This window comes from Acinetobacter sp. 102 (assembly GCF_037028485.1).
Classification (GTDB): Bacteria; Pseudomonadota; Gammaproteobacteria; order Pseudomonadales; family Moraxellaceae; genus Acinetobacter; species Acinetobacter higginsii.
Window position 1 is genome coordinate 1 of sequence record NZ_JAZEZK010000012.1, and the last position, 57671, is coordinate 57671.

The 57671-nt window shown below is 42.0% G+C and carries 43 protein-coding genes (1 of these 43 running past the window's edge); 15 read left to right on the forward strand and 28 right to left on the reverse strand.

Annotated features, from left to right (window positions below):
- Positions 1 to 59: 59 nt before the first annotated feature.
- From tssC to WA352_RS13080, 3 genes are read right to left on the reverse strand one after another with little or no spacing between them, the layout of a single operon-like run.
- Positions 60 to 1541: a type VI secretion system contractile sheath large subunit gene (gene tssC, locus WA352_RS13070; protein ID WP_005190398.1), complete on the reverse strand. Its 1482-nt coding sequence runs from the start codon at positions 1539 to 1541 to the stop codon at positions 60 to 62.
- On the reverse strand, positions 1534 to 2037 hold the full coding sequence (tssB, locus tag WA352_RS13075) for a type VI secretion system contractile sheath small subunit (RefSeq protein WP_004805522.1): 504 nt from the start codon (positions 2035 to 2037) through the stop codon (positions 1534 to 1536). Before tssB ends, tssC begins: the two co-directional genes overlap by 8 nt.
- Before the next feature lie 19 nt (positions 2038 to 2056).
- Positions 2057 to 2764 (reverse strand): hypothetical protein, encoded by a 708-nt coding sequence (locus WA352_RS13080; RefSeq protein WP_033133202.1) that lies wholly within the window; start codon positions 2762 to 2764, stop codon positions 2057 to 2059.
- Between the two features lie 375 nt (positions 2765 to 3139).
- Between WA352_RS13080 and tssH the strand changes: the two genes are divergently transcribed.
- From tssH to WA352_RS13110, 6 genes are read left to right on the forward strand one after another with little or no spacing between them, the layout of a single operon-like run.
- Positions 3140 to 5806: a type VI secretion system ATPase TssH gene (tssH, locus tag WA352_RS13085; RefSeq protein ID WP_033133147.1), complete on the forward strand. Its 2667-nt coding sequence runs from the start codon at positions 3140 to 3142 to the stop codon at positions 5804 to 5806.
- Between the two features lie 25 nt (positions 5807 to 5831).
- Entirely contained in the window at positions 5832 to 6929 is a 1098-nt protein-coding gene (gene tssA, locus WA352_RS13090) for a type VI secretion system protein TssA (RefSeq protein ID WP_033133148.1), read from the forward strand.
- 16 nt (positions 6930 to 6945) lie between these two features.
- Entirely contained in the window at positions 6946 to 8310 is a 1365-nt protein-coding gene (gene tssK, locus WA352_RS13095) for a type VI secretion system baseplate subunit TssK (RefSeq protein ID WP_005205118.1), read from the forward strand.
- A 10-nt stretch (positions 8311 to 8320) separates the two neighbouring features.
- Positions 8321 to 9127 carry a type IVB secretion system protein IcmH/DotU gene (gene icmH / locus WA352_RS13100; protein ID WP_033133149.1) on the forward strand — a complete coding sequence of 269 codons (807 nt, stop codon included), beginning with the start codon at positions 8321 to 8323 and terminating at the stop codon, positions 9125 to 9127.
- Positions 9128 to 9137: 10 nt separating this feature from the next.
- The gene (locus WA352_RS13105; protein ID WP_033133150.1) at positions 9138 to 9758 is read left to right on the forward strand and encodes a hypothetical protein; all 621 of its coding nucleotides are present in this window, start codon (positions 9138 to 9140) and stop codon (positions 9756 to 9758) included.
- Between the two features lie 3 nt (positions 9759 to 9761).
- Positions 9762 to 10730: a M15 family metallopeptidase gene (locus WA352_RS13110; protein WP_162180569.1), complete on the forward strand. Its 969-nt coding sequence runs from the start codon at positions 9762 to 9764 to the stop codon at positions 10728 to 10730.
- 121 nt (positions 10731 to 10851) lie between these two features.
- Here WA352_RS13110 and WA352_RS13115 read toward each other — a convergent pair whose 3' ends face one another.
- Positions 10852 to 11412 (reverse strand): undecaprenyl-diphosphatase, encoded by a 561-nt coding sequence (locus WA352_RS13115; protein ID WP_005205123.1) that lies wholly within the window; start codon positions 11410 to 11412, stop codon positions 10852 to 10854.
- Positions 11413 to 11571: 159 nt separating this feature from the next.
- Between WA352_RS13115 and WA352_RS13120 the strand changes: the two genes are divergently transcribed.
- The gene (locus tag WA352_RS13120; RefSeq protein ID WP_033133151.1) at positions 11572 to 12336 is read left to right on the forward strand and encodes a COG4705 family protein; all 765 of its coding nucleotides are present in this window, start codon (positions 11572 to 11574) and stop codon (positions 12334 to 12336) included.
- A gap of 88 nt (positions 12337 to 12424) precedes the next feature.
- On the opposite strand, the gene posA is transcribed toward WA352_RS13120, so the two are convergent.
- The 12 genes from posA to WA352_RS13180 form a co-directional block, all read right to left on the reverse strand.
- Entirely contained in the window at positions 12425 to 16423 is a 3999-nt protein-coding gene (gene posA / locus WA352_RS13125; RefSeq protein WP_336142870.1) for a delta-poly-L-ornithine synthetase PosA, read from the reverse strand.
- A gap of 162 nt (positions 16424 to 16585) precedes the next feature.
- Positions 16586 to 17287, reverse strand: a complete 702-nt coding sequence (locus WA352_RS13130) for a PqiC family protein (protein WP_033133153.1) — start codon at positions 17285 to 17287, stop codon at positions 16586 to 16588.
- A complete protein-coding gene (locus WA352_RS13135) occupies positions 17284 to 18942 on the reverse strand; it encodes a PqiB family protein (RefSeq protein ID WP_164467921.1) in 1659 nt (552 codons plus the stop codon). The genes WA352_RS13130 and WA352_RS13135 overlap by 4 nt, the downstream gene beginning before the upstream one ends.
- 39 nt (positions 18943 to 18981) lie before the next feature.
- Complete coding sequence (locus WA352_RS13140; RefSeq protein WP_033133154.1) at positions 18982 to 19761, reverse strand: paraquat-inducible protein A; 780 nt, start codon at positions 19759 to 19761, stop codon at positions 18982 to 18984.
- Positions 19758 to 20408: a paraquat-inducible protein A gene (locus WA352_RS13145; RefSeq protein WP_033133155.1), complete on the reverse strand. Its 651-nt coding sequence runs from the start codon at positions 20406 to 20408 to the stop codon at positions 19758 to 19760. The genes WA352_RS13140 and WA352_RS13145 overlap by 4 nt, the downstream gene beginning before the upstream one ends.
- A 315-nt stretch (positions 20409 to 20723) precedes the next feature.
- Positions 20724 to 22214, reverse strand: a complete 1491-nt coding sequence (locus WA352_RS13150; RefSeq protein WP_005205135.1) for an amino acid permease — start codon at positions 22212 to 22214, stop codon at positions 20724 to 20726.
- A gap of 172 nt (positions 22215 to 22386) precedes the next feature.
- Positions 22387 to 23361 carry a succinylglutamate desuccinylase gene (astE, locus tag WA352_RS13155; protein WP_033133156.1) on the reverse strand — a complete coding sequence of 325 codons (975 nt, stop codon included), beginning with the start codon at positions 23359 to 23361 and terminating at the stop codon, positions 22387 to 22389.
- A gap of 33 nt (positions 23362 to 23394) precedes the next feature.
- Entirely contained in the window at positions 23395 to 24735 is a 1341-nt protein-coding gene (gene astB / locus WA352_RS13160; protein WP_033133157.1) for an N-succinylarginine dihydrolase, read from the reverse strand.
- A 32-nt stretch (positions 24736 to 24767) separates the two neighbouring features.
- On the reverse strand, positions 24768 to 26237 hold the full coding sequence (astD, locus tag WA352_RS13165) for a succinylglutamate-semialdehyde dehydrogenase (protein WP_033133158.1): 1470 nt from the start codon (positions 26235 to 26237) through the stop codon (positions 24768 to 24770).
- Entirely contained in the window at positions 26237 to 27280 is a 1044-nt protein-coding gene (astA, locus tag WA352_RS13170) for an arginine N-succinyltransferase (RefSeq protein WP_033133159.1), read from the reverse strand. The genes astD and astA overlap by 1 nt, the downstream gene beginning before the upstream one ends.
- Before the next feature lie 21 nt (positions 27281 to 27301).
- Positions 27302 to 28507 (reverse strand): aspartate aminotransferase family protein, encoded by a 1206-nt coding sequence (locus WA352_RS13175; RefSeq protein WP_005205143.1) that lies wholly within the window; start codon positions 28505 to 28507, stop codon positions 27302 to 27304.
- A 78-nt stretch (positions 28508 to 28585) separates the two neighbouring features.
- A complete protein-coding gene (locus WA352_RS13180; protein WP_026057557.1) occupies positions 28586 to 29860 on the reverse strand; it encodes a Glu/Leu/Phe/Val family dehydrogenase in 1275 nt (424 codons plus the stop codon).
- A gap of 225 nt (positions 29861 to 30085) precedes the next feature.
- Between WA352_RS13180 and WA352_RS13185 the strand changes: the two genes are divergently transcribed.
- Positions 30086 to 30508, forward strand: coding sequence for an Lrp/AsnC family transcriptional regulator (locus WA352_RS13185; protein ID WP_004654809.1), 423 nt, complete (start codon positions 30086 to 30088; stop codon positions 30506 to 30508).
- Between the two features lie 42 nt (positions 30509 to 30550).
- Here WA352_RS13185 and WA352_RS13190 read toward each other — a convergent pair whose 3' ends face one another.
- On the reverse strand, positions 30551 to 32251 hold the full coding sequence (locus WA352_RS13190) for an NAD-dependent malic enzyme (protein ID WP_033133160.1): 1701 nt from the start codon (positions 32249 to 32251) through the stop codon (positions 30551 to 30553).
- Positions 32252 to 32894: 643 nt separating this feature from the next.
- Between WA352_RS13190 and trbK the strand changes: the two genes are divergently transcribed.
- The gene (gene trbK / locus WA352_RS13195; protein ID WP_005205150.1) at positions 32895 to 33092 is read left to right on the forward strand and encodes an entry exclusion lipoprotein TrbK; all 198 of its coding nucleotides are present in this window, start codon (positions 32895 to 32897) and stop codon (positions 33090 to 33092) included.
- 210 nt (positions 33093 to 33302) lie between these two features.
- Here the strand turns inward: trbK and WA352_RS13200 are convergent, their stop codons facing one another.
- A complete protein-coding gene (locus tag WA352_RS13200; RefSeq protein ID WP_033133161.1) occupies positions 33303 to 34145 on the reverse strand; it encodes an SDR family NAD(P)-dependent oxidoreductase in 843 nt (280 codons plus the stop codon).
- Position 34146: 1 nt separating this feature from the next.
- Positions 34147 to 35223: an amidohydrolase family protein gene (locus WA352_RS13205; protein WP_033133162.1), complete on the reverse strand. Its 1077-nt coding sequence runs from the start codon at positions 35221 to 35223 to the stop codon at positions 34147 to 34149.
- Between the two features lie 439 nt (positions 35224 to 35662).
- Between WA352_RS13205 and WA352_RS13210 the strand changes: the two genes are divergently transcribed.
- On the forward strand, positions 35663 to 37789 hold the full coding sequence (locus WA352_RS13210; RefSeq protein WP_336142880.1) for a TonB-dependent siderophore receptor: 2127 nt from the start codon (positions 35663 to 35665) through the stop codon (positions 37787 to 37789).
- 71 nt (positions 37790 to 37860) lie between these two features.
- Positions 37861 to 38544: a membrane protein gene (locus tag WA352_RS13215; RefSeq protein ID WP_033133164.1), complete on the forward strand. Its 684-nt coding sequence runs from the start codon at positions 37861 to 37863 to the stop codon at positions 38542 to 38544.
- 82 nt (positions 38545 to 38626) lie between these two features.
- Here the strand turns inward: WA352_RS13215 and WA352_RS13220 are convergent, their stop codons facing one another.
- Positions 38627 to 39520 carry a helix-turn-helix transcriptional regulator gene (locus WA352_RS13220; RefSeq protein WP_033133165.1) on the reverse strand — a complete coding sequence of 298 codons (894 nt, stop codon included), beginning with the start codon at positions 39518 to 39520 and terminating at the stop codon, positions 38627 to 38629.
- Positions 39521 to 39722: 202 nt separating this feature from the next.
- Here WA352_RS13220 and WA352_RS13225 point away from each other — a divergent pair, with 202 nt between their 5' ends.
- Entirely contained in the window at positions 39723 to 40418 is a 696-nt protein-coding gene (locus tag WA352_RS13225; RefSeq protein ID WP_005205159.1) for an alpha/beta hydrolase, read from the forward strand.
- A gap of 85 nt (positions 40419 to 40503) precedes the next feature.
- On the opposite strand, the gene WA352_RS13230 is transcribed toward WA352_RS13225, so the two are convergent.
- The 6 genes from WA352_RS13230 to WA352_RS13255 all read right to left on the reverse strand — a co-directional run bounded on the left by WA352_RS13230 (position 40504) and on the right by WA352_RS13255 (position 52515).
- Positions 40504 to 40614, reverse strand: coding sequence for a hypothetical protein (locus tag WA352_RS13230; protein WP_085942822.1), 111 nt, complete (start codon positions 40612 to 40614; stop codon positions 40504 to 40506).
- Positions 40615 to 40829: 215 nt separating this feature from the next.
- Positions 40830 to 43295 carry an acyl-CoA dehydrogenase gene (locus WA352_RS13235; protein WP_033133167.1) on the reverse strand — a complete coding sequence of 822 codons (2466 nt, stop codon included), beginning with the start codon at positions 43293 to 43295 and terminating at the stop codon, positions 40830 to 40832.
- 394 nt (positions 43296 to 43689) lie between these two features.
- Positions 43690 to 45096: an efflux transporter outer membrane subunit gene (locus tag WA352_RS13240; RefSeq protein ID WP_033133168.1), complete on the reverse strand. Its 1407-nt coding sequence runs from the start codon at positions 45094 to 45096 to the stop codon at positions 43690 to 43692.
- A 9-nt stretch (positions 45097 to 45105) separates the two neighbouring features.
- Positions 45106 to 48213, reverse strand: a complete 3108-nt coding sequence (locus WA352_RS13245; protein ID WP_033133169.1) for an efflux RND transporter permease subunit — start codon at positions 48211 to 48213, stop codon at positions 45106 to 45108.
- Entirely contained in the window at positions 48210 to 51299 is a 3090-nt protein-coding gene (locus tag WA352_RS13250; protein ID WP_033133170.1) for a multidrug efflux RND transporter permease subunit, read from the reverse strand. Before WA352_RS13250 ends, WA352_RS13245 begins: the two co-directional genes overlap by 4 nt.
- 4 nt (positions 51300 to 51303) lie before the next feature.
- Positions 51304 to 52515: an efflux RND transporter periplasmic adaptor subunit gene (locus tag WA352_RS13255; RefSeq protein WP_033133171.1), complete on the reverse strand. Its 1212-nt coding sequence runs from the start codon at positions 52513 to 52515 to the stop codon at positions 51304 to 51306.
- Positions 52516 to 52749: 234 nt separating this feature from the next.
- Between WA352_RS13255 and WA352_RS13260 the strand changes: the two genes are divergently transcribed.
- The 3 genes from WA352_RS13260 (at position 52750) to WA352_RS13270 (ending at position 56836) form a co-directional block, all read left to right on the forward strand.
- Positions 52750 to 53265, forward strand: coding sequence for a sigma-70 family RNA polymerase sigma factor (locus tag WA352_RS13260; RefSeq protein ID WP_033133172.1), 516 nt, complete (start codon positions 52750 to 52752; stop codon positions 53263 to 53265).
- A gap of 22 nt (positions 53266 to 53287) precedes the next feature.
- On the forward strand, positions 53288 to 54244 hold the full coding sequence (locus WA352_RS13265) for a FecR family protein (RefSeq protein ID WP_033133173.1): 957 nt from the start codon (positions 53288 to 53290) through the stop codon (positions 54242 to 54244).
- Between the two features lie 66 nt (positions 54245 to 54310).
- The gene (locus WA352_RS13270) at positions 54311 to 56836 is read left to right on the forward strand and encodes a TonB-dependent siderophore receptor (RefSeq protein ID WP_033133174.1); all 2526 of its coding nucleotides are present in this window, start codon (positions 54311 to 54313) and stop codon (positions 56834 to 56836) included.
- Positions 56837 to 56921: 85 nt separating this feature from the next.
- On the opposite strand, the gene WA352_RS13275 is transcribed toward WA352_RS13270, so the two are convergent.
- Together WA352_RS13275 and WA352_RS13280 are read right to left on the reverse strand one after the other, a co-directional pair.
- Positions 56922 to 57257: a DUF3325 domain-containing protein gene (locus tag WA352_RS13275; protein WP_033133175.1), complete on the reverse strand. Its 336-nt coding sequence runs from the start codon at positions 57255 to 57257 to the stop codon at positions 56922 to 56924.
- Positions 57257 to 57671, reverse strand: partial view of a PepSY-associated TM helix domain-containing protein gene (locus tag WA352_RS13280; protein ID WP_033133176.1) — the final stretch only. The gene runs 1283 nt beyond the window's last position; the window shows 415 of its 1698 coding nt (coding positions 1284–1698); the start codon falls outside the window, past its right edge — the gene reads right to left on this strand; it ends in the stop codon at positions 57257 to 57259. The genes WA352_RS13275 and WA352_RS13280 overlap by 1 nt, the downstream gene beginning before the upstream one ends.

The following is a 57671-nucleotide window of genomic DNA, read 5'->3' on the forward strand; positions in this document are numbered from 1 at the left end:
TCTTTCATTTAAAAATTACCTCTATTTTATTTAAAGTTATTATCTAGCTGATCTCATTGTTAATTTGAGGACTGAGGTAGTTCAGTCACGAGTCGTAAAGAAACAGACAACTCATCCAGCTGGAAATGTGGTCTTAAGAAAACCACAGACTTGTAGTGACCCGGTTGAGCTGGATCTTCTACAACTTTTACAGATGCCTCACGAAGCGGATATTGTGCTTTTGCTTCTTGAGATGCACCATCATCTAGCAAGACATATTGCGAGAGCCATTCATTTAAAAATGCTTCGACATTGCCTGCAGATGCAAAACTTCCCACTTTGTCACGCATCATTGCTTTTAAGTAATGTGCAATGCGCGATACCGCCATGATGTATTGGATTTGGCTAGAAAGTGCAGAGTTTGCATTCGCCGTATCACTGTCATATTTCTTTGGTTTTTGAGCAGACTGCGCACCAAAGAAGGCTGCGTAATCTGTGTTCTTGCAGTGAACCAATGGAATAAAGCCAAGGTCGCTGAGTTCTTTTTCACGACGGTCTGTAATGGCAATTTCAGTTGGGCATTTAAACACCACTTCACCATCTGAGGTTTTAAAGGTGTGTACTGGCAAGCCTTCAACTAAACCACCGCCCTCAACACCACGAATCGCAGCACACCAACCATGCATATCAAACGCGTTGGTTAAACGTGTTCCGAATGCATAAGCGGCATTCATCCACAGATAATCATCATGGTTTTCGCCAGAAACATCTTCAACGAAGTTAAAGCCTTCAGTTGCAGTGCCTTCTTTCGGATGGTACGGCAAGCGGCCTAAGACGTGTGGCATGGTCAATGCAACATAACGAGAATCTTCACTGTCACGGAAAGAACGCCATTGCACGTATTCAGCTGTTTCAAAGATTTTTGAAACATCACGTGGACGATCAATATCAGTGAACGATTCAAGACCAAGAATGCTTGGGCTTGCTGCCGAAACAAATGGCGCATGTGCTGCTGCAGCAACATGAGAAATTTGTTCCAATAAATACATATCTGACGGTGTACGATCGAACTCGAAATCACCAATCAACGCTGCATAAGGTGCACCACCAAATGAGCCATATTCTTCTTCATAAATCTTTTTAAACAAGGTGCTTTGATCAAAATCTGTTGCACCTTGGAAGTCTTTCACCAACTCTTTTTTCGTCGTATTCAACATACGAATTTTAATCATTGAGTTAGACGGTGTTTCTTGGCAGAAATAATAAAGACCACGCCATGTCGATTCGATTTTTTGGAATTGCTCATGGTGCATAATTTCACTCAATTGATTTGAAATTAATGCATCAATTTCCGCAATACGCTTATCAATTGACAAGGTCATATTTTCAGAAACAGTAATGGTTCCTGCCATGACTTCTTTTGCCAACTCACCAATTAAGCTTTTTGCACGAACATGCTCATCGTCATTACGGGCAATACGGCTTTGCTCAACAATTGAGTCCAACAAATTTGCTGATTCAGCTTCAACACTCGCTGCAGCGGCTGCTTGTAAATTACTCATTTTCAGCCTCCGCACTGAGTTGGCGAACTTGATCGGTATTTTTTAATACTTCATCCAGCAAATCTTCTAAACGTTCGCTGTTTGAAATCTTATTACGTAAATCGGTCAAACGTTCACGTGCTGCAACCAGCTTACGTAATGGATCTACTTGTTGAACTACTTGCTCTGGGCGGAAGTCTTCCATTGAGTTGAAAGTAAGGTCAACCGACATGCGCCCACCTTCTTCCGTCAAAGTATTTTCAACTTGGAAAGCCGCACGCGGAGCCAAAGATTCCATCACTTCATCAATGTTATCTAAATCAACATTGATAAATTTTTTGTCTTTCAATTTGGTCTTTTCTAGCTCTGATGCAGCGGAGAAATCCCCCATCACACCCACAACAAAAGGGAGTTCTTTTGACTCTTTACCATCACCAACTTCGACATCATATGTCAGCTGTACACGAGGGGGACGTATGCGTTGCAGTTTCTTCTGTACGCTTTCTCTCTTTGCCATAACTTTTCACCCTTGATTATTATTTCAACGAATCGAATGGATTCGAACCTGCCTTTTGAACAGTATTTGCTTGTTTGCTAACTGTTGGTGTTACAGCCGTTTGACGTTTCACCGGTGCAACTGTTTGAGTAACAGTACTACGTGTTGGTTGGGTTGTACGTACTTTTCTGTTCGTTGTGCGTCGCGTTGTGTTATTGGTCGACGTATTTCGCATCTCATTTTTGACTGACTCATCGGTGATCGCCTTGCTCGTTGAGGTATCTGGAGCAGGTAAAGCAACACGGATGCTGTCACTGAGCTGTTTTGCTGGTGGATAAGTGAGTTCATTACTCAAATAGCGCATTTCGCTTGAGCGCATATGTTGCAATGCTTCATTGGCAATTTGAACACTGGCTAAAAAAGTAACATCCGTTAAAGTAGCACCGCGTACATTTTGCTCTTGTAACTGCGTTGCCAGTTTTAAAGCATTCATCGGTTGCTTTAATTCATACATACGCATTGCTGCTTGAGCCAATAAATCGTTTACACGCGAAGCATTATCTTTGTCACAAACTTGTTGATAAATATCTAATAAAGCATGATCCGTTTGGTTTACTGCCAACGGATTCTGTTTTAGACATTTACTTTTTAACTTAATTGGTTTTATTTCTTTATCATCAGCAAAAGCCGAATTACCGATTAAACCTGCTGTTATACAAAGAATTGATATTACAATACCTTTTTTCAAAATATGCCTCGTCATTATTTAACTTATAATTGAAGAGCTGACAATTATTGTTAAAAAACCCTCTTACTCGTCAATTTTTGTACATTTACATCATTTCCGCGAATTTAACAAAAAAAACACATACAAAGTCAATACTAGTTACGTTTATTAACATTATTAAATTTTAATGACAGACATTCCTGTAAAAAAAAAATTTAAAACTGGTGCATTTTTTGTTTAAAAGTGACATTTTTTGTTGTAGAATAATCTGTATACTCGAGCAGAGTTATGTTAAGTTTTTGATTTTATTCAAAAAATATTTCTAGCAAAAACAACCATACCAAGTTAGAAGTTAGTAAATAGCACTTGGTATTTAAAAATTACTGTGAGTAATAAATGAGTAACTTAAAAGTTTTAATTACAAAACTATCAGCTCCTACTCGTACTGCATTAGAAAAGTCTGCAAACTATTGTATTAACCAATTAAATTATGAAATTGAGATTGAACATCTATTCGTTGAATTATTAAATCAAAACATAGTCAATGATTTACACATTTTATTAAAAAAAAATAATATCTCTGCTGATGCCTTAATTACTGATTTAAAAGAAACCATTGCTTCTTTACCTAAAGGTAATACCCGTACGCCCATCTTTGCAAAATCAATCATTCGGTTATTTGAACAAGCATGGTTACTCGCTTCTGCAGAACAAACGCCTTTAATACGTAGTAGTCATTTATTGATAGCATTGTTAACTGCGCCCGATTTACAACAAATCGCATTTAGAGCATCAAGCTTATTTGAACGTTTTCCAATCGATACAATGAAACATAAGTTTCTCGATATTTGTGAAAAAAGTAGCGAACAACCACAAACAGAAAACACCTCGAACAGTACTGAACAAACAACAAACACTGAATCTACTATCACGGCTGCAAAAACACCTGCCCTTGATCAATACACGATTAATCTGACTGAAAAAGCTCAAAATGGTGGTATCGATCCTGTTATTGGTCGAGAGTTTGAAATTCGACTCATGCTGGATATCTTGATGCGTCGTCGTCAAAACAATCCAATTTTGACGGGTGAGCCTGGTGTCGGTAAAACAGCAGTTGTTGAAGGATTAGCTTTAAAAATTGCACAAGGCTTAGTACCTGAAGCGCTCAAAAATGTACAGCTGCATAGTTTAGACATGGGTCTGTTACAAGCAGGTGCAAGCGTTAAAGGTGAGTTTGAAAATCGTTTAAAACAAGTGATTCAAGAAGTACAAGCCTCTGCTCACCCAATCATCTTATTTATTGATGAAGCACACACCATGATTGGTGCTGGTGGGCAAGCAGGACAAAATGATGCCGCAAACTTACTCAAACCCGCATTAGCACGTGGTGAATTAAGAACCATTGCAGCAACAACTTGGGCTGAGTACAAACAATACTTTGAAAAAGATGCAGCCCTCAGCCGTCGCTTTCAGGTGGTCAAAGTTGAAGAGCCAACCGAAGAAGTGGCGATCGATATGTTACGTGCCATGATTCCAGTGATGCAAAGTCACTTCAATTTACATATTGAAGATCAAGCCATTATTACTGCAGTTCAAGCCTCTCATCGCTATATCAGCGGTCGCCAACTCCCAGATAAAGCAGTGAGCGTACTCGATACCGCTTCTGCCCGTGTTGCTTTAACCCAGAATGCACAACCTGTAATTCTGGATCAACTCAAAGCACAACAACATAATCTTAAATTAGAACATCAAATTATTACCCACGAACATCAACAGTTCCCGATCCATCATGAACGGTTAGATGATCTTAATCAGCAACTTGCAAACTTAGACAAAGAAATTCAAGACACTGAAACTAAATGGCAGCAAGAACTAGCGCTGGTTAAACAAATCCAGCAATTGAATGCACATACAGAACAGGACAATAAGACACAAATTGCTTCACTAAGAGCGGACTTAGCACAATTACAAGGTCAAACACCTTTAGTATTTGAACGTGTCAATGCACAAATCATCAATGAAATCATTTCAGATTGGACAGGTATTCCAGTTGGGAAAATGGTGAATGATGAAATCAAACAAATTCTAAGCCTTGAGGACAAGCTTGGCGAACGCGTCATGGGTCAAGATTATGCGCTCACTCAATTGGTACAAGGCATTAAAACCTCTAAAGCAAAATTAGAAGATCCTAACAAACCACAAGGTGTGTTCCTATTGATTGGCCCAAGTGGTGTGGGTAAAACTGAAACTGCCCTTGCTCTCGCTAATGAGCTGTATGGCGGCGAAAATCACCTCATCACCATCAATATGTCTGAATATCAGGAAGCGCATACGGTCTCATCGTTAAAGGGTGCCCCTCCTGGCTATGTCGGCTATGGTCAAGGCGGTGTTCTCACCGAAGCCGTTCGTCGCAATCCTTATAGTGTCGTGCTATTAGATGAGATTGAAAAAGCACATAGTGATGTTCAAGAATTATTCTATCAAGTCTTCGACAAGGGAATGCTTGAAGATGGCGAAGGTCGTGTGATTGACTTTAAAAACACCACAATCATTCTGACCTCTAATACAGGCTCAAGTGCAATTATGCAGGCATGCTTAAATCAACCTGTAGAAGAATGGCCACATGCCGAAGACTTAATCGAACATCTAAAACCAAGTTTATATAAGCAGTTTAAACCAGCCTTTATTGGTCGTATGCGCATTGTGCCTTACTTCCCACTGCATGATGAGTTATTGGTTCGGATTATTAAACACAAGCTTGGGAAAATTGTTGATCGTATTGAAAAGCAGTATGCAACCAAGGTTCAGTATTCTGATGATTTAATCGAATTATTGTTAAGCCGTTGTACCGAAGTGGATAGCGGCGCACGAAATGTGGACAACATCCTCAACTCAACCGTCCTTCCTGCATTGGCAACTGAAATTTTAGTGGCTCTCGCGGAACATAAGTTACCAAAACTAATTGTGATTGATACTAAAGATGATGAAATTACCTATCAGTTAGATCCAGTTGAGAAAGTAACCAAGAAACGTTCAACTAAAAAAACCAAAGCTGAAGTGTAAATTTTAAGATTGAGCCAAATTTGTGATGCATATGGATATTTTATCTTTACTAACGCCTATTAATGAGCAGTCACCTTGTGGTGAGGATTACTCATTTTCAAATGAGTTTCATGCGATTAAAAAAGCAAAGACCCAAGATGATGTACTGCTTGATCAAGGTGACTGGGTCACTGAACCTAAACAGGCCGATTGGGACTTTGTTGCAACGACATCTATAGATTTACTCCAATCGAAAAGTAAAGATATCCGTTTACTCACTTGGCTCTCAGAAGCTTGGGCAAACCTTTATGGTTTTGCAGGAATTTCCAAAAGTCTCGAGCTTAGCCATCGCTTATTAGAACAATATTGGTTAACCCTACACCCTGAAGTTGAAGATGAGGATCTAGATCAACGTATTGGCTTATTACAGGGCTTGATTAACCAACTGCCGCTATTGATCAAAAAAGTTTCTTTGATCAATCATGCGCCTTATTACCATTTGCTCGACTACGACAACTTTCTTTATCACGAGAATATCCGTCGTAAACAAAGCGATGATTATGAGGGTTCAAGTGGTTCGACAGAATTAGAGCAATTCGAACAAGCCTTATCAAATACAGATAAAAATTTTCAGCGTCAAAACTATCAAAGTTTTAATGAGATCCTACAACAATGGGCAACATTGAAACAGGTTTTAGATGGTCTGCTTGGTTTAGACTCGCCGAGTTTTGCGGCAATCGATTCAAGCTTAGACACCATTCATATCACACTGAAAAAGATTTATAAGACCGATTTGTTTGAGCAACCGACTCAAACTGTCATTACTGAAATCGAAACATCGACAACGCCGATGGTACAACCCGTGACGACACAATCTTCTGCTCCCCAAAACCAGCTGTCTTTCCAGCCACAAGTTCAATCGCATGTCGAAAATCGCGAACAGGCAATGCGGGTATTGCAAGAAATTGCCACTTATTTTCAAAAGAATGAGCCGCATAGTCCTGTCAGCTATATGCTGCAGAAAACCATCAAGTGGAGTCAAATGCCGTTGCATGAATGGCTAACCCAAGTGATTAAGGATGAACATCCTTTACAAATGCTACAGGACACCCTTGGTGTTCAGCCAAAGAATGAATACGAATAATTGTTGGTAAATAAATATGTTTAAAGCAGAAAAGATTCTTTGGGGTGAAGGCTTATTTTTACGTCCTCAGCATTTCCAGATTCAAGACACCTACCATGAGCAACGCTTGAATCATACGATTCGAGCAATGATTCCACATGCCTACGGTGTGCAGAAATTAAAGTTCGATGAAGTTCAACTTTCTACTCATATTCTAGCTTTGCAAGAAGTCGAAATCATTTGGCAAGATGGTGAAATTTATCATGCGCCTGCACAAGACTTATTGCCAGAACCATTGTTATTAGATGACCTTAATCTACAAGGTGAAATGACGGTTTATCTGGCACTACCAATTTTGCAGGCCAATAAGAAAAACATTGCTGATGAAACACGCTCAGTGTCTAGTCGTTATCATAACTATTTGACTGAAACACATGATCTGTTTACTGATGCTAGCCCTGCTGAACTGAATTTGTTACGTCGTCGTGCCGAATTCAAATTGTTAGAACAGCATATTCAACCTAGTCAAAATTTAGATGGCTTCTTATATATTCCAGTCGCCAAGATTAAGCGTCAAAGCTCAGGTCATTTTGAGCTGGATAATAAGTTTATTCCACCTATTTTACATATCGCGGCTTCTGAATCTTTAATTAATAATTTAAAGCGTACGCTCAACGTTATTAAGGCAAAAATTAAAACCATTCAAAGCAACAATCGTGAAAATGAACAGAAACTCATTGAATTCCGTTCGGGTGATATCGTTTCGTTCTGGTTAATCAATGCTTTAAATACGGCTTATGCAGGCTTGAATCACCTGTTGCAATATCCATTGATCCATCCTGAGCGTTTATTTTCAGAATTATTGCGTTTAACTGGATCTTTACTGACCTTTTCGACTGCGTATGATGTGGATCATTTGCCACAGTATAAGCATCACCAATTACAAGACAGTTTCCAACAGCTTGATCTGATTCTAAGAGATTTATTAGACACCATTATTTCGAGCCGTTATTTCAGCATTGCTTTAAAAGAAACACGACCATCGTATTGGGTTGGTAGTCTTGAGTCTGACAAAATTACCCGTGACACTCGTCTCTATATTGCGGTTTCAAGCAGCATGATGCAAACCCATGAATTGATCCAGATCGTTCCATTGCGCTTTAAAGTGGGTAGTACAATTGATGTAGAACAACGTGTTATTGCCGCTCTTCCAGCGGTTCCACTCCATCATTTAATGCAGGTGCCAACTGCAATTCCAGTACGTTCTGGTGTCAGCTATTTTGAAATCGAACCACATCACGAATTGTATCAACGTATGCTTGAGTCAGAATCTATCTGTGTCTATGTACCAGCTGGATTCCAAGATATCAGTATTGAACTCATTGCCGTAATGAATAGTTAAGAGAATCACAATGACTCAACCAACAGGCATCCCCTCTTTATTTGATGATGGAAAAATTGGTTCAGGCTTCCCTACGTCTGACCAACCACAAAATAAAGTGCAAGCGACTAACTTGATTGATCTATTACATGATGGGTTCTATCTGGTTTTTTTACTTCGCAATCGCTATATACCTGCAAATCCAACTGATTTTCGTGAAAAAATTGTCGATTTATTGAACCGATTTGAGCAACAAGCCAAACGCTTACAATTTTCTGCTGATGATATTCACGACGCCAAATATGCATTTTGTGCCTTGATTGATGAAACCATTGCGACGCAACAGGATGCTGCCTATTTTAACTTACAGAATTCATGGCTGATTAGCCCATTGCAATTGAGCCTGTTTGGCTCTCAACTGGCGGGTTATCGTTTTTTTGAAATCTTGGAACAACTGCGCAGTCGTGGCAAAGACCGCCTAGCATCACTTGAGGTTTTCCACTACTGTCTCTTACTCGGTTTTCAGGGCAAATACCGTCTGGAATCTGTAGAAAGTCTAAATCACCTCGTGGCTCGTGTTGGAGATGAAATTGATTATCTCAAAGGGAAAAAAGCAGCATTTTCTCCTTTTGCCGCAATTCCTGACCATATTAAACACATTATTCATCACGAGTTACCCTTTTTCTGGATTCTAATCTTCTTGCTCATGTTTGCTGCACTCACTTTTGCAGGCTTAAAGTTCATGCTATCCAAACAGAATCAGAGTGCTTTAGCTCCTTATCAAAATGTGATTTCAGCACCTGCTGAAGAAGCACATATCACCATCCATTTGCCTTAGTTGATAACGTATGACTCAGGAAAGAGCAACTTCTTTACGCATATTACAGACCAATAAGAAAAAAACCTTATCGCCTGTCATTTATTTACTGATTGGATTTCTTTCAGGAGTTATCTTTGCAGCACTGGTTTTCTTTCTCTTATTTGTTACCGACTCGAGTAGATCCAATACAGCTACAACGCAACCAGAGCAAGCTGTAGAAGAAAATAATCCTGCTCAAGCCCATAATACCAAAACGACAACTCAAAGCTCAGAGGAAACGACAGCTAGTCATCATGAAACAGCCGAATCGGTAGAGGATAATAATTTCACTCAACCCGGTAGTAATGATTTAAATAAATTCTTCCAACGCACACCTCCAGCAGCTGCACCAACACCGACTGGACAGCACGTTTCCCCTTTTGCCAATGAGCCAAATGCAAAATCCACACAAGTTGTAGCGCCAACCAAACCTGTTTCAGGGAAGAATGAAGCAGTCCCTGCGGCAACAAATAAAGTGGTTAAAACTGCTCCTCAAACAACAAAGACTACAGCGCCTGCTAAAACACCTGAGGTAGAAGCGGAAGCACCTGAGGCAACGGTACAAATCAAAGTCACACAAAAGCCTTTTGCTGTGAATGAACTGCAATAAAGCATGATTTTTCTTATTTTCTTTTGCTTTGTCGCTGTCGCGATCGGATTAACCCTGCTCATGTCATATGAGCTGCGTTATAAATGCAAGCAGTTGTTGCAATCATTACTTCCAAGTAGCAAAAAGAAAATTGCCAATGCGATGCAGTTTGCAGAGAATATGCATCAAGCGGCCTCGCCAGAAAAATTACAATCGCATTGGCACTTACAACAATGGTGGATTTTAATTGCAGGTTTCTTTTTATTCGCCAGCATCCTGATTTTTGCGTTTACTCGCCCAATCAATTCCACACGAATTGAAGCTGAATATTTAAAAGAAACTGATCCGCAAATTTATACGCTACTCAATGGTGAAATGCTGAGTCCACCACCAGAAGTCGATGCCAACTTGATTGAAGATGCTATTGTCGAAGCAACTCGGCTTGAACAGGCCTATCAAGCCCAGCATCCAACAGATCCGAGTATTAATGCATCTCAAATTGAGATTCCACTTACACATTCACATGGTAGTTTTGATGTATCCATGGTAGATCGTAAATGGGACAAAATTAATCCTCGCTATAAGCAACGCCTACTGATGGTATTCAAAATCATGAAAGAACAGCACGGTTATGAGTTGGTGTTACTTGAAGGTTACCGCAGCCCAAGCCGCCAAAATATGCTTGCAGGGAATCCAAATACAACCCGTGCCAAAGGTTATCAAAGCTATCACCAATTTGGTTTAGCTGCCGATGTTGCTTTTAAACGCAACGGTAAAGTCGTTATCTCAGAACGTGACCCTTGGGCAATGCGTGGTTATCAACTCTATGGGCAAGTTGCTGAATCCGTTGGTTTAACTTGGGGTGGTCGTTGGAAATCTATTCAAGATTATGGTCATACCGAATACCGTATGCCAGGCTTAAGAAAAACCAAAGAAATGGCTGAACAACTCACTGCAGAAGGACAATTAACCGCCCGATCAGATGAGTCTTAAAAACAGATCTAAAGTACAATTAAATTAAATAAAGCCTATCTTTATAAATGGATAGGCTTTATTTTAATATCAAATTAGAATATTTCAATAAAATATAATTCACACTAAAATTAAAAAAATCTTAATCCACAACAGATATGGGAACTGTTTTTTTAACTTTAAAAATAAACTCCTTAAATATTATATTCATTCCTAATACCAGCATAAAAGCAATCACAAATGATCCAAGTACATCGAAAGGGAAATGGACACCAATATAAATTCTGGACCAACCTACAATTAAAGCCAATAGCAATGCTGCACTTCCAATTTTTCGATAACCAGACAGTAGATATGCAAATGCAATCGTTGCTACTGTCAAGGTATGCTGGCTTGGAAATGAAGAAGATGAACCATGTCCTGTCAGGATGTGTCCGATTCCCATGTCAAAAGGACGTGGATGGTAGTAGACCGAATGAATGATCTGAGTCACGAGTAATGAAACAACGATGGTGATAAGCATCTTGATAAACTGTACTCGGTATTTTTTATCCTTAAAAAACAATGAAGCAATTAAAAATACAAATAATACTGCAATTAAATTATGAGATGCGAATAATGCAGCTTTATCTAAAATAGGATTTTGAGTTGCAGCTGAGTTAATCCAATTAAATAAGCTGATATCGATCGTTTCAATTGACATCGTCAATCGTTCCATGATTATTTGACGATGTGAATATAAAAATATCAGCTTAAAATAAAATTAAATACGCTTAAAAACCAAACAAAATTACAATTTAGTTTTAAGTCGCTATTAATAAAAAAATCCTAAATTTGATCTACCCTTCAATTGGAATGAATTATGGATAACAAAAATAGGCTACCCGAAGTATTAAGCAAAGTGCCTGAAGTGACATTGCTGTTCTGGATTATAAAAATTGCAGCAACAACACTCGGTGAAACGGCTGGTGATGCTTTATCAATGTCGCTCAATCTGGGCTATATCTTAAGTACATGTATTTTTTCTATTATTTTTATTGGCTTTGTTTCACTGCAAATGAAAGCCAAAGAGTACAAACCCTTCTTATATTGGGCAACTATTATCTCAACCACAACACTGGGAACCACCATTGCTGATTATGTCGATCGCTCTCTAGACATAGGCTATCTCGGAGGGAGTATTATTTTACTCACCCTACTGCTTAGCTCGCTTGCGATCTGGTATTGGAGCTGTGGCAATATTGCGGTGAACAGTGTGCAGTCTGCAAAGACCGAAGCCTTTTACTGGGTCACCATTATGTTCTCTCAAACCCTAGGAACAGCGCTTGGTGACTGGACAGCAGATACCCAAGGACTAGGTTATACAGGGGCTGCCCTGATCTTTGGTTCATTACTGCTTATCTTGATTGTCTTGTATTATTGGACCAAGATCTCTAGAACATTTTTATTCTGGTCAGCTTTTGTTTTAACCAGACCTCTCGGTGCGGTCTTAGGTGACTTCTTAGATAAACCCCTTGATCACGGCGGATTGGATTTAAGCCGATTCGGTGCTTCTTTTGTATTATTGGCTTTTATCCTTGTTTGTTTAGTGTTTTTTAAATCCAAACCGGCTTCAACAACACATTAAATCTTTCGCTAATCCTCTTCGTTACACATATAGAAAAGGGACAAGAAAAACTATTTTCTTATCCCTTTTAGTGATCACTTATAAATGATTAGCTATGTTTCCAAGGTACTGCAGGTGAGCCAATCCATGCTGATTTTGCAGGAATATTCTCTCCTTTCATTACCAATGTCAGTGGACCCAATACCGCATGGTCAGCCACATTGGCATTGTATAAAATGATACTACGCGAATTCACTACCACATCACTGCCGATATTGACTTGACCAATTTTCATGATGCGGTCTTCAAATAAATGCGTTTGTGGCCCAGAGAAGCTGTTAAATTCTGCACGGTCTCCAATCTTCACACAGTCAAATTCAGTGATATCGGCGGTATCTAGATATACATCCTTACCAATCCCAACACCTAAAAGACGCAAGAAGAAAGGCAACATCGGTGTCCCTCTTAAATAATTCAAGAAGTTCGGAATCGCAACAGATTCATAGAGACTGGTAATGCCTTCACTGAGCCAAACGAACATGGTCCACATCGGTGCTGAACGTGGTTGATAACGTCCAATTAAAGCCCATTTCAATACGGTCACGATGACAAAACAACCCACGCCGTATAACAATCCAGCCATAGTTAAAGCCAATAGCCCCATCGCAATACTATAGTCATTAATGACATCAATCACTTCTAAAACAATCATATAACCTACACCAATGGCGAGTGCTGTCGGTAATACAATACGTAAACCCTCAATCAAGCTTCGCATAAAACGGCGTTTGATACTTGGTTTAAAGGTAAGATGATCTGGATATTGCGCTGCTGCTTCACGCGCTGGCAACAATAAAGGTGGCGAACCGAACCATGTCTGACCTGAATACATTTCTCGGTTATCTGGCGTTTTTGATTGCACACCAATCAAAACATTATCCGGTAATACCGTACCATCCGCGATATAGGCACTATTCCCAACAAAGCTACGATTGCCAATTTGAGTCGATTTCAACGACATCCAGCCGCCTTTAATTTCTTCATCACCGAGCATCACCGCATCTGCAATAAAACTTTCTTCACCTAGAGTCAGCATTTCAGGAATTACACCTGTGGCAGTCGAAATTTCTGTATTTTTACCTACCTTTGCGCCCAACATACGAAACCATGTCGGAGCATATATGGTGGCGAACAAACCATGTAAAGTCTGTAAACTGGTCTCTAAAATCTGAGCTGCGAACCATTTACGATAATAAGTACCACCATGTATGGCATAAGTGCCTGTCTCTAAACGTGGTAATACAATCTTACGTATAGCCGATGAAATCAATGCGGTAATGACCATCATCATGGCACTGGCAGGAATGGCAAGGATGAAATAATACAGTGCGGTTTGAATATGGTTATTCGGATCAATATTAAACACATTGACATCTAACCAATCCACTAACAAGAAACTTGGGAAAATCGGAATAAAGAACAAACAGGCAATGATTAAAGCACTGACACTGTAATAGCCATATTCAGAAAATTTGCGCACTAAAGATAATTTTGGTCGTGCAGCTAATGATTCCAACTCATCAATATGGCCTATTTTTTTCGCTGGTGTTCCTTCCCAAATTTCACCTGCGGGTACCGTAGTGCCATATTCAATTGAGGTTAAAGCATTGACATGCGCTTGCGGTTCTAACACGGTATTTTCTTCCAATACTGCATAAGAGCCCACATAACTGTCTTTTTTGAGTTGGATTGAACCCAATACGAGATGTCCGTGCTCAACCTTGGCATTTTCCAGATTTACATTGGAACCAATACTGACCCCATCTTCAATCTGTAACAACGATGGCATCCGGATATGCACTGAGCTAATCGTGACATCATGCCCAATTTTTGCCCCAAGTGCTTTGAGATATAAATTCAGTAAGGTTGAACCAGAGAGTAGATATACAGGTGAAATACTGGTGATCCGATCAGCTAACCACCAACGGAAATAGGTCATTCCCCATAATGGATAACGACCTGCGCCAACCCCTAACATCAGTAACCGTTTTACTGTAATTGAAACTGCAAAACTGGCAATAATCACACTGATATACACCAGCAAAGACAACGCGATCGCATAAGGAATACTATCTCGTGTGCCGCCTGTGAAATAGTGATAAGTAAAGAATGGTGCCAACCATTGCAGAATATTGATCGAGATCAATACAGGGATCGTCACCGCCTGTGCAATCCCACACAGCCATTTATAAGCCTGATTACGTGGATTATCTTGTCCAATCTGCCGATCAAATAAGGAGGGTTCAGGTTGTTCTAACATTAAAGCTGCAATCGCGCCGACTTTTCTGGCCTGATATAAGCTTTGAATGGTCAGATGGCTATATTGAGGGTGTTCACGTAAATTCGAGATCAATACCGCAGCGAGTAAGGAATGGCCTCCGAGATCATCAAAGAAATCTGAGTCTAACTTCATTGGGATATTCGGAAATAAACGACCTAGAATCTCAAATAAAATCTGTTCAGCTTCATTCTGTGGCTGGTCAGATTCACTCCGATCAATCACACTGGTTAATGGGCGAGCTTTCAATGCCTTACGGTCAATTTTCCCAGACAACAACCGTGGCACTTCCTCAATAATTTCAAAACGATTAGGCACCATATATGGCGGTAAGCGTTGGCTCAAATGATGTCGAAGCTGTTTAATCTCAATGCTTTGTTTTGCCTCCAACTCAGGTGCAATGAAGGCAATCAACTGATCAATACCATCTTCCGCTCTTAGGATGACTGCTGCCGTACCAATTCCATCAAGATCGCATAGCGCTGCTTCAATTTCACCGAGTTCAACTCGGAAGCCTCGGATTTTAACCTGATCATCGGCACGACCTAAACAATGCACCTGACCAAATTCATCAATTTTGGCCAAGTCTCCAGTGCGGTACAAGCTGATTTCATCCTCATTATTTGCCCAAGGATTCTCAATAAATTTATCTGTAGTCAGATCAGGGCGTCCGAGATAGCCTGGAGCTACACTGGGGCCAAAGATACACAGTTCCCCTGTTTCACCTTGTGCCAGAAGTTCCCGTTCCGCATTAATGACCAACATGCCATAGTTGGGTAAGGGCTTGCCGATGGTGACCGGTTTGCCACGCTGCAACAGTTCCAGACTGGCAGTGACTGTGGTTTCGGTTGGTCCATAGGTATTAAACATTTGATGGTGTGGTAAGGCCCAACGTTCCACCAATGAATCAGGGCACATCTCCCCGCCCAGATTGATGATGCGTAAATTCGGAACATCTTCAGGAAATAAAGCCAGTAAAGTCGGCACAGCATGTAATACGGTAATCTGTTGCTGTTTCAATGTTTGGCAGAGTCGCTCTGGATCACTGACTAAGGATTTTGGTGCAATCCACAAGCTTGCGCCGACGAGGTAAGACAACCAGATTTCTTCAAAGGACATATCAAAAGCAACCGAGAAACCTTGATAGACCTTATCCTGCTCTTGAATCCCTAAAATACTGTTTTCACTACGTAGGAAATGACAGATATTCTTCTGGGTAATTACAATCCCTTTCGGCTTTCCTGTCGAACCCGAGGTATAAATAATATAGGCAGGCTGTTCAGGTGAGGTTTTGGCTAATTCCACAGTCTCATGCAGTGGTCGCTGCAATTCAGTATTGGTCCATTTCGTTTGTGGGACTTCTTGTAAGTGTTCATACCATTCATCACTGGTAATCATCCCCACTGCAGTAGCATCTTCAAGACAGACGGCAATTCGGTCTGCAGGTGTATCCATATCAAATGGTAGCCAAGCCGCACCACTTAAACAAATGGCTAACTGTGATTTTAATAATTCAATACCACGAGGTAGCCATAAACCAACAATATCACCCGCTTTAATTCCTTCCAGGGTCAGATGCTGTGCCATCAATAAAGCTTGTTGATATAACTCGCCATAGCTCAACGTTCGTTCAGCTTCAATCAGGGCGACTTTTTCAGGAAATGTTTGTGCTGTTTCAATAAAAATATCAGCAAGGACTTCATGCTGTAAAAATTCTGGGTGGTGCTTACCACGAATAATATTTTTTGCGCTCATCACACATTGATTCATTTTTATGCTCTCTTTAATGTTTTGATTTAGCCAAAGACGAAATGAGGTATTCGTTGGTAAATTAAAGAGAGCAACTTAAAACAACATTAAACTGTGATGTCTGAATAAACAATAAAACCTGAACAGAACAAAAGTGATCAATCTGACCACTTTTTATTCAAATTATGAACAAATTACCCCATTTATGTTAGGTGAGGTTTTTGCATCTAAGGACACAATTGACAGCGCCATTGCATCAATAACTCGACTCAATGAACTACTCGCACCACTCACAATATCTTGTATCTGATTGTTCTTACCTGATACTGGCTGAGTAAACGTCATACGGCATGCCAACTGCTGATTTTGGGTTGAGTTCTGATCTAAGGTGATATTCGGATCATTACGTTTAATGATCCAGGCAACAGAAACTTCAACATTTTTGTTGGCGATATCGGATGTATTAATAATATCAAAATGTGAAAAATCAGTTGCAACCCGATAAGACACCTTGCCGCCCACCATACCGCTGTTATAACGATCAACCGCACCAAGTTTTTGCTGTAAACCTGCAGACAGGTTATCTCTTAATTCAGCCCCAAGCGTAGACGTCCAACGCTCGTTTTCCATAATTTTAGATTTACCCGCTGCATCCTGTATCACGATAGGCGCACGATTGATACGATCTGGCAATCCAACAGGCAATACTTCAATGACTCTGACCTTTGAACTTGGCAATGGAGAAACTTTGCTTGCCAAGGTGTAATAGTTCGGTGTGGGAGAACCCGAACAAGCTGTGAGCAACACCGCAGCAGATAAGATGCTCACGCTGCTGAGCACTCCTGCTACAGCAGATGAATGTTTAGCGATGATTGTTCTTATCATTTGTTTGCCTCTGCTTTTTTACCCCGAATCAATGATTCAGGATGCTGTTCAATATAATCAGCCATTAATTGTAAAGATGCCGCAGCTCGAGTCATTTGCTGCAATGCTTTACGGACATCCTGCTGCATCGGTGCATCACTGGATAAAATGGATTCACTCGATTGCATGGTTTTACGCACATCATTCAGCGTCGCTTGTAAACCAGGTGCGACTTTGCCATCCAACTGTTTTACCAGTTTGTCAGTCGACTCAATGGTGGTGTTCATATTATTAAGCGTCTTACGAACATCTTGTCCAATTTCTTCGAGTGGGAACTTACTCACTTTATCCGCGATTTGTGAAACTTGTGCCTGTAAGCCACTCAACTCTGTTGCCGTGGTTGGTACTTCAACACGTCCATCTGGTCTCGTGATTAAAGACGCGGCTTTGGCTTTTGGAAACTTATCAAAGGCAATATAGTTCTGACCTGTTAATAAATTACCTGTCCGCATCTGCGCACGCCAACCTCTCTCGATAAAGTATTTAAAAATTTCGCCATCTGGATCAAGTTCTTTGCCATGCGCTAAACGCGATGGATAAATCACTGCATCCACGCGCATTCTTAAATGCGTATAAGACTGATCAAATTCGACGTTGATTGCTTTGACATTACCAATCTCAATGCCCATAAAGTCAATTGGTGCACCCGCGGTTAAACCACGAAGTGAATGATCAAAGTACATAATAATTGGACGCGGCTTACCATCAGGCTCCTTCATCGCCTCTTTGCGAGAGTCTGATAAAGTAAAATAACTATTGTCTGGTGCAATTGCTCCAGCAGAATTTTCTGGATAACCAAAGGCAATACCACCCGCAATAATACTGGCCAGTGATTGCGTATCCAGATTAAATCCTGATGCATTTAAGGTCACATCAACCCCACTGGCCTGCCAAAAACGCGCATCTGTGGTTACGAACTTATCGTAAGGAGATTGGATAAAGGTTTGTAGTTCAACACTTTTCCCATCAGCTGCTAATTTATACGCTGTAATCTGCCCGACATTAATTCTGCGATAGTAAATCGGCACGCCAACATCAAGTGACCCCAAGTCCTGTGCTTTTAAGAAAAAGACCTTGCCTGGTATATCCGATGACACTACAGGTGGAACTTCAAGCCCAGTAAAATTCTCTTGCTTCTGTTCAGCCTTCCCACCATCGACTTCAATGTATGCCCCTGAGAGTAAGGTATCAATACCCGAAATACCACCCGTTCCTACTCGCGGTCTCACCACCCAAAAACGCGAATCTTTGGCAGCAAAATTACTGGCATCTTTACGTAATTCGATTTTGGCAATGACATGAGATCGGTCATCCGAAAGATCAATTTGTCGAACCAAACCAATATCGACCTGCTTATAACGTACCGTGGTTTTCCCTGCAACCAAGCCTTCTGCTGTTCGGAAAGACACTTCAATGGTTGGACCTGTATCCAAAACCGCTTTTGCTGCAAGCGAAAGTGCGATTAAAAGCGCAACAAATGGAACCAGCCAAATCAACGCAGGTCTCCAACGTCCCTTCTTTTTTTCAGGCTCGTCGAAGATTGCATCGTTCTGCGTTACCACCGTAGTGTTTTCTTCAGAATCTTGGCTATTCGGGGTATTTTCTGACATAGTGATCTTTCTTTTATAGGTCAAAAATAAGGCTCATCGTCAATCTTAACTTTTTAATTGATGAATCGCCGTTCCTTTCAAATGATTTGATTGTTGAGCATTCGCGTGACGCGCCTTGAAATAATTGTCCCAAATAATTCTGGGGTCGAAACTGAGTGAAGCAAACATGGTCAAAACCACTACAGCACCAAAAGCAACTGCGCCAGGCCCTGCCAAAATAGTTGCCAATGACTGAATTTGAATCAATGCAGTCAGCAATGCAACCACAAAGACATCAATCATGGACCAACGCCCAATAAATTCAACAATGCGATACATCAGCGCACATTGTTCAGGGGTAAAATGCCATCTTGAGGAAGATTGCATATAGACTGAAATTAATAAAAAAATCAGAATCAATAATTTTAAAATCGGGATAAAAATACTGGCCATAAAAATAACCACAGACACCAGATAATCACTATTTTGCCAGAAATAGATCACACCACTAATAATGGTATCTTGCTGACGCCCCAACAAAGAATCTGTTACCGTCATGGGGAGTACATTGGCAGGTATATATAAAATTGCTGCAGCGACCACCAAAGCAAAAGTACGATTTAAACTTTGTGGTTTACGTGAGTGCAAGGTACTTTTGCATCTTGAACATTGAGCATGATTTTGCTGATCTGCGTGACTTGCTACAGCATTCAGTAATCCACAGCAATGACATTGAATGAGCCCAACCTGTTTTGCCCTGACATAGTTTTTGATCTGTAAATCAACATCGGAAAGCTGTTCTACAATTGAACCAATCTCGGTGTCATGGTCGTGTTTTTGCTTCATCCAAGACTCCGATCAACTTCATCCCAGATATCTTTAATCTTGACCGAAGCAATATAGACCAAAAGCACGCTCAATAATGTAAATGCCCAGAGTGCAACACCAGGAATAACGGTGACCATGCCCACAAGTTTGACCAAGGTTACCAGTACACCAATTAAAAAAACCTCAACCATACCCCATGTCCGAAACAGAAATAAGGCTCTCAGTGCCAAAGTCAAAAATTGAGGCCTGACCTTCAACACACTAATAAAAAAAAGCACATAGCTCAGCAATAACAGCTCAACCAAAGGCACAACAAAAGTTGTAATCAGAATCAAAACACCAACCAAGGCACGATCAATATGAAACATGGTCCATGCAGCACCGATTAAAGTGGTCTGAGAGGTATTGCCCTGTAGCTCAACAATGACGATGGGAAAACTATTGGCAATCACAAAAACAATCAAAGCAGTAATGACCAAGGCAAGCAAAGAAGAAAAAGATCGACTTCGACGATATAACTCCGCACCACAACAGGTGCAATATGCCCGTTCACCCGATGCAAGCTCAACCCTGCGATATATTGCATCGCATTCTTCACAACCCGCCAGTTCAGTGAGTCTGACTTGCTGACCAATCACTACGGATGGATTATTTTTATTCGCCATAAAGTCAAACTCATCACACAGATTCTTTGTTGTTTAAGAAATCGACTTAACCCATTTATACCTTTTATTTTTGCAATCACAACCACGGACTGTATTTCTTACACAATATGTAAACAAATCATCATCTAAAAGCATTCTCAATCCTATTAGTTGATGGCTTATTTAATCTTTATCAGAAAGAACAAAGCTCAAGTACGGGTTAGTCTATCACCAAGCGCACAGCAGCCCTATTATCCTACATAAAAAAGACGAATAGGTTGCAGATCACGCCTACAACCTATTCGTCTATATATTTATTTTAAATAAAAGTTTTACTTAAACGGCTTTATTTTTATAAAAAATATTGTAGCTTGCATAGCAGGCAATAATAAACAGGACACAACAGACGAAGCCCACTTGCATCGATGGATCGGTCACCATACTAATACAGGTGATCACACAGAATACACCACCTAAAATCGGGGTGAGTGGGAATAATGGTGCAGCAAATTTTAAGTCTTTGACTGTTTTACCCGATTTGATCCATTGTCTGCGGAAGTTAAATTGGGAAACACAAATCGAAATCCATACCACTACCATGGTAAAAGCGGCAACACCCAATAAATTTTTGAAAATCGTTTCAGGTGCAAAATGTTCCGATAGCAAACCTGGAATCGCGCCAAACATGGTCACAATAATCGCGATAATCGGTGTGCCTGAACGGGTTAATTTTGAAAACACCTTCGGCAACTGATTCTTTGCAGACAATGACCACATCATCCGCGATGCTGCAAATAAACCTGAGTTTGCAGCAGATAAAAGTGCCGTAATAATCACAAAACGAATAATGTCTTCCGCATATGGAATCCCAATATAATTAAATACGGTAACGAATGGACTATTACTGACACTGTTGGCATTTATACCTGCCATTTCATAAGGCAGTAATGCACAAATCACCACAATGGTACCCACAAAGAAAATCAATAAACGCCAGATCGCGGCATTGATGGCTTTAGGTACTGTTTTCGCAGGTTCTTCTGCTTCACCTGCAGCGACACCAATCAACTCTGTGCCAGAGAATGCAAAGTTCACGATCAACATGGTCGCGAAAATTGGGAAAATACCATTTGGAAACCAGCCATGTTCCGTCAACTTACTGAACAGCGGTGCAGACTCATGCCCATGATAAGAAATAAAGCCAAAGATAGCGGCTAAACCCAACCCAATAAAACAGATAATAGTCAGAACTTTAACCAAAGACAGCCAGAACTCTGACTCAGCAAATAGCCGTGTCGAACTGACATTCAAGCTAAACACCAGCCCTGCAAATAATAAGGTCCACGTCCACATGGAAATAGACGGAAACCATTCCTGCATCAGTAGAGCCGCAGCGGTAAATTCAGTCCCCAAAGTTGCAGTCCACGTTAGCCAATACAACCACGTGATCATATAGCCTGTGCCTGGGCCAATATAAGTTCTGGCATATTCACCAAAAGAACCTGAAACTGGCATTTGTACAGCGAGTTCACCTAAACACAACATCACCATGTATGCAATTACACCACCCAATAGGTAAGAGAGAATCGCACCGACTGGACCAGCCTGAGAAATGACATCGCCAGAGCCTAAAAACAGCCCTGTTCCAATTGCACCACCTAAAGAAATCATCACCAAATGACGTTTGGTCATGGCACGTTTCAATGGTTTACCCACTTCAATCTCTGCGCTCGAAGTTTCCGATAAACTGGCAACATCCTGCTGCGGTACATATTGTCCACTCAGGGCTTGGCCTGAGGGAAATGTCTTTTCGTTATTGTTACTCATACACGGTCACTCCAACTGTATTCTTATGACAACCTGTCCTTGCTGTTTCACTTTCATAAAAACGAATATCTAAACGATATTCTTTGACACGCTTTGTTCTATTGAACATCCATATTCAAACTCCATTTCATTTATTCCTTGCCGACAGTTAAACTGTTAAAACGGCGACTGTTTATTCAATTTCTTTTAAAATCAGCCCTGCTCGAAGCCCTGTTTTTACCTTAGGGTTTGGAAATAAAATCCAGACTTGTTGATCATGCGCAACATAATCCCCAGCCTGTTGTGTTGCAATCAACTCGTCTTTCTGAAAAGTAGAAAAGTTTGGTGCGTCAGCACTCAATTTGAGTTGAAAATCTTCACTTTGTTTTAAGATTGAATCCACCACCTTAAACTGTCGAATGTCGGATTTCTGTCTGATCGGCAATGCTTGATCTGCAAGAACTGCGCGCAGCATCTGGTCAGTACTGGCAAACTGGGCTAAATCATTGGCCCCAAAAGGTTTGGCCTTGCCTAGCTCCAAAGTACTACTCGCTGCTTGAAATTTTTCAGCCGTAAAATGAGTAAAGGTTTTGCCTGCGGCATTGTGATAGACCAAAGCATCCAAATCAGCAGCCTCTAGACTTTGAATAAGGAACTCATCATAAGGCTTGCTTTGATATGGAAATAGGGCAAAAACAGGCAGCAATGAGGCACGAATTGCCGTATGCAGATCATAATGATAGCGCTGTGCTTGCGGCTGACTTTGTTCAAAAAACTGTGCTGTTACTTGCTCTAAGTGAGCAGCCCGTTCGGTTTCCTGATCTTGGGCTAAGTGCTGATAGGCACCACAAAACATGCGGTTCATATCATTTTCAAGATAGCGCATCCCATGTCGAATCGCTTCAGGATTACCCAACACAAACAGTACCCGTACTGCAAGCGTTAAACGCTCGGCAAATAGGTCATGAATAATTTGGTCCAATAGCTCGATCGGTGCAGTTTCATTGCCATGAATCCCAGCAGAAAGCAGCATGGTCTTTCCATAGTTTGTCTTCGGTGTACATTGCAATAGCCCTTCACCCAACCACTGCCATGTAAATCCCGTCGTCTCACCTTGCATCTGCACAGGCATTCGTTGCGTTAAAGTCAACGTTAATAGATCAACCATGTACTTTCATCCTTAAAAGCCGTTGTTTACTGTTTATCTTTGGAAGTGATAAACCGAACCTAAAGCTAAAATTTTGGTTAACTCATCTAATGCGGTACGGCTCTCGATCAATAAACTTGGATCGGCCAAATCGTCTTGTGTTAACTCATCACGATAATGCTGATCCACCCACTGATTCAGCGTTTTGAATAATGCATCATTCATAAACAGGTTTGGATTCACCGCATTCAGTTCCGCTTCATTCACGGCAACACGTAATCTCAAACATGCAGGTCCACCGCCATTACGCATACTTTCACGTAGATCAAACACCTTAATGTCATCAATTGGCGTACCCATTTGAATCATGTCATTCAAGTAGCTCCATACCGCCTTGTTGTGACGTGATTCCTCTGGTACCACAATGCTCATGCCACCATCTGCACGGGTCAAAATCTGGCTGTTGAACAAATAAGTCGAGACTGCATCTTCAACGCTGACACGATTGTCAGGGACTTCAATCGAGATAAAATCTTGTTCGATCCCCGCCATCTTGTGACGAATTTCATTCAATGCACCAGCTTGATTTAAAAAGGCTTGCTGATGATGGAACAAGACCTGTTGATTACTCACCGCAATCACATCGTTATGAAATACACCTTGATCAATCACATCTGGATTTTGCTGAATGAACACGGTTCGTTTCGCATCTAAACGATGTAAACGAGCAATTGCCTCACTTGCTTCACGGGTTTGACGCGCAGGGAATTTCTGCGGTGCAACCGTTCCACCCAGTTGTTGCTGTCCATAAACAAAAACCTGTACACCCGCCTGATCATATCCACCACCAAGGCGGTTATGATTGGCTGCCCCTTCATCACCAAATAAGGCGGCTTCAGGCAGTGCTTCATGATGCGCGAAATATATATCATTATTGAACATCGCTTGAAGAATACGCGTGGTCGTATGGTGCTCAATTGATCGATGGAACTTATTATTTAAGTTTGCAGCGGTAAAATGCATGCGTTTGTCAGCACTATCTGCCGATGGTGACACCGTACACGAGTTGGCCGTCCACATCGATGAGGCTGAACTCAATGACGATAACAAGGCCGGTGCAGTACGCATCGCTTGGGTAATGACATCAATATCACTGCCAGTAAAACCCAAACGGCGTAACGTTGGTACATGCGGACGCTCTTGTGGGGCAAACACACCCTGCTTGAGTCCTAAATCCGCAAGGGCTTTCATTTTCTTCAAGCCTTGTTTTGCAGCCAGCTTAGGATTTGACGCGTTATTACGGTTCTTGGTTGATGCGACATTCCCAAACGACAAACCCGCATAATGATGGGTCGGCCCCACTAAACCATCAAAATTAATTTCATAACCTGACATTTTATTCTCCCTGTGTCCCGATACGAGCCGAATTACAGCACAATGCCCGGTGATAATTTTGAAGGTAAAGTAACGCTGTCACTTTCCAGTGAAGCCATAGGCCATGCACTATAGTCTGCTGCATAGAAGGCACTGGCACGATGGTTCCCAGACGCCCCAACACCACCAAATGGTGCGGCACTTGAAGCACCTGTTAATGGTTTATTCCAGTTCACAATGCCTGCACGCGCTTCAATCAGTACACGATCAAATAAATCACGCTCAGGTGAAACCAAACCCACCGCCAAACCAAAACGAGTGTTATTGGCAATGTTTAAGGCCTCATCGAAACTGTTATAGCGATAAATCGTGGTGAGTGGACCAAAGTATTCATCATCAGGGATATCGGTCACCTGAGTAACATCTAAAATACCTGCGGTCAGCAATGAACTATCGGCTTGTGGACGAGTCATTTCTAAAAGAGGTTTTGCACCCAAAGCAATCAGTTTGCTTTGCGCCGCTAACATTTGTTCTGCTGCATGTGCAGAAATCACCCCGCCCATAAAGGGTTGCGGTTCAGCATTCCAGCTTCCTACGACTAAGTTCTTCGCTACTTCAACAAAACGTTGAATGAAAGCATCACCATTGGCACCATGTTTAACAATAATACGACGTGCACAAGTACAACGTTGCCCCGCAGAAACGAAAGCGGATTGAATCGCTAAATTCACCACCGCATCAACATCGCTGGCTTCATCAATGATCAGGGCATTATTGCCGCCCATTTCCAAAGCAAGAATTTTTTCAGGTGCACCTGCCATTTGTTTATGCAAGTGATAGCCTGTATTGGCACTGCCCGTAAACAGTAAACCGTCAATTTGTTCTGCTGCTGCAAGTGCTTCACCCGTGCTGCGTCCACCTTGTACGATATTCAGCACCCCCTTTGGTAGACCTGCTTGCTGCCATAATTTTGCAGTTTCTTCAGCCGTCCAAGGCGTGAGTTCACTTGGTTTAAACACCACGGTATTACCCGCAATCAATGCAGGCACAATATGACCATTTGGCAAATGACCCGGGAAGTTATACGGGCCAAATACGGCGAGAACACCATGTGGACGATGACGTAGTGAAGCCACGCCATCTGGCATTTCAGTTTCGCTAAAACCTGTCCGTTGATGATAAGCACGAATCGAAATCGCCACTTTGCCAATCATCGATTGCACTTCGGTCAAAGTTTCCCAAAGTGGTTTACTGGTTTCTTGGCTAATCACTTCGGCCAATTGGGTTTTATGCTGTTCTAATAATCCAGCAAAACGTTCAATTGTCGCGATACGCTGTTCTAGTGGCAAACGTGCCCATGCAGGAAATGCCTGACGCGCTGCATCGCAAGCCAGTGCAACATCGGCTGGGCTTGCTTCATGCCCCGCCCAAATTTGCTGATTGCTCACCGGATTGGTTTTTTCGAATGCGCTTCCTTGTCCCTGGACCCAAGCACCATCAATTAATAATGCACCTTGTGACATTAGTTATTCTCCATTTTTTCTAATGCTAAGACACGGACTTGATCGTGTTCAGCAATATTCAGTGCCTGTGCTTGTGTTGCCGTCATATACAAAGTCTCACTTTCATCAACTTTGTTATTGACCAGCAACACGGCGTAATCTTGGTATTGGTCATTGGCAACCAAAAAATGTGTCTCAGTACTTTCGACTTGCTCAGTAAGTTTAACTTTGAGCAAGCGGCTCTCTTTCACCGCCCGTAACTCAGCAGTATTGGCTTCAAGTGTTGGCCCAGCATCGAAAATATCAACATAACCTTGATATTTAAGACCTTCTGACATCAACACTTTTGCCGCAGGCAGCGTATGTGGGTGTACTTCTGCAATCACCTCACGTGCCTCTGAACTCAGTAAGTCAACGTAGACTGGAAATCTCGGCATTAGCTCTGCAATAAAGGCTTTTTGCCCCACACCACTGAGATAATCTGCGGCAGCAAAATCCATATTGAAGAATAAATAGCCCAAGGAATCCCAAAAAGGTGACTGTCCGTTTTGATCCGAGAAACCACGCATTTCAGCAATCAATCTTTCTTCGAAAAACGAGCGGAATGCAGCAATAAACAGAAAACGAACTTTGGATAAAAATTTACCGTTTTGGTTTTTGCGATATTCAGGATCAAGGAACAAGGTACAGAGTTCACTACACCCAGTATGGTCATTACTTAAAAACAGGGTGTCTAATGTCTTATACACATTTAAGGCTTTAGAGGCGTGCACCTGTTTTGCCACACGAAAGTTGTAGAACGGTTCATTCAACCCGACCGCAACTTCAATTGCACTCACACCCACAATTTTGTGAATGCTGGTGTCTTCCAATACAAATAGATAACTTGCCTCGCACTTTTCGGATAAGCCGTCTAAAGTGCGAGTGGTACGTGTAATACGTTCAGCCAAGATTTCTTTATTTTGTGGTAAGGAAGTCAGGCCAATGCCAGACTCCCCCGCTCGTTGCGCTAAACGATAAATATCATCTAAGTCCCGATGCGCTGCATGTCGAACAATCATCATGGGTAGATGCTCACAGCAGACTTAGAGGCGTGCTAATGCACGAACAAAACGGCTTAGACCTTCATCAATATCGTGTTGAGGAATGATCAATGAAGGGGTAAAGCGCACCACATCTGCACCCGCTACTAAGGCCAATAGCCCTTCTTCACCCGCTAAGGTCACGATATTCTTCGCTTTGCCAGCATGTTCATCTTTCAATACACAACCGATTAACAAACCTTGACCACGGATTTCTTTGAACAATCCATACTCAGCATTGATTTTGTTTAAGGCATCAATGAAATATTGGTGACGTTGTTTAACGCCGTCTAACACTTCTGGTGTATTGATAAATTCAAACACTGCGCCAGCAACTGCACAAGCCAATGGGTTCCCGCCATAAGTGGTACCGTGATCGCCAACTGCATACATGTTGGCATAATGATCTGTAGTGATCATTGCACCAATCGGGAAACCACCACCCAATGCTTTTGCTGTGGTCAAAATGTCAGGTGTTACCCCTGTATTCATATAGGCATACAATGAACCTGTACGACCCACACCCGTTTGTACTTCATCAAAAATCAGCACCGCACCTTTTTCATCACACAGTGCACGCAAGCCTTTTAAGAATTCGATATCTGCTGGCAGAACGCCACCTTCGCCTTGAATCGGTTCGACAATGACTGCACAAGTATTTTCAGTGATCGCTGCTTTTGCTGCTTCAAGGTCATTAAATGCAGTGTGTTCAATACCGCCTGGTAATGGTGCAAAGTCTTGAGAATACTTTGGCTGACCACCTGCTGTTACGGTAAACAAAGTACGACCGTGGAAAGCATTTTTAAAAGCAACAATCTGGTTCTTATTTGCATTACCACTCAGCAAACCGACTTTACGCGCCAGTTTTAATGCTGCTTCGTTGGCTTCTGCACCCGAGTTACAGAAAAATACTTTGTCTGCAAAGGTGCTATCCACCAATTGTTTCGCAAGGCGTAATACAGGCTCGTTGGTATAACCATTCCCAATGTGCCATAGCTTTTGTGCTTGTTCAGTTAAGGCTTTTACTGCAACAGGATGTGCATGACCCAAGGCATTTACCGCGATCCCACCTGCAAAATCAATATATTCTTTATCGTTTTGATCCCAAAGACGTGACCCTTCGCCGCGCACTAAAATGAAATTTGCTGGGGCAAAAACGGGAACCATCCAATCATTAAAATTGCTACGTGTAATTGCGACTTCGCTCATTTTATTTACTCACTTCCTGTTTAATCTTCAGGCTTGTTAAATGCTCAACAAGCCCTTCACTTTAATTTTATAAATGACTTAACCTGGGAAAATACCGCGTTCTTTACGCGCTTTCAGAATACGTTCACATGCCAAAATATAAGCTGCGGTGCGTAAGCTACATTCCTTCTGTGCTGCCGTGTTCCAAACATCTGCAATGGCTTGGATCATCAACTTATCAAGACGTTCATTGATTTCATCCTCGGTCCAGAAGTAACTCGCCATATCTTGAACCCATTCAAAATAACTGACAGTTACACCACCCGCGTTACAAATCACGTCAGGCACAACAGTAATGTCGCGACTGACAAATACATCATCTGCTTCTGGATAGGTTGGACCATTCGCACCTTCAAGTACGATTTTCGCTTTCAGCTTTTGTGCACGTTCAACCGTAATCTGACCTTCCAATGCTGCTGGAATCAGAATGTCCATATCAACCGTCCAGAATTCTTCGTCTGAGATCACAGTTGAATCAACAAAGCCCATCACGCCACCAGTTTCAACCACATGCTTTTGCAATGCTTTAACATCTAAGCCTTCTGCATTGAAAATGGTACCGGTATGGTCTTGTACAGCAACGATTTTTGCGCCTGCATGACTAAACAAATAAGCCGCTTCATTACCAACATTACCAAAGCCTTGCACAGCAACTTTGCTGCCCTCAATCGGTAATTTAATGCGCTCAGCAACCTGCATACCCGTTACGAATACACCGCGGCCTGTTGCACGAACACGACCCAATGAACCGCCTAGATGTACAGGTTTGCCTGTGACCACACCTGTTACGGTATGACCTTTGATACTTGAATAGGTATCCATCATCCAGCCCATAATATTGGCGTTGGTACCGACATCTGGTGCAGGAATATCAATTTGAGGGCCAATGATTGGACTGATTTCACTGGTGAAACGACGGGTTAAACGTTCTAATTCACGCGCTGAAAGTTCTTTTGGATTCACGCGAATACCGCCTTTGGCACCACCAAATGGCAGGTTCAGTACTGCAGTTTTAATGGTCATCCATGCAGATAAGGCCATGACTTCATTAAGTTCAACATCTTGGTGATAGCGGATACCGCCTTTACCTGGACCACGTGATAAATTGTGCTGTACACGGTAACCTTCAAAATGGCGAATTGAACCATCGTCCATCACGATTGGAACATCAACGATAAGCGTACGCTTTGGGGTTTTTAGTGTGTTGACAAAGTTACTGAGGTCCGCATCCAAATAAGGTGCCACTCGATCTACTTGAGTGAGAAAAGTTTGCCAAGCACTGCCATTTTGAGCCGCATATGATAAAGACATCATCTATTCCTTAATTAATCAATTGTCCCTGTTATTCACAGATTCCCTTTGTTTAAGGGCGTCCTACCCCCATCCTCCCTGATGCGCATTCAGCTTCTTTCGTGCCGAAGTGAAAATGCTTGGGGTGTTGTATAGTTATTATTATTAAGAATCAAATTGATTCACAAAATTCGTTATAATGATTAAAATGAATTATTTTTTATCAATTTGCTAATAGAAAGAATCAAAATGAACAATATCGATCATATTATATTAGGCTTACTCAAAGACAATGCCCGGATGTCGATTACCGACTTGGCAGCAAAAACACGGGTGTCACGTGCCACCGTGCAGAAACGAATTGAATATATGGAATCAACGGGGATCATCACAGGCTATACCGTGCGTTTCCGTCCCAATGCAGAAAAAAATATCATTCGGGCATGGATGAATATCATGGTAGAAGGTACGCGAGCACAGGCGGTAATTCGAGAATTGCGCTTAGAATCAGCCGTTGAGCGACTGCATACCACCAATGGTAAATGGGATATTCTGGTTGAGTTGCAATCTGATAGTTTGGAAAACTTTGATAAAGCGCTAGAGCGAATCCGAAATATTTCAGGGATTTACAATAGTGAAACCAGTATTTTGCTCTCCACCTATAAGACCTAAAAAAAGGGACTCTAGCTAGAGTCCCTTTTTAAATGAAATGGCTTAATAACTAACACGGCGATAGTTACGATATTCTGGCGTCCAGAAATTATCTTCAATCGCTTGTTTCAACACATCATTACTCAACGGTACGGCCAAGCCATCCGCCATAGCAGCTTTTGCTACTTTAAAGGCAATAAACTTAGACACCTGTTGAATATCATTGATATTTGGCAATAAATCCGCTGCGGCATTTTTCAAACGTGGTGAACAGTCTGCCAAAGCAGTACTTGCAGCCATTAACATCGAGTCACTAATATGGGTTGCGCCACATGCGATCACACCTAAACCAATCCCAGGGAAAATATAGGAATTATTGCACTGAGCAATGGCGTAGACCTTGCCTTGATAATAAATCGGTGCAAAAGGACTACCTGTTGCCACAATTGCAGCACCCTGCGTCCACTCAATAATATCTTTTGGTTGTGCTTCAACTTGTGAAGTTGGGTTCGACAACGGCAATACAATCGGATGCTTATAATATTTAGCTAAGGTTTTGATGACTTCTTCACTAAACAAACCTGCCTGCCCAGAAACCCCAATCAAGATACTTGGTTTGGCATTCTTGACTACATCCAACAAAGCAACGTTGTCACCTGTATATTCCCAAGTGCTAATTGCATTGACGGGTGTGGCAAGTTTTTGCTGAAAATCGAGTAAGTTCGGTTGTTGATCGGTCATCAAGCCGAAACGATCCACCATAAAGATGCGTGAACGCGCTTCATGGTCACTCAGACCTTCGTCCATCATCTGTCTAACGATCTGTTCAGCAATACCACAACCCGCAGAACCCGCACCAACAAAAGTAACCGTTTGATCTTTTAGCTGTTTACCTTGTGCTCTTGAGGCAGCAATGAGGGTCGCAACAGTGACTGCTGCTGTGCCTTGAATATCATCATTGAAACAGCAAATTTTATCGCGATACTGAGTCAATAAAGGCATGGCATTGGTTTGCGCAAAATCTTCAAATTGAATCAGCACATCTGGCCAACGCTGACGCACTGCCTTAATAATCTGCTCAACAAATTCATAATATTGCTCACCACGGATACGCGGCTGTTTCCAACCCATATAAATTGGATCATCAAGCAATTCTTGGTTATTGGTACCGACATCAATGGTGATCGGCAAAGTATAAGCAGGACTAATCCCACCACATGCGGTATAGAGTGACAATTTGCCAATTGGAATCCCCATGCCACCAATACCCTGATCGCCAAGACCTAAGATACGTTCACCGTCAGTAATCACAATCACTTTCACGTTTTTCTTGTTGACGTTATGGATAATTTGATCGATGTATTGGCGCTCTGGATAAGAGATAAAAATACCACGGTGACGGCGGTAGATATCCGAAAAGCGCTGACAGGCTTCACCAACTGTTGGGGTATAAATGATCGGCAGCATTTCATCTAAATGCTGACTCAATAGGTTATAGAACAGGGTTTCATTGGTGTCTTGAATATTTCGCAAATAAATATGCTTATTCAAGTCACTATCGAAGGAAAGGTACTGCTGATACGAACGCTGAGTCTGCTCTTCAATATTCTCAATATTGTACGGAACTAGACCATGCAAGTTAAAATTCTCTCGTTCTTCTTCCGAAAAAGCAGAGCCTTTATTTAACAAAGGGAGTTCTAAAAGAGCGTTTCCAGCATAGTGAATATATAAAGGTTTTTTGATTTTACTAAGGTTCACAGACATACTTTACTCTTTAGACTCTCTCTCGAATGTACAAAAAATGGATTTGCTGACGTACTTTAAAAAAGTACTTTGGCATGGGCAATAATTTACACCAATCAGAGCACAAAACCGAATAAACTGGCGGTATGTAAACCAATTCAACATTTAGTAAATAAATAGTAAACCCTATTTTGGATCACTTTTTAATCTTCTTGCAACATTTTGAATTATTTTTGCACCAACATCGCTTTAGAATTGTAGTGATATCGTTTTACAAGCTTTGCAATAGACATCTATCTCAAATAAGGAGCGGCTACTGCAAGTTATAACAATCTATCTTAAGCAGTGAAGATTTACTTTTTTAAAATCGCATGACGCCCGATCATCTGAGTTTAGTTTTCAAATCTTTTTTCTTCTTATCGTTCACCACACTACGACTAAACCCTTTAAAACCGACAAGATGGGACAATTTTGCCCTATCTCTTGCAAATGATCGTCAGTTTTATAAGATCTAAGTGAAAGCATTGCTCACCCTATAACGCTCCTTGTTTGATCATGAGCAATGCCTTCATCCATAAAAATTAAACCAAGATGGTGATACCCCCAAAATCAATTTCACCCACCCCGGAAACGAATAGACAGTTAAAATATAAAGGTTGTTTATATGAAAAAATTAGGCCTTATTCTTCTTTTTACGTTCTTTGTGTCAGCTTGTTCAGAAAAGATGCCTGAGGTTAATGATGAAAACTGTAAACGTGAAAACATTGCAAAGATCAAGGATGATTTCGCCCGAGCAAATTTCAGCGATAAGTGTTTTAGTCGCGGTACAGTGCAAGATACTGGCTCTAATAAAGAATATTAATTGGGTTTTATAAGTCCATATAAGAACTTTCTAAAATCAAAAATTTAATATGATGCTGATGTAATGATTCGTATTGTAGAAAGTCTGGATTAAACGCAATATGCATAAAAGAAAGTTCAGTTAAACCTTCTTTTATGCCCGTTTAAATCATTCAGTTGTCTTATTAAAACTGAATCTAATCTCAATGATTTCAATACCCGCCCGAATACTTTAAGCCTTATTTTTCTTGGATTTCTTGCTAAAAAAACTTAAGGCATGTGAATAATGCGTCGGTGTAATGCGCTGAATCAGATCCAGGACTTTGGCATCATTGCCAATCAAGATCCGCGCTTTATCCGCTTTCACCGCATCTAGAATGACTTTGGCCGCCTGCTCTGGTGGTGTTTTTAAAACCTTATTAAATGCCTGACTGGCTTTGGCTGGATTCATACCTAGGCTCCGAATACTGTCACTCATCCGTGCGCTATTGGCGATATTGGTACGGATTCCTCCCGGATGTACACAGGTTGCACTCACGCCATCATTTTGAAGTTTTAATTCTTGTCTTAAGGCTTCGGTAAAACCACGAACTGCAAATTTAGTCGCGTTGTAGGCACTTTGCGTCGGTTGTGCGGTTAAGCCAAACAGACTGGAAATATTAATAACATGCCCTTCGCCACTTTGCTTAAGATAAGGCAAGAACTCTTTGCAGCCATAGACCACACCCCAGAAGTTGATTTTGAAAATCCATTCCAATTCTTCATAGCTCATACCTTCAACTGTGCTGGCGAGCGCAACACCAGCATTATTAAAAATCAGGTTGATCTTGCCATGTGCCTTAAAACTGTCTTCAGCCCAGTCACGAACGGCTTGTTGATCAGAGACATCCAGTTTCGTCAAAGTGACTTTAACTGGATACCGTTGTAACAATGTCTGTGTTTCAGCCAAGCCTTTTTCATTGACATCACTCAGCGCTAAATGTGCGCCTTGCTGTGCCAATAAAACCGCCAGTTGTTGCCCGATACCAGATCCCGCGCCCGTAATTGCAGCGACTTTTTGATTAAAATTTTTCATATCATGACTCTATTTGAAGTTGATAAAAATTGGCAGCGTTTTGTCTAAACATGGCATGCAAAGCCTGATCACCATAAGGACTCAACATTTGAATATAGGCATGGATTAGGTCATTTAAACGGGTGTTCGGCTTGTCCATCGGAAAATTGGATGCAAACATGATCCGCTCTGTACCAAATACTGAGATTGCGTGCTGAATCATAGGTGTCAATAAACTCACCATCTCAACAATACTTGCTGTTCGACCCAGTTTATAGAATGTGTGTCCAAGTACTGGCATCATCAAGCCCGAGATTTTGGCATGGACATTTTTCTGTTCAGCCAAAACCGCAATATCTTGCTGCCATTGTTTAAAAATGGCATCACGCTGCGATTGTGTCATTCCCGTTTTCTTGCCCACGGCTCCAAATAAACCGACAGGTGTCGCCAGATGATCAATCACAATAGGTGTTTCAGGAAAATGCTGAGCGAGAGTTGTAATTTCATTTAATTGAGTAGAATAGCCCCAAGCATCAAAAGATAAATTCAATTTTGCCAGCTGCTCAAAACCTTTTAAAAACTTCTTGTCCTGATATAAGTGAGCTTGGTCACACCAGCGATAAATCCCCTTGTCTTGATGCCAAGCCGCCATTTTACGGATACCGCGAAAGCGTGGACTGGCCTGCTGATGGGCTTGAAGAATATCTTTGAACTTTCGATCTCTTGGATCAGCTGTTGCGACAATTGCACCTAGTTTTAGACCCTGTGCATTAAAATCTAATTGCTGAAGCCAATCCGTTTCTTCAACCACACCAAAGCCTTTGTGGTGATGCCAGTTGGCTTCGACATGAACCACACTCTCGACTGAGAATGGCGAAATGTCTGCCTGATAATGCTCAGGTAAATAAGGACGCAATGCGTATTCTGTTAAGCCTAAACTATCCAATAACGGCTTAGGCTTGACCAACCTGACCACTCGATCCATCACCCTCGGATATTTCCCCAAAGCTTTGACCAATAAGGCTGCTGAATGCGGTGTGTGATAAGGATCCCATTGATGGATATGCGGATCAATAATTGAAAAATCTAATCTTGTCATTGTTATACTCAAAGACATAAAGTGTTAAATACTGCTCATCCATAGCGATCTCTAATTGTTCTAAATAGCTTTGTTGTTTTAGCCTACTGAACAAATCATTATGAATAAAATGATTTATTTAAATATTCAGATATGAATATGATTCATTCCATGTCAGAAATGGCTGACCCATATTCGTACAATAACTATTAATTTCATAGCTTTATTAAAAACTTACAAGAAACTATCGTTCTCAACTTATAAAAATAATGTGCATTTTTTAAAAAATAATAAATGCATTATCAACTGCTTAATTTTTATTGATCTTTTCTCATCGACCAACTTCTTGTAAATAATTCTCATTTAAATATACTTTACACCCTTATTGCCGTCCTAGCCTCCCTTCAGGTTAGTTAAAACTACCTCTCTCATGCTCCAACAGCACTCATCAGGTATCTATATGTCTGCTTTCTCCCCACGCAAAAATCTTATTACTGTTGAAATTTTAAAACAAAGCAGCCCATTCCTCTTATCTTTAATACCTGTGCTGTCGTGGGCAGAAACGACCTCAGAACACCCCACACAACTCGCAACCATTAATGTGCAAGCTGAGCAATCCTCCAGTTATATTGCTGAACAAACAGCATCAACATTACGCGGCAATCAAAACAATCTAGAAAGCCCACAAACCGTAAATGTGGTGTCTAAACAATATATGAAAGATTATTTGCCAGCAAATTTGGACAATGCACTGACCCAAGTCAGCGGCATTACGCAAGGCAATACTTTGGGGGGTACTCAAGATACCGTCATGAAACGGGGTTTTGGGGATAATCGTGATGGCTCGATTACCGTGAATGGCATGCCAATTGTGCAAGGTCGCACCATGAATGCTGCAGTTGAGCAGGTTGAAGTATTAAAAGGTCCTGCATCTTTACTTTACGGCATTATGGACCCAGGTGGTGTGGTCAATGTCATTACAAAAAAACCTGAAACGACGCAAAAAACTGAATTTTCAGTGTATGGTTCAAGCATCGCCGCAGGTAAAAATGGTTTAGGTGCAAGTCTGGATACTACGGGTGCAATCAGTGACAGTAACTTTGCCTATCGTTTTATTGCCGATCATTCCGATACAGACTACTGGCGTAATTTCGGGAATCTTAAACAGACTTTAATTGCACCATCATTGGGTTGGGATAATGGTCACACCAAAGTCAATTTAAGTTATCAATATCGTGACTTTGACGTCCCTTTTGATCGTTCCACTATTTTTGATCCTAAAACGAAACAAGCCTTACCGATCTCAAAATATCAACGCCTAGATGAAGCCTTTAACCAAATGAAAGGTGAAGCTCATTTGGCACAATTATTGGTTGATCATCAGCTTAATGATAACTGGTCAGCTCACTTAGGTTATAGCTATAACTATGAAACCTATGATGCCAATCAACTCCGTGTGACCAAGCTAAATACGGCCAACCATACGGTGACACGCCGTACCGATGCCACCTTAAACGCAGAAAGTATAGACAGTAATGCTCAAGCCTATCTCAATGGTTCGGTCAATTTACTGGGGTTAAAGCATGATATTCAAATTGGTTCAGATATCGAATACCGTAAATATTTCCGTCCAGATATGGTTCGTGGTGATAGCTCAACCTTAGATTATTTAAATCCCAAGTTTGGAACTGTTGAAGCATCTAAAAATATCGTTGCATCCGATAGCGACCAAACCGATAAATTGCATACCTATGGTTTTTATCTGCAAGATGCGATTCACTTAAATGAAAACTGGATTGCCGTACTCGGTGGCCGTTATCTGAATTATCAACAGACCGCTGGACGTGGACGACCATTTAAGGAAAATACCAATACCAAAGACGATGCTTGGCTCCCGCATGCGGGCTTAGTCTATCAATGGAATGATCAGCTGTCTTTCTATGGCAGCTATACCGAATCCCTCAAACCCTCGTCTTCAATTGCACCTTTAGGCGGCAATGCAGTCATTGATGCTGATGTCAAACCTGAGCAAGCCAAATCTTATGAAGTCGGTGCAAAATACGAGTTCAATGAGCGTATTAAAGCCAACTTTGCTGTCTATGATATTAAAAAACGTAATGTTTTAGCCAAAGTCACCAACCCATCGAGCAATGAAATTGAACTACATACCACAGGTGCCGTCCGTTCCAAAGGCGCTGAACTCGACCTGACAGGCCGTCTGACTGATCAACTTGATGCAACCCTGACCTACGCCTATACCGATGCCAAAGTCACTGAAGATGAGCTTGGTCTGCAAGGCAATCGCTTGAGTAATGTCGCACGAGATACAGCATCTCTGGCCTTAGCCTATAATTATGGTGAACTTTATAATGGCAAATTACGTTTAGGTCTCAGTGGCAATTATGTCGGTAAACGTGCCGGAGACTCGGAAAATAGCTTTGACCTGCCTGAGTATGCACTGGCCAATGCCTTTGTCAGTTATGACACCACCATTGCCAAACAAGCGGTTAATTTTCAATTTAATTTAAATAATATCTTTGATAAAACCTACTATACGGCCAGCGTTAATAATCTGGCGGTGTCTTAAGGGGATTCTCGTCAAGCGGTATTACGTGCCACTTTTAAATTCTAATAGAGGATCAGCGCAGTAAGTTCATTATGAAAAAAATTCTTACGATCATGATGATGATCCTTGCCTTTAGTACATGGACATCCTCTGTTTACGCCCAAACACGGATTGCCCTGATTTCACAGCTCAAAGGTTCTTCCTTTGCCACCGATGTTGCGATTCAAAATTACTTGCAACGCAAGGGCTATCAAGTTGAAGTCATTGATCAATCTGTTTCCCCCAACAGTTTAACAAACACCGATCTAGTGATTATCTCTTCAACGGTGGCATCCAAAAATCTTCAATCGGGTTGGCGACAGCTGCCGATTCCACTGATGACATGGGAAAATGATTATCTGGATGATTTAGCCATGACAGGTAAACGCATCAATACAGATTTTGGTGAAGTCGAGAAAGAACGTTATTTGTGGCTGGTCAATGCACCACATCCCCTATCTGCGCATCTTTCCGCGGGAACACGTAACGTCTATAAATCACAAGCACCAATGAGTTGGGGTAAACCAGGACTCGGTGCCACCATCATTGCGACTATCTATGGGCAACCTGAAAAAGTCGCAATCTGGGGCTATGAAAAAGGTGCGACCATGGATTATGAGTCGCTAGCACCGGCAAAACGACTGATGTTTTTTCTCAATAATGAGACCTTTACGAATCTGTCTGAGGACGGCTTGAAACTGTTTGATGCTGCAATTCAGTGGTCATTGAACAAATAAAATCCAAGCTTGGATTTCAATGCACTGATGCAGTTCGGTCTGCATCAGTGCAAATTCCCATTTTTGCATTTGCTCGAATACTTTAAAATACTTCCTGACTTATCGCAGCCCTAAAGTTTTTAGGTGCGTAACCAAAGCGCTGTGCAAAAGCACGGCTAAAGGCGGCTTGAGAAGAATAGCCGATGCATTCAGCAACTTGTGCAATATTTTTATCGGTTTCTTTAAGCAATTGGCTGGCTAATTTCATCCGCCAATTTTTTAAATACAGCATCGGGGGTACGCCAACCAACTCAACAAATTTTTTGGAAAAACTGGAGCGAGATTGTTTGGTCAGTTGGGCAAGCGACGCAACATCCCATTCATATGCTGGTTGTGCATGCATCAACGACAATACCTTACTCATCATCGGATCACGTAATGCAGAAATCCAGCCTTTATGCTCAATCTGCTCTTTAGCCAACCAAAAACGTATCGACCAGACCAACAATAAATCAATGATTCGAGACAGCATGACTCGACTGCCAAGTGCTGGGTGTTCAAGCTCAAGCTTGATTGCAGCAACGGTCATGGGTACCCATTCCGCGACTTTTTCAGCATTATGATGTGACGGTACATGAATGTAACTCGGCAATCCTTCTGCAATCGCCTCGCCATAAATACCGTTCAATTCAAAAGTGCAGCTAATCACAGATGCTTCCGTTGTTTGTCCACTTACGATTTCAATCGAATGCTCAAGCTTCGTTGGCAAGACAACAATGTCTCCAGCTTTTAAGATCAGCTCAAGATTAAGTCGCTTAATTTTAATTCTGCAACTCGCATTTTGAATAATATGGATATAAGCATATCGGGCAGGAAAGCACAGTTTGTTGTCTGCTAAGAGATTTTCTACGCCATAGATTTCACCCGAGATATCGGCGAAGCGATAAATATCAAAGAAGATATCGGTTAACACCTGCGGATCATACTCATCACTCATTTTATGCTTTTGTCCTTAAAAGTGTTTCTGCAAAAACATTGGCGTTTCAGTTATTGTGAAAGCATAACAAAACACCAATAATCTTTTGAGAAGATTTCGTTAGTATAAAAAACACCCACCACTTCATATCTCTTTATACCGTAAAGCTTCCACTATTAAATACTGAAAATTCAATACAATAGCATTTATCTAGGAGATAAATATGAGTACTCAACCGACCATTATTCTCGTACACGGTTTTTGGGGCGGTGCAGCCCATTGGACCAAAGTGATTACTGAATTGTCCCATCAAGGTTATAAGGCCTTACGTGCCGTGGAACTTCCATTAACCTCTCTCGCAGATGACGTTGAACGAACTCAAAAAATGATTGCCCAAGTTGATGGTGATGTGCTTTTGGTGGGTCATTCTTACGGCGGAGCAGTCATTACCGAAGCAGGTAATCATCCAAATGTCGTAGGTTTGGTTTATATTGCCGCCTTTGCACCAGATAGCAATGAAAGCCCAGGGGCAATTACCCAACAACATTTACCTGTTGCAGCGCCGAATCTAGAACCAGATAGTGATGGTTATCTTTGGCTTAAAGTCGATAAATTTCACGAAAGTTTCTGTCAGGATCTCACCCAAGATGAAGGCTTTGCCATGGGTGTCACTCAAAAGGCGCCTTTAGCCAGTACCTTTGGCGATAACATTAGCAACCCTGCTTGGAAAACCAAACCTTCTTGGTATCAAATCTCGACCCAAGACCGCATGATCAGCCCAGAAAACCAAGCCGTGATGTCTGATCGTTTAAATGCCAAAAAAGTCATTTCTTTAAACGCAAGTCATGCTTCATTGGCTTCACAACCGAAAGAAGTGACTGCCTTAATTACTGAAGCTGCTACATTTTTGGCAAAATAAATATAATGCTCTAGCAAATAGGGAATAATATTATTCCCTATTTGCCTGTCTTAACCCAGCTTCAACAACACACAGAAATTGCTGCTTATAAAACATATTCCCAGATAATGTAGCCTAGACCAAATCCGAGGAATGCATACAGTGTAATGATGAAGAATACAAAACTGGCATTATTCTTTTTTTTCAAAAAACTCATATCGGCACCTTTGGCTTTGCTCAACTCATGTTGTTATAGTGCAATAAGATACAGACAAAAAAAAGACACAGAATTTTCTAAAAAAAATATAACAGATAAGCATGGAAAAATTAGAACTGTTATGAAAACAGTCCCAAATATTATTAAAACATGGACAATACCATCATCAATATATTCAGAACTGTTCGATCTTAATGCCAATATGCTAAAAACGATCAGGTTTTAAGATGCGGATTATCCAGTGGCAGTTCCTTGTCTAAATGTGCATCAAAAATATCCGTCAACATACTGTCATAACGTTTAGCGTTATATTGTACAAGTGACTCTGCTTCAGCTGTTGTAATGAAACCTGTCTCAATCGCATCAGCAATATGTTCCTCAAAGGTCAAACCACTAAACTGATCTTTCGATTCTGCCTTTTTAAACTTATTCCACAACGGTTGTAGTGGTAATAATGCCTGAAAAGTTGATTCCATACGCCCCATCACATCGTTAGCATCGGTGTTGTAATAAACATGTTGCTTTAACTGATCTCGGAACGCATGTTCTTGCATGATTAGTTGAGCCACCTCTTGCTTCAACTGATCTGATGGAGCTGCAATTGGACGACCAAATGGGAAGCACAGCAATTTGACCATATACGCAGCAAGCTTCATTGGGAAATTGTCATAGAAGCCAAAGAACGCTTCTTGCACTTGATATAAAGCTTTATTGAGGGCCAATTCTGCATGTTTTTGTTCAGCTTCAGTTCTTTGACCATGCTCGTAGTATTTCAAAATTGCCGTAGCAATAAATAAGTTGGAATGGATATCGGCCAATCGACCAGACAGCATTTCTTTACGTTTTAAATCACCTGCTAAAATTCCAAGTGCCATATCCGCCGTTAATGCAAAATCGGCGCTGAAACGGTTGATCTTACTGTAATATGCTTTGGAAAAATCGTCTGCTTGTTGAGAGCCTTGATTTGAACCACCCGTAATCGAATAGGCTGCTGCCTTGGCAGCGCGATTAAAGGTATAAGCCAGATGCTTAAACAGTAAAGGAGAGAATGCCTTGAAAGCAGATGCCTTATCTTCCGATTGCAATAACTGTAGTTCTTCGAATAAATAAGGATGACAACGCATTGAACCTTGACCAAAAATCATCAAGGAACGCGTCAGAATATTGGCTCCTTCTACGGTAATCGCGACAGGAATGGATTGATAAGTCAGCGCAAGAAAGTTACGTGGCCCTAATTGAATCGCTCGCCCACCGACCACGTCCATACCGTGATTGACCACTTTACGCATGGTTTCAGTAGCATAGTATTTGGCCATTGCAGTCATCACCGCAGGCGTTCCACCTTGGTTTAAACCACAAGTCACGAGATAACGAAATGATTCCAACATATAGGCATCGCTGGCGATATCACTGGTCGCCTCTTGTACGCCTTCAAAATGCCCAACCGAGATTTTGAATTGTTGGCGAACACTGGCAAATGCACCGACCAACAGATAGCTCATTTCTCCTCCGGCAGTTGCCAAAGCAGGCAGTGAAATACCGCGCCCCACGCCTAGGCACTCCATCAGCATACGCCAACCTTTACCTGCATTTTGCTGCCCACCAATAATCCAGTCCAATGGAATAAAGACATCACTGCCCTCAACCGTACCATTCATAAACGGTGCGCCTGGATTATGTCGAGGGCCGATCTGAATACCTTCATGGTCAGCAGGAATCAAGGCACAGGTAATGCCATATTCCACTTTGCTTTTATCACCAAGCAAACCTTCTGGATCATAGAGCTTAAACGCCAAACCAATCACGGTCGCAATCGGTGCAAGGGTAATCCAGCGCTTAGAGAAGTTCATTTTTAAGCCTAGAACGTCCTGACCTTGGTATTGCCCATAACAAACTACACCCGTATCAGGAATCGCCCCTGCATCTGACCCTGCTTCAGGGCTGGTCAAACCAAAACAAGGCACTTCTATCCCTTTTGCCAATCCGGGTAAATAGCGTTGTTTTTGCTCTTCGGTCCCATAGTGCAGCAGTAACTCACCTGGCCCAAGCGAATTCGGCACCATACAACTGACGGCAGCAGTTAAGGAACGAGACGCAATTTTGCTCATAATTCGACTTTGTGCAAACGGTGTAAATTGCTTACCGCCAAATGATTTCGGAATAATCAAACCTAAAAAGCCGTTGTCTTTAATAAATTGCCAAACCTCTGGCGGTAGGTCTTTTTCTTGATGATGAATCTGCCATTCATCTAACATGGAACAGAGCTGTTGTACTTCATGATCTAAAAATGCCTGTTCTTCTGCGGATAAAGTTGGATAAGGATATTGATCAAACTTTTCCCAATCAGGCGCCCCCATAAATAGTTCTTTTTCCCACCAGCTGGTCCCTGCTTCCAAGGCTTCTCTTTCGGTGATACTCATACTCGGCATTGCTTTTGAGAGAATATTAAACGCAGGTCGACTCACCAAAGCATCACGTAAAGGTGCAATCAAAACAATCACACTCGCGAGAATAATCGGGATGCCCAGTAACAGACTCCACGGTGTGATCAACACACTGCACAGAATGGCGGCGACAATGGAAACAAGACAGCCAACAGTTCGATTGGCTTCAAAATAAAAAACAGCCCATACCACAACTAACTGAATCAATAGGCCAAGCAATATCAATAATACAATCATATTTGCTCCGTTATCTCAGATTGGGATGAAGATGAAATAAGAAAGATCTAAATTAATTTATGATGAACGTCTTTCTCTAATAAAAATGGCTATTTTTTATTCTACATATCGAAGCGCTATTTGCTTGATTAACTACTAAAATTTACACAAAGGCATTCAGATGATACTGAAAAATAAAAATCATGAGCTGAATAGAATACCGCTCTAAAAATTGGAATCCTTCCCCTCAAAAATCCAAAAATAAAATCATCAATCATGATTCTTTTTAATGTTACAAAGCAAAAAAAATAATAATCCAAGCAGTATCTTTCGAATTTAATAAATAAATTGCAGCGATCCAAACGCCATTCAAACTGAATATGAATAGCTGCAATGATTGATAATGCCACTCAATTTAAGATGAAGAATTCATCCCACCACCCAATGCAGCCACCAATTGCGCTGAATTTTTGAGATGCGATTGCTGTAATTCCAATAAACGTTCTTCCGCACTTAAACGCAGATTCTGTGCTGTCGCGATTTCTAGATAACTGACCAAACCTGCTTGATAACGCTGCTTGGCAACTCGTTCATTTTCAATCGACAGCTTAAGCAGTTGCTGTTGCGCTACGATCTGCTGCTGGAAATGACCTGTTTGCAGCAAACCATCCTCCACTTCTTTCCAACCTGTTAAAACTGAATGCTTATAAGCAGCAAGCTTTTCATCATAATTTGCTTGAGCCTGTTGAATATCAGCCTGTCGTTTCCCCCCATCAAACAATGTGCCTAAGACTTTTGCCCCCATTGACCATGCGGTATTGGGTGACTGCAATAGACTATGAAAGACCTGACTATTGGCAGTACTATCCAAGCTGATGGTCAAATCAGGTAACCAAGCAGTTTGCGCTAGGCCTAATTGCGCATGTGTCATTGCCAATTCACGTTCGCTACGAATCACATCGGGACGTTGTGCCAGAAGACGACTTGGAATTTGGGTCGGGATTTGAGGGGTGCTAAATTGATAGCGATTTTTATTTAAATTAAAGTCCGCCACATTGCGTCCAACCAAGACCGCCAACACATTTTCTTGCAAATCACGACTACGTTGTAGCTCTAACAATTGCAGACCGACTTGTTTAAGTTGGGTCTCAGCCTGAATCACATCAGCCCGTGCAATCATGCCTGCTTGGTATTGCTGCTGTAAAATACGCACAGATCGTTGATCACTTTGCTGGGTCTGATTTAACACATCCAGCTTGGCATCGAACAAACGTATGCTCCAATAGGCCTCTGCTGCGAGCAGTTGCTGACTCAGCTGAATGGCAGCCAAATCTGCAGCAGATGCTTGCAAGTTGGCCTGTTGCCCTTCCACCGCTTTTGCAACTCTCCCCCAAAGATCAGGAATCCAACTCACTGCGACATTCGCACCGAATTGACGACTCTTGCCAGCGTTTTTAGTTTCGGTTTGATTGGCATTGCCGCCCATAGTGATGTTCGGAAGTGCATTGGCACGTTGTCCATCCAACAATGCCATAGCATGGCGATACTTAGCTTGGGCCTGTTGGATGCTCAAGTTGTCCTGATCCAATTGCTGTATCAGCTTGGATAAGATCGGATCCTGATACATCTCCCACCATTGCTGCGGTGTCGCTGCTATCTTGGAAGCTTCAATCCACTGCAAATCTGCATATTTATATTGTGCAGCACTCTGAATCACAGGCTGCTGATAGGCTGCAGGCTTAAGGGTACTGGACGACTGACATGCTGTGAGCAGCATCGTCACTGCGATACCCATAGAAAGTGTAAAAACTGTTTTTTTCATAGCGACTTCCTATTTACTCCAACGCAAGATATTCAATCGCAGTTTGAAGCGATTCAGTAATTGAGCGAATTTTTCAAATATGAGATACATCACAGGGGTGGTATATAAGGTTAATAATTGACCCAGCGCCAATCCACCAACAATGGCAATCCCCAGTGGTTGCCGCATTTCAGAGCCTTCGCCCCAACCGAGTGCCAAAGGAATCGCACCCAATAAAGCTGCGGTATTGGTCATTAAAATCGGTCTGAAACGCAATGTTGCCGCAGCGATAATGCTGTCTAAATCGGTGTGACCTTGACGTCGTTGCTGCAAAGTAAAATCAATCAGCAAGATCGCATTTTTCACCACAATCCCGATTAGCAAAAAGATACCTAACAAGGCAATCAGGCTAAACGGAATCTGAAACAACCATAAGCTGAGTAAAGCGCCCAGAGCTGCTGTCGGAATGGTGGATAAAATAGTAAAAGGATGCACAATACTTTCATAAGTAATCCCTAAGACAATAAAAATCAGCACGATCACAGCCGCAATCAAAGCAGGCGTACTCAAACCTGCCTGTAGACTTTCAGTTTCGACATCGCGATCTGTCATCACAAAGATTTCTTTTGGCAGCATGATCTTTGGCAAAACCTGACGGATCGCAGCATCTGCCTGTTCATAGCTATAGCCTTTTTTCACCACGTAGCCAACACCCATGGCAGCGAATTGATTACGGCGATAAACCCGATCATTGCTAATGCCGTAACTCCACGTGGCAAAATTGCTTAAAGGCACATATGCCCCTTGTTGATTCGGAACTTTCACATCCGCCAAGGCTTCTGGATGTTCGGTAAAACGTTGGTCGACTTCCATCACCACATAGAACTGATCATTGCGATCATAAATTGTGGAAATCTGCCGTTGCGAAAAGGAGTTATTTAAAACACTGGAAATATTTTCAATATCAATGCCCAACCGTTTTGCGGCTTCACGGTCGATGTCTAAAGTGACATGCTGCGCGCCTTCATCACCCTGTGTTTCCACCTCTTCAAACTCAGGCAGTTTACGCATGGCCTCTGCAACTTTGGGTGCCCATTCACGCAGTAAGCTCACATTGTCAGATTGCAGTAACAGCAAATATTCTTGTGCATTGCCACTGGAAAAAGGATCATCCAATTCCAAATCTTGTTCGACATCTGCGGAGAATACTGCCCCCGCCTGCCAAGGTGCATTTTTCTTTAAACGCTCAACCACTTGTTTGGAGCTTAAACCATCGCGTTCAGCTTTTGGTTTGAGACTGACCATTAAAAATGAGTTGGTCATACCACCACCGCCACCGGAAGTACCCACTACATCCTGTACTGCAGGATCTTTGAGTAAGGCTTGGTTAAATGCGGCAATCTTCGGCTGCATAATCTGAAAAGAAAAGCCATCATCGCCACGAATAAAAGCACCAACTCGCCCCGCGTCTTGTTCAGGCAAAACGCGTTTAGGCAATAAATTGTAGAGATAAACTGAAGCAATGATTGCTGCCAGCCACAGCACTACAATCAGATAAGCATGTTTGAGTACCCAATGAAGAGAGCGAATATAAGATTGAGTCAAGCCCTGAATCAGATCATGGCTATAACGATACAGTCGTGGAGGGTGATTAAGAGATAGAGGTTTTAAACAGCGTGCTGATAAGCTTGGGGTAAAGATCAAGGAAACAAGGACCGATAAAACCACCACAAACACCAGTGTTAGCGAAAACTCCCTGAATAAACGTTCTATCACACCGCCCATAAACAAGACCGAGAGGAAAATCACCATCAATGCCAGATTCATGGCAATCAAGGTAAAGCCAACCTCTTGGATGCCTTTTACCGCCGCTTGTGCGGGAGAATCACCTTGTTCAATATAGCGTTCAATATTTTCGAGTACCACAATGGCATCATCCACCACCAACCCAATCGCCACGATGATCGCCATAATTGACAGGTTATTCAGTGAAAAGCCAGCCAAATAAATCAGACTGCATACGCCAATTAAAGTGACCAGTAGTGCCATTGCGGGAATCACCGCACTTTGCAGCCGCCCCAACATCAGCACCACAACGATGACCACCAGCAACATGGATAAAAACAAGGTATCCCTTGCTTCCTCTAAACTGTTACGGACAATAGTCGAGCCATCCATCACCACAGTCAATTGCGCATCACGTGGCATCAATTCTCTTAGAACGGGCAATTTGGCTTTAATCAGGTCAATGGTCGCCACAGTATTGGCATTGGGCTGTCGGCTAATTTTTAAAATCACCGCAGGCTGCCCATTGTGAAAACCACTGACATAGCGGTTTTCAACCGAATCACGCACTTCTGCAACATCTTTTAAGCGAACAGCCCCTTGATCGGTGTGTCGGATGATCAGATCGGCAAAATCTTGGGCGGTCTTTAATTCTGTAGAAAGTGCCACTTGCCAACGTAATTGCTGTTGCTCCACCACGCCCAATGCCTGCACCACATTACTTTTCGCAACAGCCTGTCGTACCTGTTCAAGAGATATGCCCATTGAAACTAAAGCCGTTGGATTGATGGTGATACGCACGGCAGGCATGGAAGCCCCGTCAATCGACACTTCACCGACACCACTGATCTGCGCCAAATTCGGTTGCAATTGATTGGATGCAATTTCGTATAGCTTTGCCGCTGAAAGTTGTTTTGAGCTGAGTGCCAAATAAAAAATCGGACTTTGACTCGGGTTGATTTTGAAATATTCAGGCGGACTCGGCATGCCTGCAGGTAGCTGTGACATTGCCGCATTGATCGCAGCCTGAACTTCACGCGCGGCCTCATTAATATCGGTATTCAAATCAAAGTGTAAAACCACCTGTGTCGAACTTTGATTACTGGATGAATTAATCGCCTTAACCCCGGATACCCCCATCATGGCACGCTCTAAGGGGGTTGCTACTGTTGCAGACATACTTTCTGGACTGGCACCAGGCAGATTGGCACGCACCACAATGGTCGGGATATCCGCTTGTGGTAATGCCGCAACAGGCAAACGCAAATAGGCCAATATACCGAGTAAAACAATCGCAATCCCCAGCAGTACACTGGCCACTGGACGTTGTACAAACACAGACAGCAACGTCATTGCGATGCTCCTGTCTGATCTGAAAGCAGGTTTGCATCGGGTTGCTTGGCTTGCAGGCGATCAAAAAACAGATACACCACGGGTGTGGTAAATAAGGTGAGCACCTGACTGACCAATAGGCCACCTACCATCACCAACCCAAGTGGCTGACGAAGTTCAGCCCCAGAACCCGAAGCCAGCATCAGCGGGATTGCACCCACTACTGCGGCCAATGTGGTCATCAGAATTGGACGGAAACGTAATAAAGCAGCCTGATAAATGGCTTGCTCAGCCGACAACCCCTGATTCCGTTGCGCCACAAGTGCAAAATCCACCATCATGATGCCGTTTTTCTTGACCAAACCGATCAATAAAATAATCCCGATCAGTGCAATCATGTCCAACGGCTGGCCCACTATGAACAAAGCCAGTAATGCCCCTATCGCGGCAGAAGGTAAGGTTGAAAGAATAGTCACGGGATGAATAAAACTCTCATACAACATGCCGAGCACAATATACATAGTCACAATCGCTGCAATCACCAACCAGAAGGTATGTTGCTGTGAGTTTTCAAAGGCTGCTGCTGCGCCTTGCAGTTGAACCTGTAGCTCTGGCGGTAGCTCAAGACTTTGTTTAACCTGCTCAATCACCTTAATCGCTTCTCCTAAAGACACCCCCTTGGCTAAATTAAAAGAAATCCCAACGGCAGGAAATTGCGACTGTTGCTGTAAAAGAATAGGCGCATGTTTTTCGACAATCGTAGCAACAGAGCTCAATAAAATCGGCTGTCCTTGGTTGTTGTGAATATAGGTCTGGTTTAAAGCCTCAATACCTTGGGTGAGTTTTGGGTCTAATTCTAAAACAATGCGGTACTGATTGGACTGCGTATATAAAGTTGCAATTTGGCGCTGCGCAAATAGATTTTGCAAAGCCAAACTAATGTCTTCAACACTTAGACCCAACCGTGCTGCCGCATCACGGTTAACCTCAATATAGGCTTGTAAACCCTGCCCTGCATCTTCACTGGTCACTTCTGCAAAGGCAGCCTGCTGACGCAAGGCCTGAACCAATTTAGGCGTCCACTCCTCAACCAATTGATTTTTGGGTGCAGTCACGCTGAGTTGATATTGGGTGCGGCTAATTTTGTCTTCTATACTGAGTTCTTGTACGGGTTGCATCCAACCTTTAATGCCATGTACTTGTGCAAAATTTTCATTCAGTCGTGCCATCACTTCCGCAGCAGGTGCACGTTCGGCATGTGCTTTTAAATTCACCAAAATACGCCCATTGCTTAACTTCGGATTATTGGCATCGACACCAATAAAGGATGATAAGCTGGCAACCGCAGGATCTTTTAAAATCACTTCTGCCAAAGCCTGTTGGCGTTCACTCATGGCTTGAAATGAAATCTGGTCAGGTGCTTCCGTCACCACCTGAATCACACCATTATCCTGTACTGGAAAGAAACTCTTTGGAATCGACCAATACAACAGCCCTGCCAGTAGCACTGTTGCCAACATCACCATCAAGGTCAGCAGTTGATGTCGAAGTACCCATTGCAACAACTTCGCATAGTGCTGAATCACTCGATCCAGACTCCATCGACTCGGCTGCTCTGCATGCTTGGGTGCATCTTTGAGCAAATAGGCACACATCATCGGAGTTAAAGTTAGTGAAACGAGCAATGAAAGTGCAATTGCAGCTGCCAGTGTCACCGCAAACTCATGGAATAAGCGTCCGACCACATCGCCCATAAAGAGCAAGGGAATCAAAACAGCAATCAAAGAAATCGTCAAAGAAATCAGGGTAAAGCCAATTTCTTTTGATCCTTTTAGTGCTGCTTGCAACATGCTTTCACCTGACTCGCGGTGTCGCGCAATATTTTCGAGCATGACAATCGCATCATCCACCACAAATCCAGTGGCAATAGTTAATGCCATTAAAGTCAGGTTATTGACCGAGAAGCCAAGGAAATACATCAATACAAACGTACCAATAATCGACAGCGGTACGGCGATACTCGGAATCAGGGTCGCAGCAAAATTACGTAAAAATAAGAAGGTGACCAACACCACCAAACACACAGCGAAGACCAGTTCTTTTTGCACATCTTTAATCGAGCTACGAATACTTTCCGTTCGGTCGGTCAGGACGCGAATACGAACATTGTCGGGTAGGTTTTGTTGTAATTCAGGCAGTATTTTTTTGATTTGATCTGCTACCTCAATCACATTGGCATTGGGCTGACGCTGGATATTCACCAAAATGGCCGATTGACTGTCTGCCCATGCTGCCATATAGCGATCTTCACTGCCCTCGAACACCTGCGCGACATCTTTTAAGCGAATCGGTGCGCCATTGTTCCAACGTAAAATCAGGCTTTCATAATCGGCTATCGAACGCATCTGATCATTGGCATCCAGCATAGTCGATCGAAAAGGCCCATCAAAACTCCCTTTCGGTTGATTGGCATTGGCGGCAGCAATAGCCGCACGCACATCTTCAGCACTGAGCTTAAACGCTGCCAAAGCAGTTGGATTCATCTGCACCCGAATCGCTGGACGTTGCCCGCCAGCAAGACTAACCATCCCCACCCCAGAAAGCTGAGACAGTTTTTGCGCCACTCGGGTATCGACCATGTCATAGACCGTGGTCAGTGGCAAACTGTCAGAACTAATTGCAAGGGTAATCACGGGCACATCGGCAGGATTCACTTTGCGATAGATCGGTGGAGTGGGTAAATCACTAGGCAATTTACTGCTTGCTGTGCTCAATGCCGACTGTACTTCTTGCTCGACAATGCCCAGTTCGGCAGATAACTCAAATTGCAGGGTAATCACCGATGCGCCCACCGAGCTATTTGAAGACATTTGCTTCAAACCCGCAATCTTGCCCATCTCCCTTTCCAACGGTGAACTGATGGTTCGTTGCACCGTGTCAGGATTTGCACCCGGCTGAAAGGTGTAAATCTGAATAATCGGATAATCGACTTGTGGCAATGCCGACACGGGTAATAAACGCCACACCAACAAGCCGCTAAAAAATAGTGCCAACATTAATAATGTGGTGGCGACAGGTCGTAAAATGAAGAATCTGGAAATATTCATACACTTATCCAGCGACAGTTTTTGCTGGTAGTGGCTTAGAAACATCATCTTGAACGATTTGTACTTCTTGCCCTTCGGAAAGTCGATCAATGCCCTCTAACACAACACGTTCATTGCCTTGTAAGCCTTCAATGATCTCAGTTTGTCCTTGTGAAACCGCACCTAGCTTTAACATACGCACTTCGGCTTTATCTTCTTTATTCACAATATAAACATAAGTGCCTTTTGCCCCATGTTGGATGGCATCACTTGGCAGATGCACTGCATTTTGCAAGGTCTTAGCATTTAAACGAACATTGACAAATTGATTGGGAAATAAAGCATCATCATTATTGGCAAAAACGGCTTTTACTTTGAGTGTGCCAGTATTCAAATCAATTTGGTTATCTAGTGCTTGAACTGAACCTGTGGCCAGCTGTTTCTGTTCTGCACGATCCCATGCACTGACTTGAATGCTTTGCTTATTTTTTGTGGCTTGGCGAACCGTATCTAAATAATTTTCCGCAATCGCAAACTGAATATACACAGGATGGATTTGGGTAATACTCAATAAACCTGTTGCTTCATTGGCTTGGATTAAATTACCTGCATCTTTTAAGCGAAAACCAACACGCCCCTCAATCGGCGCATATATCTTGGTATAAGACAATTGTAACTTTGCCGCTTCGACCAGTGCTTGATTGGCTTGCATCTGTCCCTTGAGCTGATTGACCAAGGCCTGTTGTTGATCAACCTGTTGCTTGGCAATCGAATCTTGCTTATACAACAGCTGATAACGATTCAATTCAGTTTGTGCATTTTGCAACTGCGCTAAATTTTGTTGCTGTGTCCCCTGTGCTTGTGCCAATGCTACCTGAAATGGGGTCGGGTCAATTTGTGCTAACAATTGCCCTTTCTTGATGTATTGCCCTTCTTGGAAATATAATTTTTGCAATACACCTGACACCTGACTTTGAACATTCACGGTATTGGCTGGAACCACTGTACCAATGGCCTTAATTTGTAATTGCAAATCGCCACGTTGTACCCCGACCACACGCACAGGCACAGGTTTACTCCATTGGCTAAACGATTCCTGTTTATTGGCTTGGGATTTTTTCCAATAATTCCAACTCCATGCCACGAGCAATAAAAGCACCGTCAATGCAATCAACCATTTGATTTTATTTGATCGAGAATGCTGTTGTAGTTTTAAATCAATCTGTTGTTCACTCATGGCATGCTCTACTTAATCAAACAAAATTCATTAAAAATATGGGAGACGAAGAAAACAAAAAATGTTCCCCTACATTGGTTTAGTCGAACGAAAATCAAAATCAGCTCAATTTTTTCTGTAAAAGTATGTATACAATTTTATTGATATTAATAACAATTATCATTACTATTTGAAAATATTTTTTCCATCCGCCTTTAATTGTGCATCTCCCTGCCCATTTGTGGACTCCTTGCTATGAACCTGAATGTAGAAAAACAGTTATGGTTTAGCCACGTTTATCAATCGCAACAAAGCACACTGTTGTCCTGGTTTAAGCACAAACTACAGCATCACCATCAATCGGAAGACTTGAGTCAGGAAGTGTTCTATCGTGCCTTAAAAAGTGACTATTGCTTTGAAAAGATTAAAGAACCTCAGGCATGGTTAATGGGCATCGCCAAGCATGTGATTATTGATTATTGGCGGCATCAGCATGTAGAACACCTGTATTTAGATGCCCTTGCACAGCTACCAGAAGAATACTATCCCTCAGCTGAATACGAAGTCTGTATTTGTGAAACGCTTTATCAAGTGCATTTGATGCTGGAAAAGCTACCTCAACGTACCGCACAGGTGTTTTTATTATCGCAATTGGATGGACTGACCTATCGTGCAATTAGTGAAAAACTGGATATTTCAGAGGCAACGGTCAAAAGAGATATGAAACAGGCTTTCTTGGCCTGCATAAGTCTTTATAATCAGACCGATTAATTGCTGAATTTGCTTTGCTGCTATGTCTCAAGCTCCTAAAATCCCTGATCATGTTTTGGACCAAGCCGCAGACTGGCTAGTGCTATTACATTCAGGTGAAATGACTGCGTTACAGCAACAACAATTTGAACATTGGCAAGCAGAAAAGCAAGAACATGCCCTAGCCATTCAGCAAATCAATAAATTTACCCATGGCTTAACAGGTTTATCCAACCACTTTCCCTCAGATTCTTTAGTCCAGTCCAAGCAAAAATTTAATCTGACTGCAAAACGAAATATGCTGTTGAACCTTTCAGGATTGTTGGTTATCGGCTGCGGAATGTATTTGTTACCTTGGGCTAAATGGCAGTCTGATGACCATACTGAGGTTGGTGAAATTAAAACTGTTGCACTGCAAGATGGTTCAATCTTGATCTTGGCCAGTGACAGTTATATTAACGTGAATTTCTCCGAACAGACTCGACAGATTCAACTGATCGAAGGTGAAATTTATATCCAAACCGCCAAAGATCCGCAACATCGCCCCTTTATGGTGAAGACCAAAGATGGTGCAATTGAGGCCTTGGGTACTCAGTTTACGGTACGACAAGAGCATCATGATCAAACTCGGGTCAAAGTGTATCAACATGCGGTCGCTTTACAGCCGCAGGATTCTGGACAACGGCAAATTTTACAGCAAGGTCAACGTGCGTATTTCAACAGTCAACAGGTCTCTAAACCTTTACCATTGAATAATGAGCAACCCTACTGGACTCAGCAATTACTGGTGGTAGAACAATGGCCACTCGAAAAAGTCATTAGTGAACTGTATCGTTATAAAAAAGGCACTTATTTCATCGAGCCAGCGTTAAAAGACCTTCGTATTTCAGGCGTTTTTTCATTAAAGAATCCTCAACAAAGCCTAGAAACACTGGCCTATACCCATCAACTTGAGTTGAGTTATTACAGTCCTTATTTATTAAAAATAAAAAAAAGATAAAAAGATGATCCTTTTTTTGATCTTGTCCGACTTATAGAGAAATACACTCCCAATCGAGAAGACCACATGAAGGATTATCAGGCGAAAACTACCTTGGCGTTGGCTGTACGCGCAATCTTATGGGGCATACCACTCAGTATTGCCAGCATTGCAACAACCTCTGCTTATGCTGCCACTGTTTATCAGATTTCGATTAGCTCAACCACACTCGATCAAGCACTTAAACAGCTCGCGATTCAAACAGGCACCACCATCAGCTATGACTCGACCACACTCTCTAAAATAAAAAGTGCTTCACTAAAAGGAAATTATTCAGTAGAAACTGCTTTAGAGACTTTGCTTAAACCGCATGCATTTGAAGCCATCAAAGTTGCCAATGCGGGATACAGTATTCAAGCCAAAGCAACTGTAGCAGCGGTTGAACCTAAAGTCGTTAAATTAGAAGCGATTCATACTAAGGCAAATGCGGCGAATATAAATCAAAGTAGCGAAACTGGCCTAGCTCAATTAGCGACGATTCACTTGAGTGCGGATAAAGGTCAAAACCTCACCACAGAAGGCTCTGGGTCATATACAGCTAAGGCAACAACAGCCTCAACGGGTTTGGCTCTGACCCTCAAAGAGACACCGCAACTGGTCAGTGTAATTACCAATCAGCAAATGAAAGATCAAAACCTGACCCAACTGACCGATGTAGTTAGTCAGGCAGCAGGTCTTTCGATTAAACAAGGTGGTAACATCGGTAGTGATAACTCGCCAATTTATGCGCGCGGTCAACAAGTAGATAACTATCTTCTAGATGGCGTCAAACTCATGAGTTCCTATCAGGCTATTTTCCAGAGTCAAGATATGGCGCTCTTTGATCGTGTTGAAGTGGTTCGTGGTGCCAATGGCTTGATGACCGGCTCAGGTACAGCCAGTGCCAGTATTAACATGGTTCGTAAAAAGCCTTTACAAGATTTTAAAGCTTCTATCAGTGCAGATTTAGGTTCTTGGGATTATTACCGTACCGATATTGATGTATCCAGCCCTTTAAATGCTTCAGGCAGTGTTCGTGGTCGTACCCTATTTGCCTACCAAAATTCAGACTCTTATATTGACCGTTATAATGAAGAACGCAAAGTTGCCTATGCTGTAGTTGAAACAGATCTCAGTGCAAAAACCAAAGGTAGTCTCGGTGTGAGCTACCAACAAATGAATCTTTCTGGTGTGGCACGTGGTGGTTTACCAAGTTTTTATACCGATGGTTCTCTAATTGATTGGTCACGCTCGGATTCAGCGGCAGCAAGCTGGACAGGTTCTGACCGTGCCACAACTGCTTTCTTTGCAGATATTGAACATCAATTGAATGACCGTTGGAAGTTAAAAGGCGTGGTGTCACGTACCATTACTGATTCAGATGAAATTGTTGGCTACACTTTTTCAAATACAGGAATTGATAGAGCTACAGGTAGTGGTGCCATGCTGTACGCCACTCGCTGGGATTATCGCCCAACCCAAGATCTATTTAATTTAACCTTGAATGGTTCATTTGATTTATTTAGTCAAACTCATGAAGTTGTTTTGGGAACAACCTATACACAAAGTAAAAACAAACGCCCAACCTACTCTGGATGGAACAATGGCATGTCATGGGAAGGTAAGCTCGATAATATCTTTGCATGGGATGGTCGTACGCCAAGTCGTCCACCCACTCAAATCGATGGTTGGTACAGTGGTGATGATCGTAGCAAATCCATTTTTGGTGCAGTACGTTTAAAAGCAAGTGATGATCTGGCAGTTATTTTGGGGACACGTGTTGAAGACTGGGAACGTGTCACTGGTGAACATAACAATGAAAATAATTCTACAGAACACACCAAACAGGAAGAAAAAGGAAAGGTCATTCCTTATATCGGTCTAACCTATGATTTCACAGAACATTGGACAGGTTATGCCAGCTATACCAATATTTTCTCACCTCAAGATAAGAAAACCATAACGGGCAGCTATATCGAACCCATCATCGGTAACAGTACCGAATTGGGCATTAAAGGTGAATTCTTCGACAATCAATTAAATATTGGTGCAGCCATTTATCAGGTTAAGGAAGATAATAAAGCTGTCGCCATCACGGGCGCAAAAGCACCTGATGGTTCTCAAGCTTATAGAGCTGAATCGGGAACTGAAAGCCGTGGTTTTGAACTTGAAGCAACAGGCAAAATCACCGATGCCTGGCAGATTTCAACAAGTTTTACGCGTAATCTGTCTCAAGACAATAAGGGCAAAAACCTAGACACCAGTATTCCAAATAATACAGTCAAACTGTTTAGCACCTATACCCTGCCTTATCTGGATGAAGCAATTACAGTAGGTGGTGGTGTTCGTTGGCAAAGTGAAATTTATGAAAATAATTCAGTCTCTAAAACGGGGCGATTTACGCAAGACAGCTATGCTTTAATCGATTTGATGGCACGTTATAAAGTGAATGATCAACTTATGGTGAATTTCAATTTGAATAACCTTTTCAATGAGAAATATCATTTGGCGACCACCAATAGTTATTATGGTGCGCCAACCAATTTCCGTGTGGGTTTAAAATATGACTGGTAAGCTAAGCTAGTCTTATGTTTCATTCACCAATAAAAAGAGGAAACTTTCGTTTCCTCTTTTTATGTCACTTCAATACAAACAAATCTTAAATCAAGGCCACAATAAACAGCAGCCCAAATACAACAGTCACAATCACATTGGCTTGCAACAGTTTTTTAGGTTGATAGGTTAATAATAATCCCACTGCCAAAGCAGCAAAGGTGATACAACCCAACCATTCAGACAAACCAACTGAAGCACCTTTAAAATAAATCATGACCAATGCAGAAATAAGTAGCATTACCCAACCTGCGATTTCAAACTGTCGACTATTTTGCGCTGAAATCTGAGCACTAAAAATATCGCGCTGATGCTTACTCATCCCACAGGCAAGTGCTGATAAAGCCACCACAGCAACACACCACAACATCAATGCTGCCATTATACTTGCTCCTGTCCAGCTTGAACCTTAGGCTGTTTTTTCTGCTTCACAGCTAAGCCTTGGTAACGCTTTAACTTGTAATAAGAATAAATAAAAATCAGACCTAAAATAATACACACCAGATCAAAACTGGCGATCATCCATTGTCCATGATAGATACTCATCCACAGCGCCTGCCCACCTGTTAAGAAGTTTAGGATTGGCATAAACAGGAACAGTACAGCGGCTAAAGCCAGTTGCTCCAACCATGCGGGACGATGCGCCCGAATAGCCGCATGAATTAAACACACAAGCCATGCGATAAAGAACACATTAATCTCTAGTGGAGAACGTTCGGCCAATTGAGCGGGGATAAACCGATTGGCAATGAAATAGGCTGCACAGGCAATTGGTAGACCTGTGATTGCGGTAATA

Excerpts from the sequence above, each read along its gene's own strand:
- astA (WP_033133159.1), bottom strand. The coding sequence starts at position 27,280 with ATGATGATTGTTCGACATGCAGCGCATCGGGACTTAGATGATATTTAT.
- WA352_RS13235 (WP_033133167.1), bottom strand. The coding sequence starts at position 43,295 with ATGATTGTATTATTGATATTGCTTGGCCTATTGATTCAGTTAGTTGTG.
- tssH (WP_033133147.1), top strand. The coding sequence starts at position 3,140 with ATGAGTAACTTAAAAGTTTTAATTACAAAACTATCAGCTCCTACTCGT.
- WA352_RS13245 (WP_033133169.1), bottom strand. The coding sequence starts at position 48,213 with ATGACGTTGCTGTCTGTGTTTGTACAACGTCCAGTGGCCAGTGTACTG.
- icmH (WP_033133149.1), top strand. The coding sequence starts at position 8,321 with ATGACTCAACCAACAGGCATCCCCTCTTTATTTGATGATGGAAAAATT.
- WA352_RS13110 (WP_162180569.1), top strand. The coding sequence starts at position 9,762 with ATGATTTTTCTTATTTTCTTTTGCTTTGTCGCTGTCGCGATCGGATTA.
- WA352_RS13230 (WP_085942822.1), bottom strand. The coding sequence starts at position 40,614 with ATGAGTTTTTTGAAAAAAAAGAATAATGCCAGTTTTGTATTCTTCATC.
- WA352_RS13180 (WP_026057557.1), bottom strand. The coding sequence starts at position 29,860 with ATGATGTCTTTATCATATGCGGCTCAAAATGGCAGTGCTTGGCAAACT.
- WA352_RS13275 (WP_033133175.1), bottom strand. The coding sequence starts at position 57,257 with ATGGCAGCATTGATGTTGTGGTGTGTTGCTGTGGTGGCTTTATCAGCA.
- astD (WP_033133158.1), bottom strand. The coding sequence starts at position 26,237 with ATGTCACAAGGTGCATTATTAATTGATGGTGCTTGGGTCCAGGGACAA.
- WA352_RS13215 (WP_033133164.1), top strand. The coding sequence starts at position 37,861 with ATGAAAAAAATTCTTACGATCATGATGATGATCCTTGCCTTTAGTACA.
- trbK (WP_005205150.1), top strand. The coding sequence starts at position 32,895 with ATGAAAAAATTAGGCCTTATTCTTCTTTTTACGTTCTTTGTGTCAGCT.
- WA352_RS13225 (WP_005205159.1), top strand. The coding sequence starts at position 39,723 with ATGAGTACTCAACCGACCATTATTCTCGTACACGGTTTTTGGGGCGGT.
- WA352_RS13120 (WP_033133151.1), top strand. The coding sequence starts at position 11,572 with ATGGATAACAAAAATAGGCTACCCGAAGTATTAAGCAAAGTGCCTGAA.
- WA352_RS13190 (WP_033133160.1), bottom strand. The coding sequence starts at position 32,251 with ATGTCTGTGAACCTTAGTAAAATCAAAAAACCTTTATATATTCACTAT.
- tssB (WP_004805522.1), bottom strand. The coding sequence starts at position 2,037 with ATGGCAAAGAGAGAAAGCGTACAGAAGAAACTGCAACGCATACGTCCC.
- WA352_RS13130 (WP_033133153.1), bottom strand. The coding sequence starts at position 17,287 with ATGATAAGAACAATCATCGCTAAACATTCATCTGCTGTAGCAGGAGTG.
- WA352_RS13200 (WP_033133161.1), bottom strand. The coding sequence starts at position 34,145 with ATGAAAAATTTTAATCAAAAAGTCGCTGCAATTACGGGCGCGGGATCT.
- WA352_RS13175 (WP_005205143.1), bottom strand. The coding sequence starts at position 28,507 with ATGAGCGAAGTCGCAATTACACGTAGCAATTTTAATGATTGGATGGTT.
- WA352_RS13260 (WP_033133172.1), top strand. The coding sequence starts at position 52,750 with ATGAACCTGAATGTAGAAAAACAGTTATGGTTTAGCCACGTTTATCAA.
- WA352_RS13105 (WP_033133150.1), top strand. The coding sequence starts at position 9,138 with ATGACTCAGGAAAGAGCAACTTCTTTACGCATATTACAGACCAATAAG.
- tssK (WP_005205118.1), top strand. The coding sequence starts at position 6,946 with ATGTTTAAAGCAGAAAAGATTCTTTGGGGTGAAGGCTTATTTTTACGT.
- WA352_RS13115 (WP_005205123.1), bottom strand. The coding sequence starts at position 11,412 with ATGTCAATTGAAACGATCGATATCAGCTTATTTAATTGGATTAACTCA.
- astB (WP_033133157.1), bottom strand. The coding sequence starts at position 24,735 with ATGTCAGGTTATGAAATTAATTTTGATGGTTTAGTGGGGCCGACCCAT.
- WA352_RS13140 (WP_033133154.1), bottom strand. The coding sequence starts at position 19,761 with ATGAAGCAAAAACACGACCATGACACCGAGATTGGTTCAATTGTAGAA.
- WA352_RS13220 (WP_033133165.1), bottom strand. The coding sequence starts at position 39,520 with ATGAGTGATGAGTATGATCCGCAGGTGTTAACCGATATCTTCTTTGAT.
- WA352_RS13270 (WP_033133174.1), top strand. The coding sequence starts at position 54,311 with ATGAAGGATTATCAGGCGAAAACTACCTTGGCGTTGGCTGTACGCGCA.
- tssC (WP_005190398.1), bottom strand. The coding sequence starts at position 1,541 with ATGAGTAATTTACAAGCAGCCGCTGCAGCGAGTGTTGAAGCTGAATCA.
- astE (WP_033133156.1), bottom strand. The coding sequence starts at position 23,361 with ATGGTTGATCTATTAACGTTGACTTTAACGCAACGAATGCCTGTGCAG.
- WA352_RS13250 (WP_033133170.1), bottom strand. The coding sequence starts at position 51,299 with ATGAATATTTCCAGATTCTTCATTTTACGACCTGTCGCCACCACATTA.
- WA352_RS13145 (WP_033133155.1), bottom strand. The coding sequence starts at position 20,408 with ATGGCGAATAAAAATAATCCATCCGTAGTGATTGGTCAGCAAGTCAGA.
- posA (WP_336142870.1), bottom strand. The coding sequence starts at position 16,423 with ATGAATCAATGTGTGATGAGCGCAAAAAATATTATTCGTGGTAAGCAC.
- WA352_RS13240 (WP_033133168.1), bottom strand. The coding sequence starts at position 45,096 with ATGAAAAAAACAGTTTTTACACTTTCTATGGGTATCGCAGTGACGATG.
- WA352_RS13210 (WP_336142880.1), top strand. The coding sequence starts at position 35,663 with ATGTCTGCTTTCTCCCCACGCAAAAATCTTATTACTGTTGAAATTTTA.
- WA352_RS13265 (WP_033133173.1), top strand. The coding sequence starts at position 53,288 with ATGTCTCAAGCTCCTAAAATCCCTGATCATGTTTTGGACCAAGCCGCA.
- tssA (WP_033133148.1), top strand. The coding sequence starts at position 5,832 with ATGCATATGGATATTTTATCTTTACTAACGCCTATTAATGAGCAGTCA.
- WA352_RS13255 (WP_033133171.1), bottom strand. The coding sequence starts at position 52,515 with ATGAGTGAACAACAGATTGATTTAAAACTACAACAGCATTCTCGATCA.
- WA352_RS13185 (WP_004654809.1), top strand. The coding sequence starts at position 30,086 with ATGAACAATATCGATCATATTATATTAGGCTTACTCAAAGACAATGCC.
- WA352_RS13150 (WP_005205135.1), bottom strand. The coding sequence starts at position 22,214 with ATGAGTAACAATAACGAAAAGACATTTCCCTCAGGCCAAGCCCTGAGT.
- WA352_RS13205 (WP_033133162.1), bottom strand. The coding sequence starts at position 35,223 with ATGACAAGATTAGATTTTTCAATTATTGATCCGCATATCCATCAATGG.